The sequence below is a fragment of the Nonomuraea sp. NPDC047529 genome, from assembly GCF_040642995.1.
GTDB lineage: Bacteria > Actinomycetota > Actinomycetes > Streptosporangiales > Streptosporangiaceae > Nonomuraea.
The window spans coordinates 1-57282 of the sequence record NZ_JBEYTJ010000001.1 but is presented as its reverse complement, the minus strand read 5'-3'; the positions used below and the strand labels follow the sequence as shown (position 1 = coordinate 57282).

Here is a 57282-nt window from a genome sequence, read left to right as displayed (position 1 = left end):
CGCGCCACCTGCCCGCCGTCGTCACGCTGCCGGGCGGGCGGGAGGCCGAGATCGTCGCGGTGCACGCGTGCGCGCCCTCGGAGGGCTGGCGGACGGCGTGCTGGGCGTCCAGCATCCGGGCGCTGCCGCCCGCCGCGGCGCCCCTGCGGATCCTGGCCGGGGACTTCAACTCCACCCTCGACCACGCGGTGCTGCGCGATCTGATCGCCACGGGCTACCGGGACGCCGCCGACGTCACCGGGAAGGGGCTCTCCATGACGTGGCCCTACTACGAGCAGCCGCGGCTGTTCCCGAAGGTGGCCATCGACCACGTGCTGGCCGACCGGCGGATCGCGATCCGGAGCTTCCAGACCCTGCGGGTGCCGAGGACCGACCACCGGGCGACGCTCACCGAGCTGGTCCTTCCTTGATGTGACGTTTCCGGAGCCGAGACCGATATGTCATGGACACCCAGGGGGACGGATGACGAGGTTGCCAGAGAGGAAGACGGTGTTCGGCACCGTGCTGGACGCCCTCACCATGAGCCAGGTGATCGACCGTTGCGTGGCGGCCGTCGCGGCGGACGGCAGGCTGACCATCGGCGTGGTGAACGCCGCCAAGGTCGTCAACATGCGCGCGGACGCCGCCCTGCGCCAGTCGGTGCTGGACAGCGACCTCGTGCTGGCCGACGGGCAGTCGGTGGTCTGGGCCGCGCGGGTGCTCGGCCACCGCCTCCCCGAGCGGGTGGCGGGCATCGACCTGTTCACCGAGCTGATGGCCGAGGGCGCCCGGCGCGGCTACCGGGCCTACTTCCTCGGCGCGACCGCCGAGGTGCTGGCCGGGGTGCTGGACGAGGTGCGCGCCCGCTACCCGGGCCTGGCCGTCGCCGGCTCCCGCGACGGCTACTTCGCGCCGGAGGAGTCGGGCGAGGTCGCCGCCGAGATCGCCGCCTCGCGGGCCGACCTGCTGTTCCTGGGCATCACCTCGCCGAAGAAGGAGATCTTCATCCGCGAGTGGGGGGAGCGCACCGGCGCGCGGATCATCCACGGCGTGGGCGGCTCGTTCGACGTGCTGGCCGGGCGCACCCGGAGGGCGCCGCTGCGCTGGCAGCGATTAGGGCTGGAATGGCTCTACCGCATGCTCCAGGAGCCGTTGCGGCTCGGGCCGCGCTACGTGCGCACCAACGGCAGATTCCTGCTCCTGGTGATCAGGGAGTGGGCCGGTGTCAGACGCAGGATCGAGGAGACGACGTGACGGATCACCGGATCGCTCTGCTGAGCTCCGGCCACCAGGACTTCGTGCGGGACATGCTGGACCTGTCGGTACGCGGCCTGCCCCCCGGATACCGCGACGGCGGCTTCGTCTTCACCCGCCGGGGCCGGCAGCAGGCCGACGGCACCTGGACGGCCGTGCCGGAGGGGCGCAGCACCCGCTACTCCGCGATCGTCGCGCTCGGCGTGGCCACCATGGAGGAGTCCAGGCAGCGGGCGGCGCTGGCCGGTGACGACGTCCTCGACCTGGTGGGGAACCTGGTCAAGCGGCTCCCCGAGGTGACCGGCGCCGGTGACGCCGCGCTGATCTGCTGGGCGGCGGCCGAGAGCGGGCACTCTGACCTCGACCAGGCCCTGAGCCGTCTCGCCGAGCTGGACGCGGGCGAGCAGATCTACACCGTCGAGGCGGCGTGGGTGCTGGCCGCCCTGGTCGCGGCCGGGGTGCGCGACGGCCGCGCCGAACGGGCCCGCGAGCGGCTGCTCGGCGGGCTGGCCGGCAACCGGCTCTACCCGCACGCGCTCGGCCGGGGCCCGCTGGTGCCCCGCTACCGCGCCCACGTGGGGTGCTTCGCCGACCAGGTCTACCCGCTCCAGGCGCTGGCCAGGCTGCACGCGGCCACCGGCGACGCCGAGGCGCTGCGGGCCGCCGAGCAGGTGGCCGCGGGCATCTGCCGGGCCCAGGGGCCGCGGGGCGAGTGGTGGTGGCACTACGACGCCCGTACCGGCTCGGTGGTCGAGGGGTATCCCGTCTACAGCGTCCACCAGCTCTCCATGGGGCCGATGGCGCTGCTGGACCTGGCCGACGCGGGTGGCACGGCGTACGTGGCGGAGATCTCCAAGGGGCTCGACTGGATGATCGAGCGGCCCTCGTTCGTGCTCGACGATCTGGCGCTGACCTGGCGCAAGGAGGCCAGGGACGACCCCCGCAAGCTGGTGCGCGGGCTGCGGGCGATGGCGACGGGCGTGCACAGGGGGTCGCGGCTCGGCGTGCTGGACCGGGTCTATCCGCCGGTCGCCGTGGACCGGGAGTGCCGGCCGTACGAGCTGGGGTGGCTGCTGTACGCGTGGCTGGCCAGTTGCGGACAAAGCGCGTGACTTGGCCCTGAATCGGTGCGATAGATCGATTCAGGGCTCGGGGGATATTTCCGTTTCAAGGGGGTTCCCGTGTTACGGCGGCTTCGCCATGCGCTCCTTTCCGTCCTGCTGATCACGACCGGGCTGGCCATCGTCGCGCCACCGCCCGCGCAGGCACTGCCGAGCAGCTTCCAGAGACAGGTGGTCTTTAGCGGGCTGACCAATCCGACCAACATCGAGTTCGCCTCCGACGGCCGGGTGTTCGTCGCCGAGAAGAGCGGCCTGATCAAGGTCTTCGACTCCCTCACCGACAGCACACCGGCGATCTACGCCGACCTGCGCACGCAGGTGCACAACTTCTGGGACCGCGGGCTCCTCGGCCTGGCCCTGCACCCGGACTTCCCGGCCGACCCGCGCATCTACGTGCTGTACTCCTACGACGCGGTGCCCGGCGGCAGCGCGCCGCGCTGGGGCACCGCGGGCGCGAGTGCCGACCCGTGCCCGACCCCGCCCGGCGCGACGGGTGACGGCTGCCTGATCACCGGGCGGTTGTCCGTGCTGACGCCCTCGGGCGGCTCGGTGGCCGAGACCCCGCTGATCACCGACTGGTGCCAGCAGCACCCCAGCCACTCCGTCGGCGACCTGGCGTTCGGCCCCGACGGCATGCTCTACGCCAGCGGCGGCGACGGCGCCAGCTTCAACTTCGCCGACTACGGCCAGGACAACCTGACCAGCTCCGACGTCACCCCGGACAACCCGTGCGGTGACCCGCCCTCGCCCGTCGGCACCGCGCTCAGCCCGCCGGCCGCCGAGGGCGGCGCGCTGCGCTCGCAGGACCTGCGCACCGGCGGCGACCCGGCGGGCCTCAACGGCAGCATCATCAGGATCGACCCCGACACCGGCGCCGCCGCCCCCGGCAACCCGAACGCGGGGAGCAGCGACCCCAACGCGGCCCGGATCATCGCCTACGGCCAGCGCAACCCGTTCCGCATCACCGTACGGCCCGGCACGAACGAGATCTGGGCGGGCGAGGTCGGCTGGAACACCTACGAGGAGATCAACCGCATCACCTCTCCGACCGGCCCGGTCAGCAACTTCGGCTGGCCCTGCTACGAGGGCCCGGCCCGGCAGGGCGGCTACGACAACCTGAACCTGACCCTCTGCGAGAACCTGTACGCGGCGGGCCCGGCGGCGGTGACGCAGCCGTACTTCGCCTGGAACCACGCCTCCAAGCCCGCGCCGAACGACCCGTGCCCGTCAGGAGGGTCGTCCTCCAGCGGCGTCGCGTTCTACGAGGGCGGCTCCTACCCGGCCGCCTACGACGGCGCGCTGTTCTTCTCCGACTTCAGCAGGTCGTGCGTCTGGGTCATGACCAAGGGCGCGAACGGCCTGCCCGACCCGGCGACGGTGACCACGTTCGACTCGGGGATGCCCGCCGTGGAGGTGCAGACCGGCCCCGGCGGCGACCTGTTCGCGGTCGACTACACCAACGGGCAGATCATCCGATACCTGTACAACAACATCCCGCCGACCGCCGTCATCGGCGCCAGCGCGACCTCGGGCAACGCGCCGCTCACGGTGAACTTCACCTCCGCCGGATCCGCCGACGCCGACGGCGACCCGCTCACCTTCCGCTGGGACCTGGACGGCGACGGCGACCACGACGACTCCACCTCGGCCACACCCTCCTACACCTACGCGCAACCGGGCTCCTACGTGGTCAAGCTGCGGACAGACGACGGGCGAGGCGGCCAGGGGAACGCGACCGTCACGATCAACGTGAACAACACGGCCCCCACGGCGACGATCAACTCCCCGTCGCCCTCGCTGACGTGGGCCGTCGGTGACACGATCACGTTCTCCGGCACCGGCACCGACGCCCAGGACGGCACGATCCCCGGCTCGCGGATGCAGTGGAAGCTGATCATGCATCACTGCCCCAGCACCTGCCACGAGCACGAGATCACCACCTTCACCGGCACCGGTGGCTCCTTCGCGCCGCCGGACCACGAATACCCGTCGCACCTGGAACTCCGGTTGACCGTGACCGACGCGCACGGCCTGACCGACACCAAGAGCGTGCTGCTGCAGCCGAAGACGGTGAACCTGACCTTCCAGACCGTGCCCGCCGGGTTGCAACTCGGCTTCAACAGCGAGCAGACCGTCGCCCCCTTCACCAGGACGGTGATCGTCGGCTCCCACAACTCGGTCTCCGCGCCCTCGCCGCAGAGCTCCGGCGGCTCCAGTTACACGCTCACCTCCTGGTCCGACGGCGGCGCGGCCACGCACAACGTCACGGCGCCGGCCGGCGCGGCGACCTACACCGCGACCTACCAGCAGTCCCAGGTGCCGGACGGCCTGGTGGCGGCGTACGGCATGGACGCGGGCGCCGGCACGGCGGTCGCCGACGCCTCGGGCAAGGGCAACAACGGCACGGCCGCGAACACGGCCTGGTCCCTGACCGGCAAGTACGGCCAGGCGTTGTCGTTCGACGGCACGTCGAGCTGGGTGACGGTGGCCGATTCGAGTTCGTTGCGTCTGACGAACGGGATGACGTTGGAGGCGTGGGTGCGTCCGTCGAGTGTGACGGGGTGGCGGACGGTGTTGATGAAGGAGTTCGGGGCTGATCTGGCGTACGCGGTCATGGGGAGCGGCGGCAGCGGCCCGGCGGCGTTCGTCTACACGTCCTCGGGGGCGAATGCGCCGGCGGCGGGCAATCTGCCGTTGAACACCTGGAGTCATGTGGCGGCGACGTACGACGGTTCGACGTTGCGGATGTTCGTCAACGGCGCGCAGGTGGCGGCCAACCCGACGGTCGGCAACCTGCGCACCGGGACGAGCCCGTTGCGGATCGGCGGGAACAGCGGTTCGGGCGACTACTTCAGCGGTCTGATCGACGAGGTGCGGGTCTACAACAAGGCGCTCACCGCCGCTCAGATCACCACCGACATGAACACCCCCGTCGGGCAGCAGGGACCGCCCGACACCCAGCCGCCCACCGCGCCCGGCTCGCTGGCCGCGACCGGCGGTCAGGGCAGCGCCCAGCTCACCTGGACGGCCTCGACCGACAACGTGGCCGTCACCGGGTACACCGTTCACCGGTCGGCGACCGCTGGGTTCACGCCGTCCGGGGCCAACCAGGTGGGCTCGACCGCGAGCACGTCGTTCATGGACTCGGGGGTCGCGGCGGGCACGTATTACTACCGCGTCGTGGCCTTCGACGGCTCCAGCAACACAGGGCCGCCGTCCAACGAGGCGTCGGCGGTGGTCACCCAGCCGCCCACGATCAGCGGGCTGGTGGCGGCGTACGGCATGAACGCGGGCACCGGGACGGCCGTCGCCGATGCCTCCGGCAACGGCAACAACGGCACCCTCACCGCGGCGACCTGGACGGCCGGCAAGTACGGCCAGGCGTTGTCGTTCGACGGCACGTCGAGCTGGGTGACGGTGGCCGATTCCAGTTCGTTGCGTCTGACGAACGGGATGACGTTGGAGGCGTGGGTGCGTCCGTCGAGTGTGACGGGGTGGCGGACGGTGGTGATGAAGGAGTTCGGGGCTGATCTGGCGTACGCGGTCATGGGGAGCGGCGGCAGCGGCCCGGCGGCGTTCGTCTACACGTCCTCGGGGGCGAATGCGCCGGCGGCGGGCAATCTGCCGTTGAACACCTGGAGTCATGTGGCGGCGACGTACGACGGTTCGACGTTGCGGATGTTCGTCAACGGCGCGCAGGTGGCGGCCAACCCGACGGTCGGCAACCTGCGCACCGGGACGAGCCCGTTGCGGATCGGCGGGAACAGCGGTTCGGGCGACTACTTCAGCGGTCTGATCGACGAGGTGCGGGTCTACAACAAGGCGCTCACCGCCGCCCAGATCACCACCGACATGAACACGCCGGTCAGCTAGCCCCGGCTGCTCTCGTCGCGCAGCCAGGTGGTGTAGTCGCCCGCGCGGATCGCGCGGGCGGCCCGCCGCCTGGCCAGCACGGCCATCGCGGCGAAGACCACGGCCGCGCCCGCCAGGCGCGGCTCCTTCGCCACGATGGCCGCCAGGTCGCGCGGCCCGGTGCGCTCGCCGGCGGTGGCCGAGGTCCGTTCCAGCTCGGTGACGCTGGTCATCGCCCGGACCCGGCGGCGCAGCAGGTCGGCGACCGTGCGCGGCGGATGGATCACCGCGCGGGCCGTCCCGACGATCACGCGTTCGTCGGGTGCGAACGCCAGCGACGCGGTCAGGTCGTCGGCCATCACGGGCGGCAGCGCGCGCAGGCGCTCGTTGCCCACGCCGTTCACCGCGATCACGCCCCGGGCGAACAGCCCGGCGCGGACGTGCGGCAGCCGCGTCCAGATCGCGTAGTAGGCGCGCACCGGCCACGGGCTGCCGGCCAGCCTCAGGTCCCGCTCCGGCCCGGCGGCGAGCGGCCCGTCCGGCGCGCTCAGCACGGCCGCCAGGGCGCGGGCGGAGGCGGTGCTGAGCTCGACGTCGGCGTCGACGTACAGGCGGGGGTAGCCGCGGGCCGCCTGGTCGCCCATGCGCAGCGCCGCGCTCTTGGACGGGACGGGCGTGGTCAGCACCCGCACGTCGTACGGCCGCGCCACGTCCGCCGTGCCGTCGGTGCAGCCGTTGGCCACGACCACCACGTCGAACTCGCCGGGCGCCGCCTCGCCGAGCAGGCCGTCCAGCAGGCGGCCGAGCACCTTGGCCTCGTTGTGGGCCGGGATCACGACGCTCACCACGACGGGAGGATCCCCGCGTCGCGGGCCTGCTTGAGCGTGGGGGCGGCGGCGTCCTTCGCCGACAGGACCGGCTCCACGTCGATCGGCCACTCGATGGCCAGGTCGGGGTCGAGCGGGTGGATGCCGTGCTCGTGCGCCGGGTCGTACGGGGAGGAGCAGAGGTAGACGACCGTGGCCGACTCGCTGAGGGCCATGAAGCCATGGCCCAACCCCTCGGTCAGGAAGATGCCCTGGCGTGAGACGTCGTCCAGCCGCACCGCCTCCCACCGCCCATACGTCGGCGAGCCCACCCGGACGTCCACGACGACGTCCAGGGCCTCGCCCGCCAGGCACATGACGTATTTGGCCTGGCCGGGCGGCACGTCGGCGAAGTGGATGCCGCGCAGCACGCCGCGGCTGGAGACCGAGCAGTTGACCTGGGCCAGCTCGATCGAGCGCCCCGTCGCCTCCCGAAGGTCGGCGGCGCGGAAGCTTTCCAGGAAAACGCCCCGGGGATCGCTGTGGATGCGGGGGGTGTAGAGCAATGCTCCATCGATGCTCAGGCGTTTCATGAAGACACTTGTAACACTCATTGCCGCCCACCCGAAGTATGGCTGTGGGTTTCCAAAGGGGGAAATCTTGTCATTTCTGGGTGGGGCCCTTTGTTGATGACATCGTGCCGGTTGTGCGGCTCGACGGACCTGGTCGGCGTGGTGGATCTCGGGGCGACACCGCCCTGTGAGCTCTTCCTCACGGCGGAACAACTTGATCAGCCGGAGCTCACCTATCCTCTTCATCTGCGGGTATGCACGGGCTGCTGGCTGGCCCAGATCCCGCCGTTGATCACGCCGGAAGAGACATTCACCGAATACGCTTACTTTGCGTCATTCTCTGCTTCCTGGGTGGAGCACGCGCGGCGGTTCGTCGACTCCGCGGTGGAACGGTTGAAGCCGTCGTTCGTGGTCGAGGTGGCCAGCAACGACGGCTACCTGCTGCAGCACGTGGTCGAACGCGGCATCCGGTGCCTCGGCATCGAGCCGTCGGCCAACGTGGGCCAGGCGGCCAAGGACAAGGGCGTGCCGACGCTCACGGCGTTCCTGACGCCGGAGACGGGCGCGTCGGTGCGAGACGGGAACGGTCCCGCCGACCTGGTGGTGGCCAACAACGTCTACGCGCACATCCCCGACGTCATCGGCTTCACCAAGGGGCTGCGTGCCCTGGTGGCCGACGACGGCTGGGTCTCGATCGAGGTCCAGCACCTGCTCACGCTCGTGGAGCTGAACCAGTACGACACGATCTACCACGAGCACTTCCAGTACTACACGGTGGCCTCCGCGCAGCGGGCGCTGGCGAGCGGCGGGCTGACCCTGGTCGACGTCGAGCTGGTGCCCACCCATGGCGGGTCGATCCGGTTGTGGGCGCGCCCCTCGGGGAGCCCGTCGGACCGGGTGCTCGACGTGCTCGCCAGGGAGAAGGCCGCCGGGCTGCACGACCTCTCCGGTTACGCGGGGTTCGCGGAGCGGGTCGCCCGCGTCCGCCGTGACCTGTTGCGATTCCTGATCACCGCCGCCGAGGAGGGCAAGACGGTCGCCGGGTACGGCGCACCGGGCAAGGGCAACACGCTGCTCAACCACTGTGGGATCAGGCCGGACCTGCTGGCCTACACGGTGGATCGCAATCCGTACAAACACGGCAGGTTCACGCCGGGCACCAGGATCCCGATCGCTCCGCCGGAGCGCATCGCCCAGGACCGCCCGGACTATGTGCTGGTCCTGCCGTGGAACCTGCGCGAAGAGCTCACGGCTCAGCTCTCCTATGTGCACGAATGGGGAGGCCGGCTGGTCTTCCCGATCCCACACCTGGAGGTCGTGTGAAGGTTGTACTGTTCTGCGGAGGATTCGGCACCCGGATGCGGACCGGTGTGCCGGGCGAGGTGCCCAAGCCGATGGCGCTCGTCGGTCCGCGACCGCTGCTCTGGCACGTGATGCGCTACTACGCCCACTTCGGACACAAGGAGTTCATCCTGTGCCTGGGGTACGGCGCCCACCACATCAAGGACTTCTTCCTCCGCTACCAGGAGGCCACGTCCAACGACTTCGTGCTGCGCGACGGCAAGGTCGAGCTGCTGTCGAGCGACATCTCCGACTGGTCCATCTCGTTCGTGCAGACCGGGACGAACTCCCCGATCGGCGAACGGTTACGCCGGGTCCGCAGCCATCTGGGCGATGACGAGATGTTCCTCGCCAACTACGCCGACGTGCTCACCGACGCGCCGCTGCCCGAGATCATCGACCGGTTCACCGGCTCCGGGGCGGCCGCCTCGATGATGGTGGTGCCGCCGTCCCAGACCTTCCACTGCGTGGACGTCGGCGAGAACGGGCTGGTCGCCGGCATCTCACCGGTCAGCGAGATGCCGGTGTGGGTCAACGGCGGCTACTTCGTGCTGACCCAGGAGGTCTTCGAGCACATCCCGGAGAACGGCGACCTGGTCGCCGACGGCTGCGCCGAGCTGGCCAAACGCGGACGCCTGCTGGCCTACCCGCACCGCGGCTACTGGCGGCCCACCGACACCGTCAACCAGCGCATGGAGCTGGACGAGGCGTACTCGCGCGGTGTGCGTCCGTGGGCTCTGTGGGAACGGTCCCGGTGATCGGACTGCGTCCCGGAGGCGTGACCTCCGTCGTGGCGCTCGCCGCGCACTGCGACGACCTGGCGATCGGAGCCGGCGGCAGCCTGCTGACGATCTGCGCCGCCCGTCCCGGCCTGCGCGTGGACGCGCTGGTGCTGTCCGGCGGCGGGACCGAGCGGGAGGAGGAGGAACGCGCCGCGCTGGCCGACTTCTGCCCCGGCGCGGACCTGCGGGTGAGCGTGCTCAAGCTGCCCGACGGCTACCTGCCGGCCCGCTGGGAGGAGGCCAAGGCCGCGGTGGAGGAGCTGCGCGCCCGTACCGAGCCCGGCCTGATCCTCGCGCCCTGGCGCGGCGACGCCCACCAGGACCACCGGGGGCTGGCCGAGCTGGTGCCCACCGCCTTCCGCGACCACCTGACGCTCGGCTACGAGATCGTCAAATGGGACGGCGACCTGGCCGCGCCCGCCCTCTACCAGCCGCTCACTGCGGAGGTGGCCGAGCGCAAGGTGGACCTGCTCCAGCGCCACTACGCCTCCCAGCGGCACCGCCCCTGGTACGACCGAGAGGCGTTCCTGGGGCTGGCCCGCATCCGGGGCATCGAGTGCCACGCGCGGTACGCCGAGGCGTTCCACGTATCCAAGCTGACCGTCGATCTGGAGAACTGATGCGGGTACTTCTCACCGGCCACCAGGGCTACCTGGGCAGCGTGATGGCCCCCGTCCTGGCCGAGGCCGGGCACCAGGTCGTCGGCCTGGACTCCGGCCTGTTCGCCGACTGCGTGCTCGGGCCCGAGCCGGAGCCGGTCGAGGCGCACGCCGTGGACCTGCGCGACGCCGGTCCCGAGCACGTCGCCGGGTTCGACGCGGTGATCCACCTGGCCGCGCTGTCCAACGACCCGCTCGGCGCGCTCGCGCCCGACCTGACCTACGACATCAACCACCACGCCTCCGTACGGCTGGCCAGGCTGGCCAAGGAGGCGGGCGTGCGCCGCTTCCTGTACGCCTCCACCTGCTCGGTCTACGGCGCCTCCGGCGGCGCGGACCTGCTGGACGAGGACGCCCCGCTGCGCCCGGTCACGCCGTACGCCGAGTCGAAGGTGCGGGTCGAGGACGACCTGACCGCGCTGGCCGACGACGACTTCACCCCGGTGTTCCTGCGCAACGCCACCGCCTTCGGGTTCTCGCCCAGGCTGCGCGCCGACATCGTGCTGAACAACCTGGTGGGCCACGCCCACCTGACCGGCGAGGTCCGGGTGCTGTCCGACGGCACGCCCTGGCGTCCGCTGGTGCACGCCAGGGACATCGCCGACGCGTTCGCCGCCGCCCTGACCGCGCCGCGCGAGGCCGTGCACGCCACGGCCTTCAACGTGGGCACCGAGGTCAACAACGTGACCGTGGCCGAGATCGCGGCCGAGGTCGTCGCGGCCGTGCCCGGTTCGACGCTGACCATCACCGGCGAGACGGGCGCCGACCCGCGCTCCTACCGCGTCGACTTCTCCCGGATCAGGTCCGCCCTCGGGTACGAGGCCCGCTGGACGGTCAAGGCGGGCGCCGTCGAGCTCATCGACGCCTACCGCGAGCACGGCCTGACCAGGCACGACTTCGACCGCCGCTTCACCAGGCTGGCCCGGCTCGCCGACCGGCGGGAGTCCGGCACCGTCGACGACACCCTGCGGCCATGACCGGCCCCGAGATGCACGACCTGGTACGGCGGCTCTACCCGCTGTGCCGCAGCATCACCGGCGACGGCCTCCGCCGCACCCTGGAGATCATCGACGGGTCGCTCCCGCTGGAGGTCACCGAGGTGCCGACGGGCACGAAGGTCCTCGACTGGACGATCCCCCGCGAATGGAACATCCGCGATGCCTACCTCAAGGACGCCGCCGGGAACCGCGTCGTCGACTTCCGGCGGAGCAACCTGCACGTCGTGGGCTACAGCGTGCCGGTCGAGGCCACCATGTCGCTGGAGGAGCTGCGCGGGCGCCTGCACACGCTGCCCGGCCAGCCGGACCTGGTCCCGTACCGGACCAGCTACTACGCCGAGACCTGGGGCTTCTGCCTGAGCCAGAACACCCTGGACGGGCTGGCGGACGGCCCGTACGAGGTCAGGATCGACTCCACGCTCGCCGACGGCCACCTGACCTACGGCGAGCACGTGATCCGGGGCCGCAGCTCGGAGGAGGTGCTGATCTCCTGCCACGTCTGCCATCCCTCGCTGGCCAACGACAACCTGGCCGGGGTGGCGGTCGCGGTGGCCTTGGCCCGGAGACTGGCCGACCCCTGGTACACCTACCGGTTCGTCTTCGCGCCCGGCACCATCGGCGCGATCACCTGGCTGGCCCGGAACCGCGAGCGCACCGACCGGATCAGGCACGGCCTCACCCTGGCCTGCGCCGGGGACGCCGGGACGATCACCTACAAGCGCAGCAGGCGCGGCGACGCCGAGATCGACCAGGTCTTCGCGTACGTGCTCAAGGACCGGCCGCACACCCTCCTGGACTTCTCGCCCTACGGCTACGACGAGCGGCAGTACTGCTCGCCGGGGTTCGACCTGCCCGTGGGCTCGCTGACCAGGACGCCCTACGGGAGCTACCCGGAGTACCACACCTCGGCCGACAATCCCGACTTCGTACGGCCCGAGGCCATGGAGGACACCCTGGAGACGCTGTGGAGCGCCGTACGGGTCCTGGAGGGCAACCGCCGCTACCAGAACCTCAGCCCGTACGGCGAGCCCCAGCTCGGAGCGCGCGGCCTGTACGGCTCGCTGGGCGGCCGCAGTGACACGAAACAGGCCCAGATGGCGATGTTGTGGGTGCTGAACCTCTCGGACGGGCTGCACAGCCTGCTCGACATCGCGGAACGGTCGCACCTGCCGTTCCAGGCATTGGCGGACGCGGCGAACGCCCTGCAGAACGCGGGCCTGCTGAAGGAGTGGGTGGATTGAGTCTGGCGCTGAAAGTCGGCGACGTGGTCGAGGTTCTCAGTGCTGAAGAGATCCTGGCGACCCTCGATGAGCGCGGAGAGCTGGACAGCCTCCCGTTCATGCCGGAGATGCTGCGGTTCTGCGGGCAACGGCTCACCGTCCACAAGGTGGCCAACAAGCTCTGTGACACGATGACCAGGACCGGGATGCGGAAGATGGAGGACGCCGTCCACCTGACCGGCTCCCGCTGTGACGGCTCGGCCCACGGCGGCTGCCAGACGGCCTGCCTGCTCTACTGGAAGACCGCCTGGGTCAGGAAGGTCGACGGGCCGCCCACGGCCGGCGAGCGGGTCCGCCCCGAGCGGCCGCTGCTGCCGATCCTGGAGGTCAACACCCGGCGGGAGCCGGCGCCCGACGGCGAGGAGCGCTTCCGCTGCCAGGCGACGGAGCTGCTGCGCGCCGCCCCCGAGCTGCTGCCCTTTCGCGACCTCGGGCAGTACGTCACGGACATACGCGTGGGGAACTCCGGGCTCTGGGCCACCATGCGCGCGCTCTTCTTCGGCCTGTTCAACCGCTACCAGCGGCTGTCCAGGAGGTTCCCCCGCGCCCTCCGCATCAGGAACGGCCTGGCCTGGGGCTTCGTGCAGCCGGGCCCGCACACCGGCGCCACCCCGACGGGCACGATCGACCTCCAGCCGGGCGAGCTGGTGCGGATCAAGTCGAAGGACGAGATCATCGCCACGCTCTCCACGAAGGGCTTCAACCGGGGCCTCGGCTTCGAGGAGGACATGGCGCGCTCGTGCGGCCGGGTGGCCCGGGTGACGGCCCGCGTCGAGCGCTGCATCGAGGAGTCGACGGGCCGGATGCTGGAGATGAAAAGCCCCTGCATCACGCTCGACGACATCATCTGCGAAGGCATGTACAAGTCCAACTGCCCCCGCGCGTTCATCCCGTTCTGGCGGGAGATCTGGCTGGAGCGGATCGGCGAGCCGAGTTAGGAAAGGCGGGCATGGGAGAGCAACCGAGCCCGGACATCAGTGACATCGGACGCAAGGCGGGCCGAGGGGCGGTGTGGAGCCTGCTCGGCACGCTGGTCACGCGTGCGGGCTCGTTCGTCCTCGGCCTGATCCTGGCCAGGCTGCTCTCGCCCGACGACTTCGGCACGTACGCCGTCGCGCTCGCGGCCACGCAGTTCGTCATGGTCGTCAAGGACGTCGGCGTCATGTCGGCCGTCGTGCAGTGGCGGGGGCGGCTGGAGGAGATCGCCCCCACGGCCACGACCCTGACCATGATCTCCGCCCTCGGCCTGTACGGGATCTTCTGGGTCGGGGCGCCGTACTTCTCGGCGCTGGCGGGCAGCGTGGAGGCCACCTCCGTGGTGCGCATCCTCACCGCGGTCATCCTCGTCGAGGCGGTCACGGCGGTGCGCAGCGCGGCCCTGCTGCGCTGGTTCCGCACCGGCAAGAACGCCAAGGCGGTCCTCGCGGGCTTCCTGGTCAACGCGCCGGTGGCCATCGTGCTCGCGGTCAACGGGGCCGGGGCCTACAGCTTCGCCTGGGGCCAGCTCGTCGGGGCCGTCGTCACCGGCGTCTTCATGCTGATCTACGCGCGGCTGCCCTACCGGTTCGGGTTCGACCGGCGGATCGCGGGGCGGCTGCTGAGGTTCGGGATCCCCTCGGCGGCCGGGATCGCCCTGGAGGTCCTGCTGCTCAACGTGGGCTACATCATCGTCGGCAACATCATGGGCGCGGCCTGGCTCGGCTTCTACCTGATGGCCTTCAACGTGTCGAGCTGGGTGCCCGGCATCATCGGCAGCGCCATCCGCATGGTGTCGATCGCCGGCTTCTCGCGGCTGGCCGAGCGGGACCCGGAGTCGCTCTCGCTCGGTGTGCAGAAGAGCCTGCCGCTGCTCATCGCGATGATCCTGCCGCTGGCCGTCTTCATGGCGGTGCTCGCCCACCCTGTGATCATCTTCATCTACGGCCTGGAGTGGGAGCAGTCGGCGGGCGTGCTGCGCTTCCTCGCGGTGCTGATGCTGGTCCGCATGCTCACCGCCTTCGCCCTCGACATCCTGAACGGCCAGGGCGCCACCCGCTCGACCGTCTGGATGAACCTCGGGCACGCGGCGGCGATGATCCCCGCGGTCATCGTCGGCGCGAACCTCGACGGCATCCGCGGCGCCGCGATCGGCCAGGCGGTCGCGGCGGTCCTGGTCGCCCTCCCGCTCGCCATGATCGCCGTGCAGCGGGCCGGCGTACGTCTCGCGCCGGTCCTGCCCGGCCTGGTCCGGCCCGCCATGGGCGCGCTGCTCTGCGGGGCGGTCATGCTGGGCCTGACGATGCTGACCGAGGGGAGTCCCTTCGTCCAGCTCGTCGTGGCGGGCGGCGCGGGGCTGCTGGCGTACACGCTGGTCGTGGTGACCCGCGACCAGTTCCACCTGCTGAGCGATCGTGTGGTGCGGCTGCTTCCCGCCCGCGCGCGCTGACCTTGAGGAGAAGCGATGCTGGTGTCCATCGGAATGCCGGTCCGCAACGGCGCGGACCACCTGGAGGCGGCCGTCCGGTCGGTGCTCGCCCAGGAACACGCCGAGATCGAGGTGGTGATCTCCGACAACGCCTCCACCGATGACACCGAGGAGCTGTGCCGCCTGCTGGCCAAGGAGGACAGCCGGATCGTCTACCACCGGCAGGAGCGCGACCTGCACGTCGTCGACAACTTCGAGGAGGTGCTGCGGCGCTCGCGCGGCCGGTTCTTCCGCTGGATGGGCGACGACGACCGCCTCGAACCGACCTACGTCTCCCGTGCCCTTGAGCCGTTCCAGGACGACGAGCGGCTCATCCTGGTCACCACCGAGGTCACCTACACCTGGCTCGACGGGACCGTGCACGAGCCGCGCTACCTCGGCACCCGCCTGCTGTCCGACGACCCCGTCGACCGCCTGGAGGAGTTGTGCGAGGTGTGGGCCGCCCAGCACCTCAGGCTCGACCCCCTCTACGGCCTGATGCGGCGGGAGCGGGTGGCCGCCGTGCCGCGCCCCCGGATGATCCGCGAGGACGAGGTCTTCGCCGCCCGGCTGGCGCTGACCGCGCCGTGGGGGCACGTGCCCGAGCCGCTCGCCCACCGCCACCTGCGCGAACGCCGGCTGTCGGCGATCGCCTCGATGCTCGGCGTGCCGGCCTGGACCGCGCGGTTCGCCACCACGCTGCAGTTCCGCGCCATCCACGAGGCCCTGGGCGGGATGGAGCTGTCGGCGGAGCAGCGCGGGCGGGCCCGTGCCGTGCTGATGAGGGCGTACTGGCGGCGGCAGCGGAAGATGCTCGCGCACCGCGGCCGCAAGCTGGCCGGGATGGCCACCAGGGCGGTCACCTCGAAAAGGTGATCGCGCGGTCTCCGTGTAACGAAGAAGCGGACCGGGACGAGAGAAAGGAAAAGCACCACGCGAGGGGGAATATCTCGCTATGCCCGTTTTATTAGCCAACAGCCGGATTAACGACGATGTCCGGCGAAAAATGATCTTCCAGGGTGATGTCTTTCTCTACTCCGCGACGCCCGCCTCGACCGAACTGATCGAGTTCGCCCGCGAGCTGATCGAGGAGGCGTTCGACGGCCGCGACCCGCAGACCGCCCAGTACGAGATGCCCGTCGAGGAGTTCGCCGCACTGCTCGCGCAGCTCAAGCCGCGCTTCATCCACCACCCCACCAGCAAGAGGATCCTCGCCGCCCTGCTGGAGGAGCAGGGCATGGCGCTCGACAAGACCTACTTCGACGTGCCGAGGCTGCGCACCTCCACCGCCGACCACTATCTCGACTCCGGGATCTCCTACGCCTACCACGCGCATCGCGACTGCTGGTACTCCGCGCCGTTCTGCCAGGTCAACTGGTGGATCCCGGTCTACGAGGTCGTCCCGGAGAACGTCTTCGCCCTGCACCCGCACTACTTCGACCGCCCCGTACGCAACGGCAGCGGACGCTACGACTACGCGGAATGGACCGCCGTCAGCCGGCCCGCGGCCGCGCAGCACATCCACAGCGACACCCGCGAGCAGCCCAGGCCGGAGGAGGAGCTCGATCTGGGGGCCGAGCTGCGGCTGGTCCCCGAGCCGGGCGGCATGATGCTGTTCTCCGGGGCGCACCTGCACTCCACCGTCGCCAACACCTCCGGCAGGACCCGCTTCAGCATCGACTTCCGCACCGTGCACATCGACGACGTGCGCTCCCGTGCGGCGGCGCCCAACGTGGACGCGACCTGCCAGGGCACCACCCTGCGTGACTTCCACCGAGCCGACGACCTGAGCCGCATCCCGGAAGAGCTCGCCGCGGCCTACGAGGCCGAGGCGCTGGCCAAGCTCACCTGACCCGCGCGCGTACGGCCTCGCGCAAGCCCTTCCAGCTCCGATGCCGCTGGAAGGGCAGCTCGAAGACGGACGCGAACAACCACGCCGCCGCGATGCTTGCCGGCACGGCCAGGGCGAGCGTGAGGAGGAACGTGGGCATGCCGGGCGGCGTGCGTGGGGCGACGACAAGCCGGTTGATCATGACGACCAGCGGCGCGTGGATCAGGTAGAGGCTGTAGGAGAAGGAGCCGAGGCGCCGGACCGGCCGGGTGTCGAGCAGCCGTACGAGCCACACCGGCCGGCCCGAGGCCACGCCCGCCAGCAGCAGTCCGGCGGCCGGGCCGATCGCGAGGTCCACCCAGAAGAAGTTGCCGACCACCCACACCGGCCCGGCGGCCACCACCAGCAGCAGCACCGGCGCGGCGGCCGCGGCGGCGTACCAGTGCCAGGCGGCCCGGCCCGACTCCTCCGGCGTGCGCAGGACTCCCGCGCAGACCGCGCCGATGGCGAAGAGCGCGGCGAACTGCGGGGCCAGCCGCATCAGCAGCTCCACGGTGGGCACCGCGGGCGCCAGCGCCCCCACCGCCACGACGATCAGGGTCACCGCGCCGAGCATCAGCGCCGCGCCCCACCTGCGCAGGACCAGCAGCATCAGCGGGAACACCAGGTAGAGCTGCGCCTCGACGGCGATCGACCACATGGCCCCGTTGGGGCTGGGGGAGCCGAAGACGTCCTGGAGCAGCAGCCCGTAGATGAGGGCCGACTGGCCCGTGGGCGGCTGCTGCCCCGGCTGCGGGATGACCGCCCACGCGATCACCAGGCTGAACAGCAGCGCCGCCCAGTACGGCGGCAGAATGCGCCAGGCCCGCCGCTGGAAGAACGTCCGGACGCTGCCGAGCCGCCACCCGGACCTGGCGGGCGAGACCGCCAGCGAGAACCCGGACAGGACGATGAACACCACGACCGCGAAATGGCCGTAGAGCAGCCATTTCGTCCAGCCGGGCGAATCGTTGACGGGAAACCCCGGCCACGTCAGCAACCAGCAGTGGTGCAGCACCACGAACAGGGCCGCCAGGCCGCGTAATCCGTCGAGCCCGGCCAGCCGGCCCCGCGTCGCCGGACGCTCCACTGTCAGCCCCAAGGGAACCCCCGTCGCCGTAGTCGGTAGGTCTATCGGTCGGGCGCGGCGGTATGTAACCGGTCCGGGGCGATGTAACGTCTTCCTGCTTTTCGGCGATGGCCGTCTATAGGGCAAGCGTCGCCGATGCGGGGGAACGTACCAAAATGGAGTTCTGGAAGGCGATCCTTGGTCTTCTCCGGCGAATTCACCTAGGTCCACCGCTCATCCTGCTCTCCGTCCTGGTGGGCGGCGTCGTCCATCTCGTCATCCCGGCCCAGTACACGGCCGACGTCTCGCTCGTGCTCGCCACCCCCGTCAACGGCGGCACGGTCTCCAACGACAAGGCCAAGCAGGGGCTGACCAACCCCTTCCTCAACTTCAACGACGCCCTCAAGACCGGAGCCAGCATCGTCATCCTGGCGATGAACACCCAGGACGTCTGGACGCAGCTCGGCGCCCCCAAGGACGGCCCGACCGAGATCACGATCGACGACGGGCGCACCAACCCGAACGTCCTGGACATCAACGGCCCCTACATCTACGTCAGGGTCAACAGCGACTCGGCGGAGAAGGCGACGGCCGTGCTCATGGCGGCCCGTGAGCGTGTGGCGGCCGAGCTGTTCAAGTGGCAGAAGGCGCTCGGCGCGCCGGCGAACACGTTCATCACCTCGACCGACATCGTGCCGCCCGCCAAGCCCGAGGCCGACAGCAGCCTCAGCTGGCAGGGCGCGATCGGCGCCGCCCTGCTGTGCCTGTTCCTGGGCCTCGGCATCGCCTACGGCGTGCTGACCAAACGGGCGCCCGCCCCCGAGAAGCGGCCGGACGCCGAGGCCCCGGCCCGCGAACCGCTCGCCGCACCGACGCCGCCCCCACCTCTGGCCCCACCACTGGCCCCGGCCCCGACTTCGGCGCTCGACGAGGACAGCTCCGCCACGATGGAGTTCCCCGTCTACCGGGGAGAGCCCCTCTCGCGTGTGCCCGGGCCCAGGAAGGCGAACCAGGACGACGGCGAGGGATGAGGCCCGGCATGGACTTCTGGGCGACGGTGACGGTCCTGTTCAGACGTTGGTACGTGACCGTGCCCGCGTTCCTGCTCACGATCGCGGGCACCTTCGGCGTGTACGCCGTGGCGCCCAAGACGTTCATCTCCACCTCGGCGCTCGTCCTCACCCTGCCGGTCACCGGCGGCAGCGTGCCGAGCGACCCGGCGTTCCCCAACCCGCGCACCAACCCCCTGGTCTCCTTCGACCAGGGGCTGAGCATGACCTCCTCCATCCTCATCCAGGCGCTGAACACCCCCGAGACGGGTGCCGCGGTCGGCGCGCCGCCCGGTGGCGCCGTCACGCTCAAGATCACCAGTGGTGGCACCAACCCCGAGCTGATGCCGGCGACGCCCTTCATCGTCGTCGTCTGCGAGGCGCCGACCGCCGAGCTGGCCCACGGCATCGTCACGAAGGTGACGGCGCTGGCCCAGACGGAGCTGCGAGCCCGGCAGATCAAGGTCAACGCGCCGCCCACCACGTACGTCACCGCCACGGTCGTGGTGCCGCCGACGCAGGCCGACGAGAAGAAGGGCAGCCGGATGCGCAGCGCGGTGGTCGCCGGGGCGCTGGCGTTCTTCATGAGCCTGTTCGCCGCGTTCATGACGGAGAGCTTCGTCCGGCACCGCCGTGCCCGCCGGTCCGGCCCGGCCACGCCCCCGCGCGTCGAGGCCGCCGCGGCCAACGGCACCCGCTCGCTGGCCGGACGTGAAGGATGACCCCGATCCTCATGCCAAGGCGCGCCGACGGCGCCACGATGATCGGCATCTTCGTCCTGGTGCTGCTGGTCCTCCCGGCCCGGCTGGTGGTGGCCGGCCTCCCGCTGTCGCTCACCCCCGCCGAGATCGTGGCCCTGACGCTGGGCCTGGTGTGGGTGTGCGCCCAGATGATCAGTACGACGGGCGCCGCCAAGGGAGCCAACCCCGCCCGTACCGCGATCTTCGTCTACGGCGCGCTCCTGCTGGCCGTCTACGGGTACACGACCTCGGTCTACCTGCCCTCCGACGAGCTCAACCTCGCCGACCACACGCTCGTGCTCTACCTCGGCTACGTGAGCCTGGTCCTGGTGATGTGCGACGGGCTGGGCAGCCGCGAGCGGCTCGACTTCGTGCTCAAGGCCGTCGTGGTCGGCGGCACCTTCTCGGCGGTCGTCGCCCTGCTGCAGTTCAGGCTCGACCTCGACATCACCCAGTACATGCAGTTCCCGGGCCTGCGCCACTCGTCCACGGAGGAGGTGCCGACCGTGATCTCCCGGTCGGACCTGCGCCGGGTCGCCGGGACGCTCGGGCATCCGATCGAGTTCGGCGCGGTGTCGGCGATGGTGCTGCCCATCGCCGCGCACCTCGGCTTCCAGGCGCGCAGCCGCGGTCAGGCCGCGACCCGCTGGTGGATCTGCGCCGCCGTCATCGGGGCCGGCCTGATGTTCTCGGTGTCCAGGACGGCCGTGCTCGGTCTGGCGGGCGCGAGCATCATCCTCCTGCTCGGCTGGTCGAACCGGCGCAGGCTCATCGCCGCCGGCGCGTTCGTCGTGTTCCTCGGGTTCATGAAGGTGCTGGTGCCCGGCCTGCTCGGAACGTTCTACAACCTGTTCGCCGGGGCGGGCGAGGACAGCAGCATCATCTACCGCACGCACGACTACCCGTTCGCGATGCGGGAGTTCGGCAGGAGCCCGATCTTCGGCCGCGGGCCGGGCACCTGGTACCCGTTCAAGCATCAGGTGTTCGACAACCAGTACCTGCTGTCGCTGGTCGAGACCGGGCTGATCGGCGTGGTCGGCTTCGTCGGCGTGATCGTGGCCGGGATGTCCGTCGCTCTGTGGGCGCGCCGGCTCAGCACCGACCCGAACGTGCGCAACCTCGGGCTGACCATTGCCGCCTGCCTGGTGATCCCGCTGCTCGGCGCGGCCACGTTCGACATGTTGTCCTTCCCCGGCATCACCAGCCTGATGTTCCTGCTGATCGGCGCCGCCGGGGCGATGCTGCGCCTGGAACGCGCCGATCAGGCGGCCAGGACGCTCCTCAGCTCCTTCCACGACCCCGCCGAACGGTCGCGCTCGCTGATCGCGCTGACCGGCAGGGGCCAGGGCAGCGCGAGGTCGGGGTCGTCGTAGCGGACGGCCAGGTCCTCGGCCGGGTCGTGCTCCCTGTCGATGCGGTAGCAGACGTCGGCGTGCTCGGTCAGCGCCTGGTAGCCGTGCAGGATGCCCGGCGGCACGTACAGGTGCGCGAACGTCACGTCGTCGAGCCGGACGGTGACGTGCGAGCCGAACGTCGGCGACCCAGGACGCGCGTCCACCAGGACGTCGAGCACCGCGCCGTGGGCGGCCCGCACCAGCTTGGCCTCCCCGCGGCCGGACCGGCCGTGCATCCCCCTGATCGTGCCGAGCCGCGAGCGCGACTGGCTGTCCTGGACGAACGCGGTGTGGTCCAGCCCGTGCGCGGCGGCGATCGCGGCGTCGAAGGTCCTGGTGAACAAGCCCCGGTCGTCGTGGCTCGGCGTCGGCACGAACAGCAGCACGCCGTCGAGGTCCAGCCGCTCGACTCTCATGGTGTTCCTCTCATCCGGGTAGGGCCCGCATCCGGCGGGAGGGTCTGAGCAGGGCCACGACGGAGGCCCGCGCCGTACGCCGGCCCGCCGCCGCCCGCATCGCCTCGCCGAGCAGCACGGCGAGGTAGAAGCCCGCGGTCGCGATCCGGCCGCGGCGCAGCCTGAACAGCCGCACGCGGTTGACCGTGAGCAGCGCGGCCAGCATCGGACTGATCTTCGCCTCGCCGCCGATGTGCTCGACCAGGGCGGCGGGCTCGTACCAGAGGGTCCAGCCCGCGTCCGCGGCGCGCAGGGCGTACTCGGTCTCCTCGCTGTACAGCAGGAAGGACTCGTCCCAGGGGCCGACCTCGGCGAGCGTCGCCACCGACAGGAGCATGGCGGCCCCGGTGGCCCAGTCCGCCGGGCCGGGCCGTTCGTAGCGGTCCGGGTCGGCGACCATCTCGCCCAGCGTGCCGAGGCGGCCCGCGAGCCGCCCGCCGAGTAACGACTCGGCCAGTGCGCGGCGGACGGCGGGCGTGCGCCGCAGCGAGTGGTGCAGCACGCCCTCGGTGCTGACCAGCCGGGGAACGGCGATGCCGGTGCCCGGACGGCCGAGCGCGGCCGCGAGCACGGCCAGCGAACCAGGACGAAGGCGGCAGTCGGGGTTCATCACGAAGACCGCGTCGAGCTCGTCGAGGTCGAGCGCCGCGATGCCGGCGTTGATCGCCGCCGCGTAACCGGCGTTCCTGCCCACCTGCAACGGCCTGACCGGCAGGCCGGCGGCCTGCTCGGCGAGGCGGAGCGAGTCGTCCTTGGAGGCGTTGTCCGCCACGACGACGTCGGTGAGGAGCACCCCATCGGCGCCCTCCCGCAGGGAGGCCAGGCATCCGCCGAGGACCGGCGCGCTGTTGTAGGTCACGATCACGATCGCGAGACGGGGAGGGCCGGACGTCACATGTCGCCCATCGCGCCCCAGGAATGGATCGTTACAGGTAACAGATGGCACCGGTGAGGCGATATGGGGATAGCGGCCGGTGTCGTAGAGACGGAGAGAGACTCCATGCAGAACCTGCAGGCTTTCACCTTTCGCCGGGACGAGCTCTTTCCACTGGCGGACAAGTACTCCGAGCGGTTCCGCACGGCCTCGCCCTTCCGCCACGTGGTCATCGACGACTTCCTCCCGCCGGACGTGCTGGAGCCCGTGCTCGACGAGTTCCCGGAGCCGCGCGACGCCACCTGGGAGCGGTTCGACAGCGCGCGTGAGGTGAAGCTGGCGCTGGCCGACACCGAGCGCATGGGGCCGGCCACCCGGCACCTCCTGGCGGAGTTCAACTCCGGGGTGTTCATGGAGTTCCTGGAGCGGCTGACCGGCATCGGGCAACTCGTCTCCGACCCGCACTTCGAGGGCGGCGGCCTGCACCAGATCCGGCCGGGCGGCTTCCTCAAGGTGCACGCCGACTTCAACAAGAGCCGCAAGCTCAACCTGGACCGCCGGCTCAACGGCCTGCTGTACCTGAACAAGGACTGGGAGGAGAGCTACGGCGGCCACCTGCAGCTGTGGAACAAGGACATGACGGCGTGCGAGTCGAAGGTGCTGCCGGTCTTCAACCGGTTCGTCCTGTTCGCCACGACCGATGACGCCAACCACGGCCACCCCGACCCGCTCACCTGCCCGCCCGACCGCGCGCGGCGCTCGATGGCGCTCTACTACTACTCGAACGGCAGGCCGGCGGACGAGGTCACCGACGACCACACCACGCTGTTCAAGCAGCGGCCCGGCGAGGCGTGGAAGAGCAACCTGCGCCAGGTCGCCAAGCGCTGGACGCCGCCCGCGCTGGCCGACCTCGTCGGCGGCCGGAAGTCCAAGGGCGAGTGAGGCCGTACGCCGGAGGGTTGTGCCTTGGCCTGGTCCTGGCGGTCGTGCTGCTGAGCGCGTGTCAGAGTTCCGGGAGTGAGCCGCTCGGCTCCCGCTCACCCGCCACGCCGTCCGCGTCCGTCTCCGCCACGCCGTCGAGGGCGTCCGGGCGGGTCTGGCCGGGCCCGGACAACACGGGCGTGCCCGACGGCGTACGCCTGCGCCCGTCGGACTCCCTGGTGGTGAGCGAGAAGGGCGCGGTCATCGACGGTCTGGACGTGACCGGCTACATCACGGTCGAGGCCGACGACGTGACCATCCGCAACACGCGGGTGCGCGGGCAGCAGGACTGGTGGGGGATCCTCCAGCGTGAGGGGCGTACCGGGCTGACGGTCGAGGACAGCGAGATCTTCGGCAACGGCAAGGTGCGCACCCAGTTCGGCATCCTCAACCAGGGCAAGCTGATCACCGTCCGCCGGGTGGACGTCCACACGATCTCCAACGGCATCCTGACCCAGCAGGGCCTGGTCGAGGACTCGTACGTGCACGACCCGAAGTACTACGCGGGCGACCACACCGACATGATCATGTCCACCGGGCCGCCCGCCCCCGGCACCGAGCTGGTCATCCGGGGCAACACCGTGATCAACACGCTGGACCAGACCGGCGCGATCGCCCTGTTCCAGGACTTCGGCGTGAGCCGCGACGTCACCGTGCAGGGGAACCTGCTGGCCGGCGGCGGCTGGTCGTTGTACGCCGGGGCGGGGGCGAAGGGCAGGTCGTCCAACATCAAGGTGATCGGCAACGTCTTCAGCCGCCGCGTCTGGCCCAAGGGGGGATTCGCGGGCCCGGTCTCATATTGGGATAAGAACGGGTCCGGAAATCGATGGGACGGGAACACCTGGGAGAACGGCGGGACGGTGCCGCCGGGATGACGACCATTTGTCGGATTTAATATGACAGATGAAAAAGCTGTGATTATTGTGAATTAAGAGGAAAGCGACGTCCTTTTCAGTAAAAAGCCTCACTCCTGCTTCCGGCATGGCTACTCTCTCCCCTTGGGGGACTCGGACCTGGCCTAGATCGGAAGGAGTCACCTGTGTCAAGGCATCGAAGAGGGAAGAGACGCGCGGGGTGGTTATCCCTGGCCGGCGTTTCCGTGGTGGCGCTGCTGGCCGGCGGGTACGGCATCATCGCCACCGACGTACTGGAGCCCCGGGCGGTCCTGACGGACGCCGGCGGGGCGCAGGCCGCGGCAGGGCCGCACGCCGCCGCCGGCCAGAAACCCAGATCGCGTCCCACCACCCAGAAGCCCCGGCCCAGGAAGACCCGGAGCCAGGAGCCGCAGTGGTGGCCCAGGCGGCCCACGAGGAAGCCGACCGCGCGCCCCACCCGCCGCCCGACCCACCGGCCCACCCATTGGCCCACTCGCTGGCCGACACACCGGCCGACCGGGAAGCCCACGGTGAGCCCGCCCGTGACGCCCACAGTGGACCCGCCCGACACCCCGACGCCGACGCCGACGCACACACCGACCACCACGGGCACCCCGACGCCGACCCCCACGCGGACACCCACCCGGACGCCCAGCCCCACGCCCAGCCAGACCCCCACGGCGACCCCCACGGCGACGCCCACCAAGTCACCGACGGCCACACCCACCAGCACACCGACGGCGACGCCCACCAGCACGCCCACCAAGACGCCCCCCTCCACGCCGCCCCCGTCCCGGGACTGGCCGGGAGAGGGCAACACCGGCGTCCCCGACGGCACGAACCTGGTCAAGAAGACCGGCTCGATCGTCATCAAGGAGGACGGCAAGGTCATCGACGGCTGGGACGTCACCGGCGACATCACCGTCGAGGCCGACAACGTCACCATCCGCAACACCCGCGTCCGCGGCCAGAGCGACTACTGGGGCATCCTCCAGCGCGAGGGCTTCTCCGGCCTGAAGGTCGAGGACAGCGAGATCTTCGGCAACGGCAAGGTGCGCACCCAGTTCGGCATCCTCAACCAGGGCAAGCTGATCACCGTCCGCCGGGTGGACATCCACACGATCTCCAACGGCATCCACACCGATCAGGGTCTGATCGAGGACTCGTACGTGCACGACCCCAAGTACTACTCCACCGACCACACCGACATGATCATGTCGACCGGCACCGCGCTCCCCGGCACCGAGCTGATCATCCGCCACAACACGGTCATCAACACGCTCGACCAGACCGGCGCGATCGCCCTGTTCCAGGACTTCGGCGTGACCCGCAACGTCACCGTGCAGGGCAACCTGCTGGCCGGCGGCGGCTGGACGCTCTACGCGGGCGCCGGTCGCAAGGGCCTGTCCTCGAACATCAAGGTCGTCGACAACGTCTTCAGCCGCAAGGTGTGGCCCAAGGGCGGCTACTCGGGCGCGGTGGCGTACTGGGATCCCGAGGGGCCGGGCAACGTCTGGCGCGGCAACACCTGGGAGAGCGGCGGCGCGAGCGTGCTGGCCGACTGACGTCGCAGGCCCTCAGGACGCCTGTGAAGCGCGTACTAGGCCCGGATCGCGATGACCGACTTCACCAGCCCGCCCAGCCGCTCGAAGTGGATCCGGGACTTCGGAAAGTAGTGCCGCATCTCGGTCACGCTGAGCAGCTCGACCTCCATGGCGATCATGCGCGCGGCGTCCCGGTCGGAGGTCGGCGTGTGCACGAGCGGCCAGCGGCGCAGGATCGTCGTACGGGCGGCGAGGGGCAGGAACTGGAACCCGGGGAACAGGAAGTGCGGTTCGACCGGGAAGTACCGGTACGGCGTCTGCACCCAGTGCCGCTCGGCCATCTCGTGCACGGTGTCGGCGAACCGCTGCCGGCGCTGGTGGCCGCCGACGTGCTCGATGACGGCGTTGGAGAAGACCAGGTCGTAACGGCTGGAGCGGATCGAGGACGGGAGGTCGCAGGCGTCGGCGACGTCGGCCCGCAGCCACGACGGCAGGTCGGCGGGCGGCTGTTCCAGGTTGACGATGTGCGCGTGCGCCGGCTTGACCGGCGCCCGCATCCAGGCCCCGGCCGTGCCGCCGAGGTCGAGGACGCTCATCTGGTCGAGGTCCGGGAACCGGTCGGCGAACCAGCGCCACCGCCGTGCCCGTGCCTTGGCTCCCAGGGAGTCAGGAGCGTCCACAAAACGACTGCGCAGCGCATTCAGACGGCTCATGCAGGGGCTCCTCGGCTCCGGCCGGATCAGTAACCCCTATGCTCGCAGAATTCCGCCTGATCGGCTAAGAGTGCGATTCTTCGTGACATTCTTGCGACGCATACCAATTAACGGTCCGGCGCAGCCCTTCGTCCAAATCCGTGGCAGGTCGCCAGCCGAGCCGGTCCGCCGCCGGTGCAATGTCGCCGACCTGCGTGATGTCATGCGGACGATCGGGGGCGGAACCGAATTCGGGTCGCGTGGGCGCGCCGGCGATCCGGTAAAGCCGTTCGACGATCTCGTGGGCCGGGGTTTTCAGGCCCGTCCCGATATCGAGCGTGTGACCGACCGCTTTATCCGACGTGCCCGCCAGGACGAACGCGTCGACGACATCGTCCACGTAGATCCAGTCGGCGAGCTTGGCCCCCCTGGTGAGCCGGGGACGCTCGCCGCGCAGGAGACAGAGCGTCACGTACGGCACGAGCTTGGTGGTGTCGGGCTGGGCCGGGCCGTAGACCATGCTGGGACGCAGCACGGTCACGGGCAGGTCCCAGAGCCGGTGGTAGAGCTGCGCGTAGCCGGTGGCGGCCCACTTGGACATCGCGTACGCCGACGACGGCGGCGCGTGGTCGTTGCCCGGTCGCGGCTCCTCGATCGAGCCGGTGAACACGGTCCGGACGCCGTGCTCGCGGGCGGCCGACAACACGTTGACCGCGCCCACGACGTTGCTCTCCAGCGTGGCCCGGACGACCTCGTCGCCGCGCGACCCGGTGACCTCGCCGGCGAGGTGGAACAGCAGGTTCGGGCGTACCGACCGGAAGAGCCGCGAGGTGTCGCCGGCGTCGTCGAGCCGGGTCTGGTGCCAGATCTCGCCGTGGCGGGCCCGCTGCGGCCGCCGGCTGATCGCGTGTACCTGCGCGCCGAGCGAGCGTAAGCGTCTGACCAGGTGCGATCCGATGAACCCGGCCGCACCCGTCACCAGCACCACGGCCTCGGGCCAATACGACATCGTGGATTGACCTCCGTGGAAGATGGAGCCGTTCGGGCCGACGGCTCCATCTAATACACGAACTAGCTGATGCGCCAGGTGTCTCCACCCAAGAGCAGCTCGCTCAGGTCGCCGGGGCCCTTCTGCGCCACGGCCTCCTCCAGCTGGTCGGCCATGAGCACGTCGTAGGCCGGGCGGTCGACCTGGCGGAAGATGCCGATCGGCACGTGCTCGAAGGCCGGCTCGTCGAGCCTGCTGAGGGCGAAGGCCACCGACGGGTCGGGGTTGTGGGCGTCGTGCACGAGGATCTGCTCCTCGCTCACGCCGTCCCTGGCGACGACCTCGATGCCGCCGTTGGCGCCGCGCACGACGGCCTTGGACGAGCTCACGATCGGCTGGCCGTGTTCGAGCCGCAGCGTGATGTCGTCGCGGACCGCCGGGTCCTTGAGCTGCTCGAAGGCGTTGTCGTTGAAGATGTTGCAGTTCTGGTAGATCTCCACCAGCGACGTGCCCTGGTGCGCCGTGGCCTCGCGCAGCACCGACTGCAGGTGCTTGCGGTCGGAGTCGATCGTGCGGGCCACGAACGACGCCTCGGCGCCGATGGCCAGCGAGATCGGGTTGAACGGCTTGTCCAGCGAGCCCATCGGCGTCGACTTGGTGATCTTGCCGACCTCGGAGGTGGGCGAGTACTGGCCCTTGGTCAGACCGTAGATCCTGTTGTTGAACAGCAGGATGTTCAGGTTGACGTTGCGGCGCAGCGCGTGGATCAGGTGGTTGCCGCCGATCGACAGCGCGTCGCCGTCACCCGTGATCACCCACACCGACAGGTCGGGCCGGGAGGCGGCCAGGCCGGTCGCGATCGCGGGCGCGCGGCCGTGGATCGAGTGGAAGCCGTAGGTGTCGAGGTAGTACGGGAAGCGCGAGGAGCAGCCGATGCCGGAGACGAACACGATGTTCTCGCGCCGCAGCCCCAGCTCCGGCAGGAAGCTCTGCACCGCGGCCAGGATCGCGTAGTCACCGCAACCCGGGCACCAGCGCACCTCCTGGTCGGACTTGAAGTCCTTCAGCCCCTGCTTGACGTCCGTCTTGGGAACCAGGCTCAGGCCCTTCCCGTTCACCAGCTCAGTCACTGTCGATCACCACTGTCGATCACGTCCTGAATGACTCCGGCCAGCTCCTCGGCCTTGAACGGGAGCCCGCGCACGCGGTTGTAGCTGATCACGTCGACGAGGTAGCGGGCCCGCAGCAGCAGCGCGAGCTGGCCGAGGTTGATCTCGGGCAGCAGCACCTTGTCGTAGCTCTTGAGCACCTCGCCGGTGTTGGCCGGCAGCGGGTTGAGGTGGCGCAGGTGCGTCTGGGCGACCTTGCCGCCGTTGCGCCTGATGCGCCGTACGGCCGCCGCGATCGGCCCGTACGTCGAGCCCCAGCCGATGACCAGGACCTTGGCGTCGCCCTCGGGGTCGTCGACCACGAGGTCGGGCACGTCGATCCCGGCGATCTTGGCGGCCCGGGTGCGGACCATCAGGTCGTGGTTGTCCGGGTCGTAGGAGATGTTGCCGGTGCCGTCGGCCTTCTCGATGCCGCCGATGCGGTGTTCGAGGCCGGCCGTGCCGGGGATGGCCCACGGGCGGGCCAGCGTCTCGGTGTCCCGCTTGAACGGCAGGAACTCGCCGCCCTCGCCGTTGGGCTCGGTCGTGAACTCCTGCGAGATGTCGGGCAGGTCGGCGACTTCGGGCAGGCGCCACGGCTCCGAGCCGTTGGCCAGGTAGCCGTCCGAGAGCAACATGACCGGGGTGCGGTACTTGACCGCGATCCGCGCCGCCTCGACGGCCGCGTCGAAGCAGTCGCTCGGCGAGAGCGGCGCGACGATCGGCACCGGCGACTCGCCGTTGCGGCCGAACATGGCCATCAGCAGGTCGGTCTGCTCGGTCTTGGTCGGCATGCCCGTGCTGGGACCGGCGCGCTGGACGTCAACGATGATCAACGGCAGCTCGGTGGTGACCGCGAGGCCGACCGTCTCCGCCTTCAGCGCCACGCCGGGCCCGGAGGTGGTGGTCACGCCCAGCGCCCCGCCGAACGCCGCCCCCAGCGCCGCGCCGACGCCCGCGATCTCGTCCTCCGCCTGGAAGGTACGGATGCCGAACCGCTTGTGCTTGGACAGCTCGTGCAGGATGTCGCTGGCCGGCGTGATCGGGTACGAGCCCAGGAACAGCGGCAGCTTCGACTGCACGCTGGCCGCGATCAGCCCGTAGGCCAAGGCCTGGTTCCCCGAGATGTTGCGATAGACGCCGGGAGCCAGCCTGGCGGGCTTGACCTCGTAGGAGACCGAGAACGACTCGGTCGTCTCGCCGTAGTTCCAGCCCGCCTGGAAGGCCGCGATGTTCGCCTTGGCGATGTCGGGCTTCTTGGCGAACTTCTGCTGGAGGAACGAGATCGTCTGCTCGGTCGGCCGGTGGTAGAGCCACGACAGCAGGCCGAGGGCGAACATGTTCTTGGCGCGCTCGGCGTCCTTCTTCGAGATCTCGAAGCCTTCGAGCGCCTTGACCGTCAGCGAGGTCAGCGGCACCGCGTGCACGCGCCACTCGTTCAGGGAGTCGTCCTCCAGCGGGTTGGCCGCGTAGCCGACCTTCTGCAGGTTGCGCTTGGAGAACTCGTCGATGTTGGCGATGATGTCGGCGCCGCGCGGCAGGTCGCCGAGGTTCGCCTTCAGCGCCGCCGGGTTCATCGCCACGAGCACGTTGGGCGCGTCGCCGGGCGTCAGGATGTCGTGGTCGGCGAAGTGGAGCTGGAAGCTCGACACGCCGGGCAGGGTCCCTGCGGGGGCGCGGATCTCGGCGGGGAAGTTGGGGAGCGTCGACAGGTCGTTGCCGAACTCCGCCGTCCCCGCGGTGAAGCGGTCGCCGGTGAGCTGCATGCCGTCGCCGGAGTCGCCGGCGAACCTGATGATCACGCGGTCGAGTTGCTGGACCTGCTTCGTCACAGCTCAGTCCTCCTCGACGCGCCAAGGCGCGGTTGCTTTGGGCGCGTTCTCTGTTTCCATGCTAGATCCTCGGAAGGTCACGCGTTTGCCAGCCGCGAAAGCGGGTAACGCGGTCGGAAGTCAGGTTGAGGCGGGAGAACGACGACACAGCCCTGACGCGAGCCTGCAGAGGTCTACATGCAGGCGTGCGAAGAGGACGGTTCGGGTCACGAGCGCCAATGATACGTCCCCCCAACACGTGTGCTACGTCAGGGGCTGCTTGCGCGACTGCGTGCTCCCCGTCTCGTACAGGCGTCCGGCGCGCATCGCTGCGGAGCCGTACAGCTCTGGAACGGTCACGAAGGTGTAACCCTTCCCGCTGAGTTCTTTCAGGATGCCCGGAATCGCGTCGATCGACTCCGCATTGGTGTCGTGCAGCAGGATGATCGCCCCCGGATGGGCCTTGCGCACGACGCGGTCGGTGATCTCCGACGCCTTGGCGCCGGGCTCGTCCCTGGCGTTGACGTCCCAGCCGACCAGCGACAGTCCCAGGTCGCGGGCGACGTCGCGGACGTCCTTGCTGATCGCGCCGTAGGGCGGGCGGGCCAGCGTGGGCTCCTGCCCGATCGCCGCCCTGACGGAGTCGTCGGTACGCCGGAAGGAGTCGGCGATCTTGCTGGTGCCCTGCTTCGACAGGTCCCGGTGGGCCCAGGAGTGGTTGCCGACCAGATGGCCCTCCGCGCTCATCCTGCGCAGCAGGCCCGGCTGCGTGACGGCGTTCGTCCCGACGGTGAAGAACGTGGCCCGTGCCTTGCCGGCGGCCAGCAGGTCGAGCAGCCGCCCGGTCCCCGGCCCCGGCCCGTCGTCGAACGTCAGCGCCACGCACTTGGTCCTGGCGCAGTTCACGCTGCCGGCCCGGTTGCTGGTGGCCTCGGGACTGGCCGTGGGCGTCGTCTCCGGCCCGGCCGGAGGAACGCTGCGGGCAGCCTCCCGCACGCTCTCCTGCGCCCGGCGTCCCAGCTCGGACAGCAGCGGCGTCACCCGTCCGGCCTGGACGGCCACGGCGACCCGGCCGAGCGAGCACGGCCCGACCTGGCAGTCGTCGAACTCGACCACCAGATCACCGCCGCGGTTGAAGGCCATGGAGTCGAACTGGTCGGGGTCGGCGCGCACGCCGTCCGGCTCGACCTGCGGACCGCGTCCCTTGAGCTGCTCCTTGACCAGCACCGTGAGCCGGTCGAGCGCCTGCTGCCCGCCGAGCAGCGCCATGGACCCGGCCGCCTTGCCGGTACGCGGGTCGAACCAGAAGGTACGGGTGGAGTTGCCCCAGCTCGCGCCCAGGAACTCGCCGGTGCGCAGCCGTACCCCGACGGCCTCGGGGGAGCGGGCGGCGAGCTGCCAGTCCATGTTCAGCTCCGAACGCGGGTAGCCGCCGTTGACGCTCTTGGCGGCCCGGAAGGCGCGCAACTGCCGCTCGGCCTCCGCGCGCAGGACGCGGTTCAGGCTCGGCGCGTCGGTCAGTTCGGGGTAGCTGATGTGCACATATCTGCTGTGGTCGTCCTTGTTGGTGATGTTCGCCGTGGACAGGCCGACGACTGTCGCGGGGTCGACGAAGTCGATCGCGGTCGGCTCTGCCGGGACCAGCACGTCCCGCTCGGGCGAGGCGGCGGCCAGCCCGCAGCCCCCGGCCGAGAGGGCCAGCAGAGCGATTCCAGTAAAGAATCGCGTTTGGTGCATGTCTGTCAGGGTATGGGGGCGACTATCCCTTTTGCTCTGTCTTGGGGTTATGGGGTCTGAGGTTTGACTGGGTTACGATCACGTCATGGAGGGCTACTTCGGGTCCTACGTGCTGGTCGCCGTGCTGTTCGCGATCGGCGTCGCCATCGTCGCCGGGGCCCTCACGGTCAACCGGCTCCTGCGGCCCACCAGGCCGACCCCCGAGAAGCTGACCACGTACGAGTGCGGCGTCGACCCGGTCGGCGACGGCTGGGCGCAGTCCCAGGTCCGCTACTACGTCTTCACCTACCTCTACGTCGTCTTCGCCGTCGACGCCGTCTTCCTCTTCCCGTGGGCCACGATCTTCGACGCGCCCGGCTACGGGGTGACGACCCTGGTCGAGATGTTCGTGTTCCTCGGCTTCATCACCCTCGGCATCCTGTACGCCTGGCGCAAACGCGTCCTGTCCTGGACGTAGATCGTTATTCGGGTGTGCTGGTGCGTCGGACGTGGCTTCTGTCACCGTTCTCCGACATGCCGACACAGAGACCGTGTCCCCGATGTGGTGTCTCGATCACACAGGACGGGCGTTTTCCCGTGTGGTGTCCGTCCTGCGGGTGGAACCTGCCCGTACCTGAGGGCAAGCGCTCGATCAGCCAGGCCGTCACGGACCGGCTGACCGCGGGACTGCACGCCGACACCCTCAAGAAGGGCGCCGACGTACCGGGGACGACGGTCGCGCGGGTGCTCTCGTACGTGATCGCCGCGTCGGTGCATGTGATCGCGGCGGGCGCGCTCGTCGGGGCGGGGTGGGCGGTCGTCACGTGGCCGAACGTCCTCGGCGTGCTGCTCGGCGCGCTCCTGCTGTTCGTCGCCTGGTTGATGCGCCCGCGGCTGGGACGCTTGCCGCGCGGACCGCTCGTGCTCACCAGGCACGCCGCGCCGCGCCTGTACGACCTGATCGACAGGGTCGGTGCGGAGATCGGTGCGGACCCGGTGGACCTGGTCATCGTCACTCCCGCTTTCAACGGCTCCTTCGGTCAGGTCGGCCTGCGGGGCAGGCGCGTGCTCGAGATCGGCGCCCCGTTATGGGCCTTGCTCCAACCTCAGCAACGGGTGGCGCTGCTCGCGCACGAGCTCAGCCATTCCAGCAACGGCGACAGCCGGCACGCTCGGTTCACGCGCACCGCGCTCGGCGCGCTGGAGTCCGTCCGACGGTCCATGCGCGGAGCCTCACGAGGCGGGGAATACGTGGGGGAGACCATGCCGGAAAGCGTGCTCGGCCCCTTCGCGCTGGCAGTGATCATTCTGATGCGCGTCTCGGGGTTGCTGGTCTGGATGCTGGGCATGCTCCTGCTGTTCGTCACCATGCGCTCCGCCCGCCAGGCCGAGTACGTCGCCGACGAACGCGCCGCCCGTGTCGCCTCCTCCGAGGCCGCCGCCGGGACACTCGACCTCGTCGCGACAGGCGACATCGACGTGAACGAACTGGCCTGGATGTCGGCCGCGCTCGGCCCCTCGGTGTGGGAGAAGCTGCGCGAACGGCAGGCCGCCTTCCCCGACCACGAGCTCGAACGGCGGCGCCGGATCCAGGCCATGGAACAGGCCCGCGTCGATGACTCGCATCCACCGCTCCCGCTGCGCGTGGAGTTCATACGCTCCCTCCACCACGACTGGCCGGTCATCCGGCTGCGGGACAACGAGAATGAGGCCATCGAGGCCGAGCTCGCCCCCCTGTTCGACCGGCTCGTCACCGAGCTCGCCGCCACCAAGAAGCATGATTCCTTTGCCTGACCTGCGATTCGCGCAAGAATGGGCGACATGGCAGCAACGGATCTCCCGATGCCCACCGTCGGACCTGTCTCCAGGCTCGCGCCCAAACCCATGCGGTTCGTGCTCAACTGGGGTCGGCGCTATTCCCTGTGGGTGTTCAACTTCGGGCTGGCCTGCTGCGCCATCGAGTTCATCGCGACCTCCATGAGCAGGCACGACTTCATCCGGTTCGGGGTGATCCCGTTCGCCAACGGCCCCCGTCAGGCCGACCTGATGATCGTCTCCGGCACGGTCACCGACAAGATGGCCCCCGCCGTGAAGCGCCTCTACGAGCAGATGCCCGACCCCAAGTACGTGATCTCGTTCGGCGCCTGCTCCAACACCGGCGGCCCCTACTGGGACTCCTACTGCGTGACCAACGGCGTCGACCAGATCATCCCCGTCGACGTCTACGTGCCCGGTTGCCCGCCCCGCCCCGAGGCCCTGCTCTACGGCATCATGAAGCTCCAGGAGAAGATCGCGGGGGAGAAGCTCAGCGACCGCTACGTCTGGTCCCGCTCCCACGGCGCCGAGGACCAGGCGTGAACGCCGCCGCCGTCGCCGCCCGGTTCGGCGAGCGCGCCGAGCTCAGCGAGTCCTACGGCGAGACCACGATCGACGTCGCCCCCGCCGACTGGATCGAGCTGCTGACCTACGCCCGCGACGACCTCGGCCACGCCTTCTTCGACTGGCTGACCGGCGTGGACGAGCCGCCCGACGCCTTCGTCGTCGTCGCCCACGTCTACAACCTGGACACCCGCGAGCGGCTGCTGCTGCGCACCCGGGTGCCGCGCGCCGACCCGCGCCTGGCGTCCGCCGTCGGCGTCTACCGGGGGGCGAACTGGTACGAACGCGAGACGTACGAGATGTTCGGGGTGATCTTCGAGGAGCACCCCCACCTGGTGCCGCTGCTCCTGCCCGACGGCTTCGAGGGCCACCCGCTGCGCAAGGACTTCGTGCTGGCCGCCCGCGTGGCCAAGCCGTGGCCGGGCGCCAAGGAGCCGGGCGAGTCCGGGCACGGCGCCCCGAGCCGCCGCAAGACGCTTCCGCCCGGAGTACCGGCCGATTGGGGTCCGCCTGATGCTTGAAGTGGTGCTGAGCTTCGTCGTCATCCTCGTCGTGTTCCTGGTGCTGCCGCTGATCGTCGGCCAGACCGAGCACAAGGTCATGGCCCACATGCAGTCGAGGCTCGGCCCCATGTACGCGGGCGGCTTCCACGGCTGGGCGCAGCTCATCGCCGACGGCGTGAAGTTCATGCAGAAGGAGGACGTCATCCCGGCCGCGGCCGACCGGCGCATCTTCATGATCGCTCCCGGCGTGGCCCTCGTCCCGTACCTGATCGTGCTGATCGTCATCCCGCTCGACCGCGGGCTGGTCGCCGTCGACCTCGATCTCGGGCTGTTCTTCGTGCTCGCCGTCATGGGCGTCGGCGTGCTCGGCGCGATCATGGCCGGATGGTCGTCGGCCAACAAGTACTCGGTGCTCGGCGGGATGCGGGCGGCGGCCCAGCTCATGTCGTACGAGCTGCCGCTGGTGCTGGCGGCCTCTTCCGTGGCGATGGCGGCGGGCACGCTGTCGATCCCCGGCATCGTCGAGGCGTGGCAGTGGTGGTGGCTGCCCTGGCAGGCGATCGGCGGCGTGGTGTTCTTCGTGGCGGGGCTGGCCGAGCTGCGGCGTCCGCCGTTCGACATGCCGATCGCCGAGTCCGAGATCATCATGGGCCCGATGACCGAGTACACCGGCATGCGTTTCGCCCTGTTCATGCTCTCCGAGTACGTCGGGATCGTCGTCCTGTCCTTCCTGACCACTGTGCTCTTCCTGGGCGGCTGGCACGGGCCGTTCCTGCCGGGCTGGATCTGGACCCTGCTCAAGGTCTTCGCGCTGGCGTTCGTGGTGATCTGGCTGCGGGTCACCTATCCCCGGCTGCGTGAGGACCAGCTCCAGAAGCTCGCCTGGGCCGGGCTGGTGCCGCTGGCCCTCGTCCAGCTCGCGCTCACCGGCGTGGTGAAGGTCCTCGTCTGAGGTTCGCGGGGCTTTCTGTTGTGGCGACGGAAACTTTATGTCGTGCTTATCCGTCGTACCCGGCATAGGGGGCCCCAGATGAAGGGGACGACTTGTGAACGCGCAACTCCTGCCCGTCGCGGGTGCGATGAAAGGCGCCCGCTGCCCGAAAGTCAGCCTGACCTCCGACGGCCGAACCTTGACCGTCACCGACGAAGCCAGGGGCCGTTCGACGACCCTGTCACCCGCATCGCTCTACCGTTACGGCTACTCGATCGACGGTTCCGGAAAGAAGTCGCAGGTCCTGACGGGGGTCGCCGCCCTCGACCCCGACGGACTGGTCCTGCTGGACCTCCCCGGCGACTGGCACCCGCCCCACCTGCGGGACTTCGCCGCCAAAGCCGGAATCCCCCTCAGAGACGGCCAGGACGACGGCTCCGAGCGGACCCGCCGGATCCTCGCCGCCCGCGCGCCCGGCTGGGAACGCGTCCGCGGCCTTCCGGTGCCGCGACCGGCCAGATGGAACCTGGCGCTGGGCGTGTGCGCGGGAGTCGCCGGGCTCGGGCTGATGGTGTACCTGGGGGTCACCGGGATGTGGGGGGCCTGGCGCGGCTTCTCGGCCGTCGGACGGGTCCTGATGGAACTGATCGAGGCCAAATGGCTGCTGGTCGCCTTCAGCCCTGCCCTGCTGGTCGTCCGGCCTGTGCTGGGCGGGGTGCATCGGTGGCAGGCGGGGCGCGGCGTGATCGTGGGGCCGCCGGAAGGGCCGTATCTGCGAATGAAGTCGTCCAGGAGGTTGTCGGTCTATCGCCGGTCGGGGGTCATCGCCGAGCTTCCGGTCGAACGGGGCAGCAGCCTTCTCCGGTACCGCTTCGACGACCTGTCCGGCATCTTCCTCCTCGACCCCGCCGGGAACCCCTTGATCCACCTTCCCGGCCGCTGGGCCCCCGCCGCTCTTCACCGCTTCACCGAACGCCACGGCCTGGGCCTGGCGATGCACCGCATATCCCGAGACGAATACCTGACCCTCACCACCCATTCCCCCCAAGCCATCCCCTGACCCCTCTGCCCGCCCTTCCGAGCCGGGTCGAGCTCCGGCTGTCCGGCCTTCGGGCGGGGAAGGTCCGCCGCTGCCTCTGACCGTCCGTCGGAGGCGCCGGTTCCGTACGGAGGCGTCGGCGTCTAGTGGACGATCGCCACCATCACGTCCGACGCCGACGGCCGTTCCTGGGGGCGCTTGTTCAGGCAAGCCCCCACGATCCCCCGTAAGGCGGGCGGTAACGGCGACAGATCCGGATGAACCGTAAGCACCCGGTTGAAGACCGCAGGCACGGTGTCCTCCCCGAACGCCGGCCGCCCCGTGGCCGCGAACATCATCGTCACCGCCCAGCTGAACACGTCGGACGCGGGCCCCACAGGCTCCCCGGTCAGTTGCTCAGGCGACATGTACGGCGGCGTCCCCACCATCTTCCCGGACGTCATGGTCATCCTGTCGAGCGCGCGGGCGATCCCGAAGTCGATCACCCGCGGCCCGTCGTGCCCGATCAGCACGTTGCTCGGCTTGAAGTCACGATGCACCACCCCGGCCTTGTGGATGGCCGCCAATGCCCCGGCTGTGGATAACGCGAGCCGCGTCAGGCCGTCCTCGTCGCGGGGCCCGTGGCGCCGTACGAGTTGCTCCAGCGACGGCCCTTCCACGTATTCGGAGACGATGTACGCGTGCTGCCCGTTGATGTTCACATCGAGCACCCGGGCTGTGGAAAACGTGGCGACCCGCCGAGCCGCGTCCACCTCCCGCGCGAACCTCGTACGTGCCGTCTCGTCTACCAGGTCGTGCAGCACCTTGACCGCCACCCGCACCCCGTTGGGCGCCATGGCGAGGTAGACGGCCCCCTGCCCGCCGCGCCCGAGCTGGTGCAGCACCCGGTAGTGCCCGATCCACTCCGGCTGCCCGGGATGCTGCTGACGGGTGGGGGCCGTGGTGCGCTGATGCACGTCGGTGGGACGGTATTGCGGCACGGGCCCCTGCGCCTGCACGGGCGGCCGGTGACGTGCCCGCGCCATCGCCGGCACCAGGACGATCGAATGGGCGATCCCGCCGATCCAGCCGACCACGAACCCGAACGAGATCAGGGTGGACATCGGCTCGGGAATGCTGTCGAAGTCGTCGTAAAGGATGATGGCGATGGCGAACGAGCCGATGAGGACCAGGTAGACGCAGGCGCCGATGGCCTGCCAGGTGCTCCGCAGCCAGTACGCCGCGAACCCGATCGTGAACGGGGTCGCCAGCCCGCACGAGATGAGGGCCAGGACGGCCCACCCGATGGCGGCCGCCCACGCCCCACTACTGGGACGGACCGGATGGCTGTACGGCATGGCCGAGAGACTATCGCCATGCAGTCGTTCATATCGGACAGTCACCCAGCCTGTGGATAACTTCCACTGAACCTGTGGATGGCTGTGGAAAAACTGGGGACAACGGTCTTGGCTCATTCACCTCCGCCGCCAAGTACGTCATGATGTTGAACCATGGCGCGGATACCGGGAGTCGGACTGGCAAAAGGGCTGTCCATCACTCTTCGCCACATGCTGCGCAAATCCGTCACCCAGCAGTATCCCGAGGTCGAGCCGGCCCTGCCGCCCCGCAGCCGTGGCGTTATCGCCCTGGTTGAGGAAAATTGCACCTCTTGCATGCTCTGTGCCCGAGAGTGCCCCGACTGGTGCATTTACATCGACTCCCACAAGGAGACGATCCCGGCCCCGGAAGGCGGACGTCCCCGCCAGCGCAACGTGCTCGACCGGTTCGCCATCGACTTCGCCCTGTGCATGTACTGCGGCATCTGCATCGAGGTCTGTCCCTTCGACGCCCTCTTCTGGTCTCCGGAGTTCGAGTACGCCGAGGGTGACATCCGTAACCTTCTGCATGAGAAGGACAAACTGGCGTCCTGGACCCAGACCGTCCCGCCGCCGCCTGCCCACGACCCCGGCGCCGAGCCTCCGAAGGAGCTGACGGCCGCCCCTCGCCGTCCCGCGGCCCGTGCCGGAACCGCCCGCCCCGGCGCGCCCGGCCCCGCCGGCGCCGAGGCCCGGCGCGCCACGCGAGAGCGCGCCGCCGGACCGCGCGAGGCCGCCACGAGCGAAACCGGCACCGGAACGCCGGCGAGCCCTCAGGAAGCGGGCGCCGCCCGTCCGGGGGTCGTAGAGCCGGGGGCGGCGGCCTCCGGTGGGATCGCGGGCGCCGAGTCTGAAGCCGGCGCCGAATCGGCGCTCGGCCCCGACTCCGCCGTAAGCGCAACCCCCAGCACAGAAGCAGCGCCACCTTCCGAACGTGCCGAGGCGGCTCCGTCCCAACAAGGCGGTGACGACACCGGGCGGGCCGGTTCCACGGAGGCTCCTGAAGCCGCTCCCGGCGAGGGCCCTGCGGCGACCCCTCCCACTGCGGGCCGCCGCGAGCGTACGCGCAGGCCCATGTCGAACGTGCGAGGCATCCGCCCGCCAGGCGCTCTCCCCCCCAGCCCGCAGCCGGCCGAACCGTCATCCACAGAACCCGCCCCCGAGCAGGGACAGGAGACGAAGGCCCCGGCTCACCCGTCCGAGCCGACGAAGCCCTCATCCGAGACAAGCCCGTCAGACACGACGGAGCCCTCAGACGTGACGAACGGCGAGGTTCCCACCGAACCCCAGGGCGACGCACCCCGCGCCAACGAGGACGACGACGCTGCCATCTCGGCAGGCGAGGCGCCGAACCGCACGCCCGCCCAGGACCAGGGCCCGCAAGCTTCGGAGGAGCCCTCGCCGGGAACGACTTCATCCACAGGCGAGCCGCCCTCGAACAGGTTTTCCACAGCCACGGGTGAACCGTCACCGGAACCCGGGCCGGAGGAGCAGACTTCATCCGCGAGCCCCCGCAGGCGCAGGATGGCGGACCCACGGTCCATCCGACCGCCGGGGCGGCTCGGCCCTGACGACCCAGAGGAGTCCGAGGAGGAGTCGTGACCGAGGCGGTGCCCTCCTACCTGTCACCCACCGGGCAAGAGATCGTCTTCTTGCTGCTGGGAGCGGTAGCGGTTGGATCGGCGCTGCTCGTCGTCACGACCAGACAACTCGTCCACGCCGCCCTCTGGCTCGTGGTCTCCTTCGGCGCGCTCGCGGGCGGCTACCTGGTGCTGACCGCCGAGTTCGTGGCCTGGGTCCAGGTGTTGATCTACGTGGGCGCGGTGGTGGTCCTGATGCTGTTCGGCATCATGCTCACCCGCGCCCCGATCGGCCGTTCCGCCGACCTCGACAGCGGCAACCGTCCGGTGGCGGCCGTGGTGGCGGTGGCGACGGCGGCGGTCCTGGTCACGGTCGTGATCGACGGTTTCCGTACGGCGTACACACCGCTGACGCCGGGCCACGGGGCGGCGAAGGAGCTGGGCGCCAGCGTCTTCGCCACGTGGGTGCTGCCGTTCGAGGCGCTGTCCGTGCTGCTGCTCGCCGCATTGATCGGAGCCATCGTGCTGTCCCGTACGGACATTCCCGGCTCGCCGCCCGATGAGACGGGGGGTCACTAGTGCACATCGCCTACCCGGCGGTCGTCTCCGCGCTCCTGTTCTCCGTGGGCGTCTACGGTGTGCTCGCCAGGCGCAACACGATCCTCGTGCTGATGTCGGTCGAGCTGATGCTCAACGCCGTCAACCTCAACCTGGTCGCCTTCGACGTGTGGCTGCGCGACCGCCTGCACAGCGGCCAGGTGCTCACCCTGTTCGTCATCGTCATCGCCGCGGCCGAAGTCGGCCTGGGGCTGGCGATCGTCCTGGCCCTCTACCGCAACCGCCGTACCGTCGACCTCGACCACCTCCGCGACCTGTCCGAGCCCGCCGACGAACGTCCGGCCCTGCTCACGAGCGCCACCCAGGCCCCCGTCGACAACCGCCAACCCGCCCCGGCCCTCGACGGCGGCCGCGCAGACGACCAGAGCGCCGAGCGAGGAGGCAAGCCGTGACGACGTTCCCGCTGCTGGCCGTGCTCCTGCCCGCCATCGCCGCCGCCATCGCCCTGTTGCTCTCCCGCCGGCCGCACCCCCGCACACCGGCCCAGGAACAGCCACCACGCCACACCCCCACCGACAGAGCGCGACTCGCGGCGGCCGAGAAGACCCTCGGCGAACGGGCCAACACCCGGGCCGCGTGGATCGCCATCCTCCCGACCGCCGCCTCGGCCGTCCTGGCCCTGTGGCTGGCCTGGGGGCCGGGCTTCACGTTCCTGGACGGCGGCACACCCTCCGAGCCCGTGGGCCGCGCGTACGGCACGATCGTCACCGGCGGCGTCCCGATCTCGCTCGTCCTCCAGGCCGACGACCTGTCGGCCATCCTCGGCGTCCTCGTGACACTCGTGGCGCTGGCCGTGCAGGTCTACTCGGTCGGCTACCTCAAGGACGACCCCCGCTACCCGTCATACAGCGCGTTCATCAGCCTGTTCACCGCCGCCATGCTCCTGGTGGTCTACGCGGGCGACCTCCTGGTCCTCTACGTGGGCTGGGAGATCATGGGCCTGTGCTCCTACCTTCTCATCGGTCACTGGTGGGAAGACCGGGGCAACTCACGCGCGGCGGTCAAGGCGTTCCTCGTCACCCGGCTCGGCGACGTCGGCTTCCTGTTCGGCATCTTCGTCCTGGGCACGGCGGCGGGCAGCTTCCGTGTCGCCGACGTGCTGGCGAAGGTGCCCGACATGTCCGCGGCCACCCTGACGACGGCCACCATGTTGTTGCTGTGCGGTGTCGCGGGCAAGAGCGCCCAGGTGCCGCTGCACACCTGGCTCCCGGACGCCATGGCCGGCCCGACGCCGATCAGCGCGCTGATCCACGCCGCCACCATGGTCGCCGCCGGCATCTTCATCGTGGCCAGGCTCTTTCCCGCCTTCCTCGCCGCCCGCCCCACGCTCGACGTCCTGGCCGTCATCGCGGCGATCGGCATGCTGGGCGCCGCGCTGGCCGCGTTCGCCCAGGACGACCTGAAACGCGTGCTCGCCTACTCCACGGTCAGCCAGCTCGCCTACATGGCCGGCGGCCTGGCCGCGGGCTCCGACCGGGCGGCCATCTTCCACCTGGTGACGCACGGGGCGTTCAAGGCGCTGCTGTTCCTGTGTGCCGGAGCGGTGATCCACCACGTCGGCTCCAACCTGATGACCCAGATGGGCGGGTTGCGCCGCGAGCTGCCGGTCACGTTCGTGGCGATGACGGTGGGTTTCGCCGCTCTGATGGGCCTCCCACCGGCCAGCGGCTTCTTCAGCAAGGACAGCGTCCTGGCGGCCATGGACAACGCGCTGGCCGGCGGAGGCCTGACGGACGCCGCCGCACTGCTCCTGTACGGCTGTGCGCTCGCCACCGTCGCCGTCACCGGCGCGTACGCCACCAGAGCCTGGCTCCGCACGTTCTTCGGGCCGCCGCGAGTGGTGGCGCTCCCCGAGCCCGAGCCCGGCACGGCCCACGTCGTCGACGTCACCGAGGCCCCCAGGACCATGCTCGTGCCCGTCATGCTCCTCACCGTCCCCGCCCTGCTGCTGGGCTTCGCGGTGGAGCCGCACGTGGACCTGGCGGTGGCCGCGATCAGCGTCGTGCTCGCCCTGCTCGGCGCGGGTGTCGTCTACGCCGTCTGGCGCGGCGACCCGCTCACCGATCCGGCACGCCTGCTGGGCCCACTGCGGGCCCCCTGCGAGCACGCGTTCTACGTGGACGGCCTCTACGCCGCGCTGTTCGTCCGCCCGATCATGGCCCTGGCCCGGCTGGTCGTCAGAACGGACGACGTGGTCGTGGACGGCGCCGTCCGCGGATCGGGCCGCACCGCCCGCGGCCTGTCCGGATGGCTGCGCCTGGCCCAGAACGGCAACGTCCAGCTCTATGTCAGCGGCGTCCTCGCCGGGGTGCTCCTGATCGCGGTGGGGGCGGTGATGCTCACATGACGGCCCCCAGCCGCATCAGAGCGGCCCACACGACGAGCCACGACCATCCGGGCACGAGTGCGCACCCGCGCGGGACGGTGGTGATCTCATGACGGGCTGGCTGCCGGTCGCACTGCTCGCCGTGCCGCTGCTCGGCGCGCTCCTGCTCCTCCTCGCCCCCGGCGCGCTCCGCCCGGCCCTGCGCACGTACGGCCTGATCCTCTCGGGCATCACGCTGGCGCTGGCCCTGGTCATGACGGCCACGTTCGATCACGGACGTCCGACGCGCCTGCAGTTCACGGTCGACCAGCCGTGGATCCCCGGCCTGGGGCTCCGCTTCCACCTGGGCGTCGACGGCATCTCGCTGCCGCTGATCGTCCTGACCGCGCTGCTGACGTTCCTCTGTTTCGGCTACCTCTCCTGGGGGCGGGCCCGCACGCCGAGCCGCTTCCTGGGAAACAGGCCGCGGGCGCTCGTGTTCACGCTGTTGGTGCTCGAAGTCGGCATGATCGGCACGTTCCTCGCCCTCGACCTGCTGCTCTTCTTCGTCTTCTTCGAGATCGTGCTGATCCCGATGTACTTCCTGATCGGCATCTGGGGCGGGGCAGGGCGCCGGGCGGCGTCGATCAAGTTCATCCTCTACACGCTGCTCGGCTCGGTCGTGATGCTCCTCGGCCTGCTGCTCGTCCGGGCCCAGACCGGCACGCTCGACCTGGCCGAACTGGCCGCGTCCCACGGCGCGGGGATGTCCAGGTCCGTGCAGATCCTGGCGTTCGTGGCGATCGGTGTGGGCCTGGCCGTCAAGACGCCGATGTGGCCCCTGCACACCTGGCTGCCCGACGCCCACACCGAGGCCCCGACCGTCGGCTCGGTGCTGCTGGCCGGCGTGCTGCTGAAGATGGGCACGTACGGTTTCGCCAGGATCGCCATCCCCGTCCTCCCCGAGGGGGCGATCGCGGTTGCGCCCTGGCTGGGGGCGTTCGCCGTGGTCGGCGTCATCTACGGCGCTCTGGCCTGTCTGGCGCAGCGTGACCTCAAACGCATGATCGCCTACTCGTCCGTGGGGCACATGGGCTTCGTCCTGCTCGGCTTCGCCACCCTGACCCCGGTCGGCGTCAACGGCGCCCTGTTCGCCAACGTCGCCCACGGCCTGATCACCGGCCTGCTGTTCTTCCTGGCCGGCGCGATCAAGGACCGCTACCACACGGCCGACATGCCGAGCCTCGGCGGCGGCCTGCTGGCCACGATGCCGCGCCTGGGAGCGGTGCTCACCTTCGCCGCGATCGCCTCGCTCGGGCTGCCCGGTCTGGCCGGGTTCTGGGGGGAGATGCTGGCGCTGTTCGGGGCGTTCCAGCCGGCGAGCGGCCTGCCGCGTCCGCTCTTCCTGACGTACATGGTGATCGGTGGCTTGGGGGCGGTCCTGACGGCCGCGTACTTCGTGCTCATGCTGTCCCGCGTCACCCACGGCCGCCCGTCGGGGCATGCGCGGCAGCCGGCCGGCGAGACGCCCGACGAACGTCCGGTGGCGCCCCTCGGCTCGGACGAGTCGCTCGCGGGGCAGCCGACCACGACGCTCGAAGCCGAGAACGTCCAGCAGGGCATCGATGACATCCGGTCCTACGAGCTGGCGGCGTGGACCCCGCTGGTGGTCCTGATCCTGCTCTTCGGGCTCTGGCCCGGCCTCCTGCTCTCACTCACCACGCCGGCCGTGCAGACGCTGCTGGGAGCCCTGTCATGACTCAGCAGATCGACTACTTCGTGATCGCGCCGCCGCTGGCGCTGGCGGTGGTGGCCGGGCTCGTGCTGCTGCTCGACGCGTTCCTGCCGTCGTCGGCGCGCACACGGACCGCACTCGGGCTGGTGACGCTGGCGGGGGTGACCGCGGCCCTCGGGTTCGTGATCGCGCAGGCCGTGAGCGGTACGTCCCGGGCCACGTTCTGCGTCCCGCCGGAGCTCGCGGCCGGCGAGGCGGGCTCATTGTGCTCGTTCGTCGCCGACCGGTTCACGACGGCGTTCGCGGGGCTGGTGCTCGTCGCGGCCCTGGTGGTCGTGCTGATGTCGATGGCGGAGCTGGCCGGCGGCGGCATCCCGGCCGGCGAGTGGTACTTCCTGCTGCTCGGCACCCTCGTCGGCGCGGTGACCCTGCCCGCCTCCCGCGACCTGGTCATGCTCGTGGTGGCGCTCGAACTGGTCTCGCTCCCGGTGTTCGCCCTCACCGCGCTCAAACGTTACGACGGCCGCGCCTCCGAGGCCGCGGTCAAGCTCTTCGTCGTGTCGGTCGTGTCCACGGCCATCATGCTGTTCGGCGTCTCCCTCCTCTATGGCATCTCCGGGACGGTCTACCTCTCCCGTCTGGCGGCCGTCCTGAGCGGCCGGGCCCCGGCGCCGGGAGCGGCGGCGGGCACGTACTCCACGGCGTTGGAGACGGCCCACGGGCTGCCCGCGGTCGTCACGGTGGGCGTCGTCCTCGTGGCGGCCGGGTTCGCGTTCAAGATCGCCGCAGTGCCGTTCCACTCCTGGGCGGCGGACGTCTACCAGGGCGCGCCCATCCCGGTGGCGGCCCTGCTCTCGGTCATCTCCAAGGCGGCCGGGTTCGCGGGGCTCATCCTGATCCTGGTCACCGCCCTGGCCGGGCAGTCGTCCACCTGGGGGCCGGTGATCGCGGTCATCTCGGCGCTGACCATGACCGTGGGCAACCTGCTCGCCATGCGCCAGCGTTCGGCCGTCCGCATGCTGGCCTGGTCCTCGGTCGCGCAGTCCGGCTACGTCCTGGCCCCGCTGGCGATCGCCGCCACGGCGGCCACGTCCCAGGCCGCGACCGGCACGTCCGTCGCGTACCTGGTCATCTACGCGGCCATGAACCTCGGGGCCTTCGCCGTCGTCCTGCTCGTCTCCAGAACTTCCCCACGCAACGAGCTCGACGACTACCGCGGCCTGGTCCTGCGCAGCCCGGCCGCTGGGATCGCGCTCGCGTTCTGCCTGGTCTGCCTGGCAGGGCTGCCGCCGGGGCTGGCCGGCCTCTTCGCCAAGGTCTTCGTGTTCCGGACGATCGTCGAGGGCGGCCTGGGCTGGCTCGCGCTGGTCATGGCCGTCAACACCGTGATCGGCCTCTACTACTACGCCGTATGGGCGTCCCGCCTCTTCACCCCTTCAGGAGAGAGGCGCCTCCGTAGCCCGTCCCCGGCGGCGTGGCTCGCCGTCGGCCTGGCCCTGGCCGTGGCGATCCTCTTCTCGGTCGCTCCCCAGCTCGTCCTCGACCTGACCTCGTTATCGGCCACGAGCTGACCGTGGGCGGGTCCACCGGCTGTTCGCATTGCGGGGCAGCCGGGCCGCAACCCGCCCTGCTTCCCCCGGAACAGGGGGTAAGTCGCGCTCCGCCCGCAGCTGAGCACGCCGGGGAACGATAACCCGGGTCATCGTCGTTGGACGAGGTGAAACCCGGACCACGAAGGGGGGAGACCTTGCACCACAACGGTCTGCGTACCGCCATCCTCCTGGGAGGTCTGTCGGCGTTCATCATCGTGGTGGGCGCGTGGCTCGGCGGTGGCACCGGCCTGCAGATCGCGCTGGTGCTGGCCCTGCTGAGCAACGGCGTCGCCTACTTCTTCTCCGACCGCATCGCGCTGTCGGCCATGCGGGCCAGGCCGGTCAGCGAGGTCGAGCACCCCACGCTCTACCGGATCGTCCGCGAGCTCTCCACCGAGGCCCGCCAGCCGATGCCGCGCCTGTACATCTCCCCGACGGTCCAGCCCAACGCGTTCGCCACCGGACGCAGCCCACGTAAGGCCGCCGTGTGCGTCACGTACGGCCTGACCCAGCTGCTCGACGAGTCCGAGTTGCGCGGCGTGATCGGGCACGAGCTGTCGCACGTGTACAACCGGGACATCCTTGTCTCGTCCGTGGCAGGCGCGCTGGCCACGATGATCACGTGGCTGAGCTACGTCGCCGTCTTCTTCGGCGGTTCCGACGACGACGAGGGCCCCGGCTTCGTGGGCGCCCTGCTGATGATGATCCTCGGGCCGGTGGCGGCCGGGATGGTCCAGATGGCGATCTCGCGGACGAGAGAGTTCCAGGCCGACGAATCGGGCGCGAGGCTCACGGGTGACCCGCTGGCCCTGGCCTCGGCGCTTCGCAAGATCGAGATGGGTGCGCGCAGGTTGCCGCTCCCCGAGAACAGCCGCCTGACCTCGGCTTCGCACATGATGATCGCGAACCCGTTCAGCGGATCCGGCTTCGGCCGCCTCTTCTCGACCCATCCGCCCACGTCGGAGCGGGTGGCAAGGCTGGAGCGCATGGCCGGCTACCGCCGCTGACTTTCCCGATCAGATGGACCGAGGGCGTTCCTGATCGGGTGAGGCTGAGGAGGCGAATCCGTCGCGACTGCGCCAGGGCTGCTGAAATCGACCGAGAGCCCCGAATCCGGCTTTCCTGTCAGAGCTTCGCCATCTGCTCTCCACCGGCCGTACCGCAATCGATCAGGGCCTTCCGGCCCTGTCTCGGAAGGCCGCAAGGGCTCGCGTACGGCTCGGCGGGTCTCACCGCTCGGCTGTTACCCGAGCTCGCCGGCCGCAGTGACCTTCCTCAGGATGGCCGGCAGGTCCTCGGGGAAGAAGGTCTCCCCGGTGTTCTCCAGTTCCTCCGCGCTCCACCACCGATGCCCGGTGGTCGTCTCCTTCTCGATCTGCTCCATGTGATCGAAGGAGACGGCAGCGTCGTGCACCCGGATCGCGAAGAAGGTCTGGTCCTGCGTGATCGCGTACTCGCTCCAGAAGAACTCGATCGTGCTCGTCCCGTACGGACCGGCGAACTCCTCCGCCTCCCGCCGCATCCCGACCTCTTCGTACAGTTCGCGCGCGGCGGCCTGCTGAAGCTCCTCCCCGGCCTCGGTCGCGCCGCCGATGGTGAACCAGAACGGCTCGTCCGGCCGTTGCGGATCAAAGCCGTGCAGCAGCAGCACCCGGTCTTCTGCGTCGAGGGGCAGGACGCGTGCCGTGAAGCGGCGCAGGGGGATCTTCGTCACGGTTGTCGAGCTTACGATGCCGGACCCGCCCGTCCGACGAGAACGCAGGCCCGAGGCACAAGAAGGCGCGTACGCCACCATGTGCCCCGGATGCCGGCCCGTTAGCGGTAGTTCACGAATTGCAGAGCGATGTCCAGATCCTTGCCCTTGAGCAGAGAAATGACGTCCTGCAGATCGTCCTTCTTCTTCGAGCTGACCCGCAGCTCCTCGCCCTGGATCTGCGCCTTGATCCCCTTGGGACCCTCGTCGCGGATCAGCTTGGAGATCTTCTTGGCATTCTCCTGGTCGATGCCCTCCTTGAGGGTGACCAGCATGCGGTATTCCTTGCCCGACAGCCTGGGCTCGCCCGCCTCGAGAATCTTCAGCGAGAGCCCGCGCTTGACCACCTTCTCCTTGAACACGTCGAGTGCGGCATTCGCGCGCTCCTCGCTGTTCGCCTTGATCTCGATGTTGTCCTGCCCGGACCAGCTGATGCTCGCCCCGGTGCCCTTGAAGTCGAAGCGGTGTCCGATCTCCTTGACCGTCTGGTTCAGCGCGTTGTCGACCTCCTGGCGGTCGATCTTGCTGACGATGTCGAAAGATGAATCGGCCAAAACACCCATCCTCTCGGCTGTGAAAGCGTTATTCGGGATCCCGCCTCTCCGCCGTACGCGAAACCGCTCCGCCGTACGCCAAATGCGCGGACCCAGCGAACGAGCCTAGCCAGCATCGGCGCGCCGTGCAGTCCACGTTCCCCGGACACGGCTTGCTGTCGGGCCCTCGGCGGCGGATCATGCCTGTGGGCCCACATTTCGCAGTTTCCGATCGTATTGGTAGGGATCATGCGAGTCATTGGAGCCGGCTTCGGCCGTACAGGAACGCTGTCCACGAAGACCGCGTTGGAACGTCTGGGCTTCGGCCCATGTCATCACATGACGGAAGTGCTCCAGAATCCCGTCCACATCCGCCGCTGGCTGGACCTCGCCGAGGGCCGCCCCGTCACCTGGGACACCCTCATGTCCGGCTACGACTCCTGCGTCGACTGGCCGGCCGCCGCGTACTGGCGCGAACTCGCCCACCATTACAAGGACGCCAAGGTCATCCTCACCGTCCGCGACCCCGAACGCTGGCTGGCCAGCATGAACGCCACCATCTTCAAACGGTCCGCCCGCGCCCGCACCTGGTCGGGCCGGACGATGGGCACGATCTCCAGCCTCCTCGACACGGACTTCGCGGCATTCATCCGGATGACCCGGCTGGTCGTGAGCGAACGCGTCTTCGGCGGCGGCATCCCCGACACCGAACTCGCCCTGAAAATCTTCAAAGAACACGTGGAAGAGGTCAAAGCCACCATCCCCCCGGACCGGCTGCTGGTGTTCGAAGTGGCCCAGGGCTGGCAGCCGCTCTGCGACTTCCTGGACGTACCCGTCCCGAACGAACCCTTCCCCAGAACCAACGACGCGGCAGGCTTCGACCAGCACGCGCGCGGGATGGGACGCCTGCTGTTCCGGCGCAGCCGATGACCACGATCCGGCTAGGGACAAACTGGTGTCACGTACACCTCGGAAGTCCGCTATTCTTCTGTCTGTCGCCGCGAGAGCGGATGGCACGGCAGGTTGCCCGAGTGGCCAAAGGGAGCGGTCTGTAAAACCGTCGGCTCAGCCTACGCAAGTTCGAACCTTGCACCTGCCACACCAGCGGGAAGAGGCCCGTCACCAGCGGAAACGCGGTGACGGGCCTCTCGCTTTGTGTCCCGCCATCCACGGCTGACACCGGCGCTCTACGGTTGATCGTTCCCTATACGTTCCCTAGCGATCATGGCTGGCGGGCCGCAGCCTTGGATGTGCCTGCGGGCGTCGCCTCGCTCAGCGTGAGGTCTGTGGCGGCGCGGGGCAGCGGCGTACTCACTCTTCGTCCCAACGAGTTCAGCGCCGGGCGAGGGGCGCGTGGCGATTCTCTTCCAGGTCTGTGTGCCCTGGTAAGGGTCATGGAGCTGGGCTTCGGCGGCGGACAGCCTGAGCGAGGCGGTCACGATGAACTGGCAGCACCAGACGACATCCTCCGGCGTCGAAGCGTAGTTGCTCGGTACCCGGCACTTCCGCCGGTCGCGGCGGCTCAGGGGCTTGTTACCGCGACCTTCGCAAGCCGTTTCGGGCGATGGAGTTCGTCGGCCAGGCGGTCGGGCTCTGCAACCCGATGTACGTGCGGACCCTCGCCTTCGACCGGCTGGTCCAGGCGGCGAGCTGCGTGCACATGGGCGACCCGTCGCAGGCCGCGGCCGTCGCGCTGGAGGCCATCGACCTCGCCGGGCCGCTCAAGTCGGAGCGCTATCTCCGGTACATCCGAGACCTGCAAGCAGACCTGAACGCGTACGCGGACGATGGCTTGGTGGCGGAGTTCAACGCCGTCGTTGCTCGAAAGTATTCGTCGGAGAGCGATTAGTGCGGTGACCGCTAACGTTCACCGGGTTCAGTGACCTGCGGCCGGTCAGTCGTCGTTGACCAGCCACTGCCGTCCGTCGATCAGCTCCCGGACCGCGTCGAGCTGTCCGGCGTGCGTCGCAGTGTCGACGATCACGTGCATCAGCACTTCGCGCAAAGACCCCAGCCGCCATGACCCCGAACCGAACATCTTCGTCGGCCACCAGGCCGGCACGGCATCGATCGCCGTCGCCCCGATGACCATGTTCGACTGCTCGATCGTCCGTCGATACCGCGCGAGCACGTCCGCACCGGAGAACTCCTCGGGGACCTTCCAACCGAACTCGCCGACCACGAGCGTGTCGATGACCTGGCGATCGGCGGTCATCGCGCCGCGAAACCAAAGCGCCTCGGACCAGGTCAAATGGTGCACCAGGTCGCGGGGCGACCAACCGGACGGCAGCACCACCTGGCGTAGTTGCTCCTCGCCAAGGCCGTCCAGGATGCCCAGGACGTGCTTGCGCTGCGAGTCCAGGTAACCGACCAGTGTTTCGCGCTCCACGGCCTTGCCCTCCCCGCGATATTTGCCGACGTCAGACCATACAACAACGAGATCGGCAACCGCGTGGATCAACGTGAGCGCGGTCAAGCCGGTGCGTTGTCCACCCGGTGAACGTTCATGGTCACCGGGTTAGCTGTCGTACCCGTGGCGAGGTGGCCGGCCGTATCTCCACAGGAGGTAACCGAGCGGCAGCACGAGCACCAGCAGCCGAGCAGGGGCATCGCGGAGGTCGTCGAACTGGAGTTGGTGCAGCAGGCCGGCGCGCAGGGATTCGTCCCCGGTGAGGAGAGGGGCGAGGCCCACCAGCCCGTACACCACCAGGGCGTCCATGACGGTCGTCAGCGCGCGCCGCCCAGAGATCGGCGGCACCGGGAAGTCCGATGCGAGCAGCACCAGCAGGGCAGCCGCCAGCAGGCACAATTCCCAGAGTCCCCAGCCGCCGGACAGGGCCTCGAACCAGTCCGGGGTGAACATGGGCAGGGAGCCCGAGCAGATGTTGTCCCCCTGGTAGTCGGCCGAGAGCGGCCGGGCGAGCGCGATCAGCAGCAGCGCCCAGGCGGTACGCGGTCCTGCCGTCGCCGAATGCCGCCGCATCAGGGCGACCAGCACGACCAGCAGGGGCACGGCCCAGGTCGTCGCGAGTTCGGTGAGGGTGGCGAGGTCGTCGCGCAGTGGCAGGAACGGCGAGTGGTCTACCGCGTCGTACGGACGTACGCAGCTCAGAACGCCCTCGGTGAAGCCCTCGAAGTGCACCTGCGCGAGGTACTCCTCGGGCACGCCGGCGGCCGTGAACAGGGAGGACCAGTCGAACCTGGTCTTCCAGGTGTCCCAGGTGGGGTAGGCCGCAGCGGCGAGGGCCGCCAACCAGGCTAACGGGGCTGAGGGTGACACGTCAGGGGCTCCTTTTGCTTCTGGCGCACCCTATCGGTGATCTTGAGCGACGAGAGCTGAGGCTGCTGGAAGGGGGCCTTGCATCCCTGCGACTGACAGCCGTCACAACATGTCGGATATGGCACGTGAGCCCCGGACATCGACCTTGATTGTCGAGTAAGTGGCACCCGTACTGCGCTCCTGTGGGGTGGTCATCTCCCGGCCCAGGACATCGACCTTAGAAAGCACGCCAGCGGCGAGGTGCGTCGGGATTCCGCAGCGAGTTCATGCGATTGCGGAACTCCCGGGCTATGGCCGCGTCTTCGTCGACGTTCTGCATGAGCCACGTCGTCATTTTCAGCTCATTGATGTCTCTGAGCACCGGGTAGCCCTCCCAGGCCAGAACATCGAATCCGTACCGCTCCGCGAACTGGTCATATTCGGTGCGCGTTCCCCAGCCGACCGTGTGCTCGATGGCGGTGACAGCGAGATCCGTCTCCGGTGGGCCGAACGCGAAGCGCTCGAAGTCGATGAGCAGGACCCTTCCGTCGACGGTTCTGATGAGATTCTCGTTGTGCGCGTCCCCATGGACCGCGCACAGCGTGAGAGGGAAGGCCAGCTCGTCGTACGCGCTTTGCAGTTCGCGTCGGCGTGTCAGCAGGAAGTCTCGATCCTCGTCGGTGAGGACGGACGCCGCGTTGATGCGTTCGGAGACGCGGCTGAGGATGTCCATCGCCGGCAGCTCCAGGTCGGCGGGGACGGCCAGGCCGTGGAGCTCGTGCAGGACGCCGGCCAGGTCGTCGAGGGTCGCGGGCGAGCCGCTGTCGGGGATGAGGTACCAGAGCGTTACCGGATGACCTCTGACGATGAGCGGTTGGTCGTGCGCCGTCGTTCTCGCCGCCGGTATCCCGGAGTCGTTCAGCCAGGCCGAGACGGCTACTTCCTTGTGTACGTCGTCCAGCACCTCGACGCTGCGCGCGATCCTCACGACCACCTGCTCGGCGGGGAGTGCCTGACGTACGGTCCCTCTCGCCACGCCGTACGTGCTGGCGAGGGTGGATTCGGAGGGCAGCATGGCACCGGCCGGCAGGGCACCTTGGAGGAACCTTCCGCTTGTGCTCGTCCTCGTGAAGGATGAGCAGCGCCTCCCAGACGGACCGCGCATGCCGGTACAGTCCCCTGGCCGTCTCCTCGTACTGGCCTGTAGAGGTGCGCCGGAGGATCAGGAACTGCCCTCCCTGGCAGGCCCACTCAAGGGCACCGCAGCATGAGGTCTCCGTGATCCGGATGCGGTCCCTCGGAGGGCGCAGGTACGGCTCCCACTCAGGTACGGGCTCGCCAGGAGGCTGGGTCATGCTCCGGTTCCCCTGCGCCGTACTGCCTCACGTACCGGTACACCTTGCGACTTCGCCGGCCGTCAGCTTGGGCAGCGGCCTCGCATGCCATAGACCCGCGACGTCGCACCAGACGTAGAAGCGCCTGAACGCACCGCGCAGATCAAGCTCACATGCCTGCTCAAGCGTCGACGTCATGCCGGCCGCCCCTGCAGTCGGCGAGCCGGATGGATGTGCGGAGGTCCTGCAGCGTTCTCGACGTTGCCGATCAGAGTCGACTGCCAGGCCAAAGCCGCCGCGAGCGCGATCGCGTCCTCGCACCGGACGATGCGCATGACCCCCTCCGCCACCAGCTCGACGGTCAGAGACCGGTTCGGCACGGCGGTCCACCACAGCCTTTCCGTGAAGTCGAGCTCCAGGGTGATGTCCCAGGCCGGATAGGTGCCGCGCAGTACGGAGAGCTGGCGGTCCCGCAAGTCCTGTATGAGCGCCGCCAGTGCGGAGGCCTGGCGAACGCTTTGGGCAGTGGCCCTCAGCAGCTCGTCCAGCCCGGCTTTGGTGTCGGCGTCTAGGTGATTCGTGTCCCAGTACACGAATCCATCACAACGCTGAGTAACGACGCGTAGACAGATGTGATTGGGGGACACTGGGGGCGGCGACCGTGTCCCCCAACTCGGTGGTGAGGTGCGACGGCATGCTGGAACAGCCCAGAACTCCCCGGTGGGCCGAACGCATACGCGATGAGCGACGTCAGCGTGGCTGGTCACAGAAGCAACTGGCCAGGCACCTGTTCCAGGCGGCGGGCGAGGAGATCGCCTTGCCCGAGTTCGAGTCGGTGGTCCGCAGGATCAAAGACCACGAAGCTGGCAACAGTCGTCCGAAGGACCCTTACCCCCTGCTGTACTGCCGCGTGTTCGGCATGGACGAGGCCGTTCTCTTCGACCATGACGGCGAGCTGGTGGGGACGCTGCCGACGAGTGGTGACCTGATCGAGCACACAGCCTGGATCGAGCAGACCAACGTCGGCAACAGCACCATCGCCATGATTGACGAGACCCGCTACCACCTGACGCAGCGCCACACCCAGACCGCACCCGCGCCACTGCTCGCCGATGTACTGCGCCTGCACCGGCGAGTGCTAGCGCTCCTGCGGGCTGGCAAGCAGCGGCTCCACCAGACGCGCGAGCTGTTCCGGATCGACGCCGAACTCCTCGCCCACGCCTGCATCCTGCTGGGCGACCTGTACGACGACGAATCGGCCATCGTCCACGGCAGGGCCGCCCTCCTGTCCGCTCAAGAGGCCGGCGCGAGCGAGGCGGCCGCATTGAGCGCCCAGGCCAAGACCGAGCGGTGGCGATGCCGGTACGCCGTCTCTGCCGACGCGGCCAGACGCGGCTACGAATGCAGCCCGCCCACGCCCCTGCGGGTGCTCCTGGCCAGCCAGGAAGCGAACGCCGCAAGCCTGCTCGGCGACTTCGACCGAGCCCGAGAAGCCCTTCACCGAGCGGACGAGGCGGCCGGTTCCGTGGGCGGCGACTCCGGCGTGACGCCCTGGTCGTGCCCAGCACCCAGGCGGGCACTGTACGCCCTGTCGGTGGCACTCCAAGCCAGCGACCATGCCGCAGCACTGCAGGCGGCAGCGGCGGCCGACGACGCATGGGCCAACGGCGCTCCCTGGGTGGCCGGCACCTGGGCACAAGTGCGCTTCGGTGCCGGAATTGCGTACGTGATGATGGAGGACCTGGACGCCGCCGCCGAACAGGTGACGCCGGCTCTGTCCCTGCCGCCCGAACACCGGCTGTCCACGATCACCAACTACCTGGTGCGGATGGATGCTCGATTGGCCGCCCCTCGGTTCCGCGGCTCGGATATGGTGACCACGCTGCGCGAGCAGATCAAGACGTTCAACTCCGCTCGGGCTCTGCCCGCCCCTGTCGAGGAGGATGCGTGAGCCCGTTGCCGACGCGGATGGTGAACCGCTGGGAGAAGCGACGAGCGCTCATGCTGCCGCCCGGCCAGGGCCAGCTCTACTGGCACGTCCTCCTGGGAGAGGATCCTGAAGCACGGGCCATCGTCCAAGAGGCTCACGACCGCCTGGCCGGCCTGCCCGGCCTCGATCTGGTGCCGCAGAAGTTCATCCACCTCACCACGTTGGTCGTCGGCTACTCACACGAGATCACTGATCATCAGGTGAACGTGATGGCTGAGGAGGCCACGACTCAACTCTCCCGGATCGCGCCCATCACTGTCTCGCTGGGGCGTGTGCTCTACCACCCGGAGGCGGTGCTCCTGGAGGCGCGGCCGGCGGACCGTCTTAGGCCCCTGTTGGAAGCAGCCAAGTTCGCCACACGGGCGGCCACCGGCCGTGATGGCGCCCTTGCTCATGCAGCATGGATACCGCACGTCACGGTTGCCTACAGCAGCGCTGATGGCCCAGCAGCCCCCATCATCGCAGCGCTCGGCAAACAGCTTCCCGAGCGCCACATCACCATCAACAACATCCACATCGTGAACCAGGACGGGCCCGAGACGGTTTGGGACTGGCGTCCTCTGACACAAGTGCAGCTTGGTATCTCGTGAGCCGTCGGCAACGTTGTGCGGCTGTCGAATCCGAGCCATGCGCGTCCGCGTCACCTGTGGAATAACTATTTTGCGAGATTCTGCGGTGTTCTGCTGGGCGGATTGAGAAGGCATCAGCAACTTCGTCGTACTGGGCCTGACCTGGAGTTGTGCCTTCATCATCGGTTTTCGCGAATTCTGCGGTTCAACCGACCGGTCGAGATCGGGATTCTCAAGGGCGGAGTACTGTCCCGCAGCGCCGTTTTTCGTTTGTGCTCCCTCCCGATGCCAGGACACCGCCTGTGTCATCCGGGCCTCGCCAGGAGGGCAGCGGACATCAAGGAACATCCCGATGACCGTCGGTTCGCGAGAACTGGTTGCCCATGATGAGGCCCTGCTTGGACCAGGATCACGTCTAGGGCAGCGCCCGCCACTGCGACTGGGAAGGGCCGTCCCGAAAATCGTCGTTTGGGGGCGGCTTCTTCGCCCGTCTAGAGATGCAGCGATGGTCTGGATCGCCGCAAGGCTTGAACTGGTGGCATGGACCGATCGGAGGGCTCATCCTGAGGGCATGGCGCAGTCTTCCTCTGCGTCGATGCATGACCATCAGACGAAGATCACAGCGGTGATCTCGACGCGACATCTTCGACTACTTCGGTGGCGGGGGCGGGGCATGGTGGGACGCCTCGATGAGATCGCCTTCCTGGACGGCCTATACGACCTGGATGGCCCGGTGGCCGCGCCGCCACCACCGGCGACGACCAGATCGGTGGCACTGCTCAGCGAGCAACTACGTGGCAACCGACCGTCCTATCGTTGAGCCGCCACGATCATGCGCGTTCATCGCTGCCCCTTGTGTCATCTTTGGTAATTTCTATCCGGAAGGTCGCATTCCGTGCCTCTTGGGTAGCTCAAATAGATCTTGATGCCGTGATCGTCCAAAAGTTACGCTCTGCCTGATTTTGCATCAGGCTCCGAGCCGCACGGGCCAAGGCGACAGTCGCCCCCTGCCCGGTGGGGTGGAGCGACGGCCGGCGTCCGCAGGGCCGCCCCTCGTTGGTTCGGAGTGTGACGGCGTATGCGCCGGAATTCGTCATGGGCTCGTTCACCTCGGCTGCTCGCCGGCGTTGCCACAATGGTCGTGACGCTGGTGCTTCCAGGCCTGGTGCAGCTTTCCTTGACACCTGCCCCTGCCCTGGCGGCGGCCGGCGGCGAGACGGCGGCCGCCGCGCAAGGATCGCTCGACATTCCGCAGCAGCTGCCGGGAGCCACGCATTCCTTACCCTCGCTGGTGCCTGCCGGGACGACGAGGGCGGAAGAGCCGAAGGCGGCCAAGGCGTCCAAGCTTGATCTGAAGCCCGTCAAGGGTGCCTCGGGGCCGGATGCGGCGCCGCGGGTGCAGAGTACGCGTGGCGGCGACAGGCTTGCTTCCACGGGTTCGGCGCGGGCTGAGGCGCTGGACGCGGCCTCGGCGTCGGTCCCGGTGGTCGATGACATGTGGCCGCTGGACGGGG

At 69.5% G+C, this 57282-nt stretch carries 55 protein-coding genes, 1 tRNA gene and 2 pseudogenes (1 of these 58 only partly in view); 39 read left to right on the top strand and 19 right to left on the bottom strand.

The window, feature by feature from the left end:
* The 4 genes from ABZ815_RS00290 to ABZ815_RS00275 all read left to right on the top strand — a co-directional run.
* Positions 1–410, top strand: the 3' portion of a protein-coding gene (locus ABZ815_RS00290) for an endonuclease/exonuclease/phosphatase family protein (protein ID WP_357692313.1). The gene continues 550 nt to the left of window position 1, outside the view; 410 of the gene's 960 nt are visible here — the last part of the coding sequence; its start codon lies off the left edge, out of view; it ends in the stop codon at positions 408–410.
* 52 nt (positions 411–462) lie between these two features.
* Positions 463–1233: a WecB/TagA/CpsF family glycosyltransferase gene (locus tag ABZ815_RS00285; RefSeq protein ID WP_357692311.1), complete on the top strand. Its 771-nt coding sequence runs from the start codon at positions 463–465 to the stop codon at positions 1231–1233.
* Positions 1230–2345 carry a hypothetical protein gene (locus ABZ815_RS00280; RefSeq protein ID WP_357692309.1) on the top strand — a complete coding sequence of 372 codons (1116 nt, stop codon included), beginning with the start codon at positions 1230–1232 and terminating at the stop codon, positions 2343–2345. The genes ABZ815_RS00285 and ABZ815_RS00280 overlap by 4 nt, the downstream gene beginning before the upstream one ends.
* A 69-nt stretch (positions 2346–2414) precedes the next feature.
* Complete coding sequence (locus ABZ815_RS00275; protein WP_357692307.1) at positions 2415–6227, top strand: LamG-like jellyroll fold domain-containing protein; 3813 nt, start codon at positions 2415–2417, stop codon at positions 6225–6227.
* Here the strand turns inward: ABZ815_RS00275 and ABZ815_RS00270 are convergent.
* Positions 6224–7054 carry a glycosyltransferase gene (locus tag ABZ815_RS00270; protein ID WP_357692305.1) on the bottom strand — a complete coding sequence of 277 codons (831 nt, stop codon included), beginning with the start codon at positions 7052–7054 and terminating at the stop codon, positions 6224–6226. The genes ABZ815_RS00275 and ABZ815_RS00270 overlap by 4 nt on opposite strands.
* A complete protein-coding gene (gene rfbC / locus ABZ815_RS00265; protein WP_357692303.1) occupies positions 7048–7605 on the bottom strand; it encodes a dTDP-4-dehydrorhamnose 3,5-epimerase in 558 nt (185 codons plus the stop codon). Before rfbC ends, ABZ815_RS00270 begins: the two co-directional genes overlap by 7 nt.
* Before the next feature lie 96 nt (positions 7606–7701).
* Between rfbC and ABZ815_RS00260 the strand changes: the two genes are divergently transcribed.
* The 9 genes from ABZ815_RS00260 to ABZ815_RS00220 all read left to right on the top strand — a co-directional run bounded on the left by ABZ815_RS00260 (position 7702) and on the right by ABZ815_RS00220 (position 16939).
* Positions 7702–8907: a class I SAM-dependent methyltransferase gene (locus tag ABZ815_RS00260; RefSeq protein WP_357693526.1), complete on the top strand. Its 1206-nt coding sequence runs from the start codon at positions 7702–7704 to the stop codon at positions 8905–8907.
* Positions 8904–9683, top strand: a complete 780-nt coding sequence (locus ABZ815_RS00255; RefSeq protein WP_357692301.1) for a sugar phosphate nucleotidyltransferase — start codon at positions 8904–8906, stop codon at positions 9681–9683. The genes ABZ815_RS00260 and ABZ815_RS00255 overlap by 4 nt, the downstream gene beginning before the upstream one ends.
* The gene (locus ABZ815_RS00250) at positions 9680–10327 is read left to right on the top strand and encodes a PIG-L family deacetylase (protein WP_357692299.1); all 648 of its coding nucleotides are present in this window, start codon (positions 9680–9682) and stop codon (positions 10325–10327) included. Before ABZ815_RS00255 ends, ABZ815_RS00250 begins: the two co-directional genes overlap by 4 nt.
* Entirely contained in the window at positions 10327–11343 is a 1017-nt protein-coding gene (locus tag ABZ815_RS00245) for an SDR family oxidoreductase (protein WP_357692297.1), read from the top strand. Before ABZ815_RS00250 ends, ABZ815_RS00245 begins: the two co-directional genes overlap by 1 nt.
* On the top strand, positions 11340–12605 hold the full coding sequence (locus ABZ815_RS00240; protein ID WP_357692295.1) for a DUF4910 domain-containing protein: 1266 nt from the start codon (positions 11340–11342) through the stop codon (positions 12603–12605). The genes ABZ815_RS00245 and ABZ815_RS00240 overlap by 4 nt, the downstream gene beginning before the upstream one ends.
* The gene (locus tag ABZ815_RS00235; protein ID WP_357692293.1) at positions 12602–13582 is read left to right on the top strand and encodes a hypothetical protein; all 981 of its coding nucleotides are present in this window, start codon (positions 12602–12604) and stop codon (positions 13580–13582) included. Before ABZ815_RS00240 ends, ABZ815_RS00235 begins: the two co-directional genes overlap by 4 nt.
* 11 nt (positions 13583–13593) lie before the next feature.
* Positions 13594–15069: an oligosaccharide flippase family protein gene (locus ABZ815_RS00230; RefSeq protein ID WP_357692291.1), complete on the top strand. Its 1476-nt coding sequence runs from the start codon at positions 13594–13596 to the stop codon at positions 15067–15069.
* Between the two features lie 15 nt (positions 15070–15084).
* Positions 15085–15963 carry a glycosyltransferase family A protein gene (locus ABZ815_RS00225; protein ID WP_357692289.1) on the top strand — a complete coding sequence of 293 codons (879 nt, stop codon included), beginning with the start codon at positions 15085–15087 and terminating at the stop codon, positions 15961–15963.
* Between the two features lie 130 nt (positions 15964–16093).
* Positions 16094–16939 (top strand): hypothetical protein, encoded by an 846-nt coding sequence (locus ABZ815_RS00220; protein ID WP_357692287.1) that lies wholly within the window; start codon positions 16094–16096, stop codon positions 16937–16939.
* Here ABZ815_RS00220 and ABZ815_RS00215 read toward each other — a convergent pair.
* A complete protein-coding gene (locus tag ABZ815_RS00215) occupies positions 16932–18059 on the bottom strand; it encodes an acyltransferase (RefSeq protein WP_357692285.1) in 1128 nt (375 codons plus the stop codon). The genes ABZ815_RS00220 and ABZ815_RS00215 overlap by 8 nt on opposite strands.
* Before the next feature lie 143 nt (positions 18060–18202).
* Between ABZ815_RS00215 and ABZ815_RS00210 the strand changes: the two genes are divergently transcribed.
* From ABZ815_RS00210 to ABZ815_RS00200, 3 genes are read left to right on the top strand one after another with little or no spacing between them, the layout of a single operon-like run.
* The gene (locus ABZ815_RS00210; RefSeq protein WP_357692283.1) at positions 18203–19057 is read left to right on the top strand and encodes a hypothetical protein; all 855 of its coding nucleotides are present in this window, start codon (positions 18203–18205) and stop codon (positions 19055–19057) included.
* A gap of 8 nt (positions 19058–19065) precedes the next feature.
* Entirely contained in the window at positions 19066–19797 is a 732-nt protein-coding gene (locus ABZ815_RS00205; protein WP_357692281.1) for a hypothetical protein, read from the top strand.
* 11 nt (positions 19798–19808) lie between these two features.
* Positions 19809–21188: an O-antigen ligase family protein gene (locus tag ABZ815_RS00200; protein WP_357692279.1), complete on the top strand. Its 1380-nt coding sequence runs from the start codon at positions 19809–19811 to the stop codon at positions 21186–21188.
* Here the strand turns inward: ABZ815_RS00200 and ABZ815_RS00195 are convergent.
* The gene (locus ABZ815_RS00195) at positions 21077–21625 is read right to left on the bottom strand and encodes a dTDP-4-dehydrorhamnose 3,5-epimerase family protein (protein ID WP_357692277.1); all 549 of its coding nucleotides are present in this window, start codon (positions 21623–21625) and stop codon (positions 21077–21079) included. The genes ABZ815_RS00200 and ABZ815_RS00195 overlap by 112 nt on opposite strands.
* A 10-nt stretch (positions 21626–21635) precedes the next feature.
* Positions 21636–22559 (bottom strand): glycosyltransferase family 2 protein, encoded by a 924-nt coding sequence (locus ABZ815_RS00190; protein WP_357692275.1) that lies wholly within the window; start codon positions 22557–22559, stop codon positions 21636–21638.
* Between the two features lie 105 nt (positions 22560–22664).
* Between ABZ815_RS00190 and ABZ815_RS00185 the strand changes: the two genes are divergently transcribed.
* The 3 genes from ABZ815_RS00185 (at position 22665) to ABZ815_RS00175 (ending at position 25959) form a co-directional block, all read left to right on the top strand.
* The gene (locus ABZ815_RS00185; RefSeq protein ID WP_357692273.1) at positions 22665–23480 is read left to right on the top strand and encodes a 2OG-Fe(II) oxygenase; all 816 of its coding nucleotides are present in this window, start codon (positions 22665–22667) and stop codon (positions 23478–23480) included.
* 17 nt (positions 23481–23497) lie between these two features.
* Positions 23498–24394, top strand: a complete 897-nt coding sequence (locus ABZ815_RS00180) for a hypothetical protein (RefSeq protein WP_357692271.1) — start codon at positions 23498–23500, stop codon at positions 24392–24394.
* Between the two features lie 164 nt (positions 24395–24558).
* A complete protein-coding gene (locus ABZ815_RS00175; protein ID WP_357692269.1) occupies positions 24559–25959 on the top strand; it encodes a PT domain-containing protein in 1401 nt (466 codons plus the stop codon).
* A 35-nt stretch (positions 25960–25994) separates the two neighbouring features.
* On the opposite strand, the gene ABZ815_RS00170 is transcribed toward ABZ815_RS00175, so the two are convergent.
* From ABZ815_RS00170 to ABZ815_RS00145, 6 genes are all read right to left on the bottom strand, one after another.
* Positions 25995–26651, bottom strand: a complete 657-nt coding sequence (locus ABZ815_RS00170) for a hypothetical protein (protein ID WP_357692267.1) — start codon at positions 26649–26651, stop codon at positions 25995–25997.
* Between the two features lie 64 nt (positions 26652–26715).
* A complete protein-coding gene (locus ABZ815_RS00165) occupies positions 26716–27639 on the bottom strand; it encodes an NAD-dependent epimerase/dehydratase family protein (RefSeq protein WP_357692265.1) in 924 nt (307 codons plus the stop codon).
* 62 nt (positions 27640–27701) lie between these two features.
* Positions 27702–28748, bottom strand: a complete 1047-nt coding sequence (locus tag ABZ815_RS00160) for a 2-oxoacid:ferredoxin oxidoreductase subunit beta (RefSeq protein WP_357692263.1) — start codon at positions 28746–28748, stop codon at positions 27702–27704.
* Positions 28745–30598: a 2-oxoacid:acceptor oxidoreductase subunit alpha gene (locus tag ABZ815_RS00155; RefSeq protein ID WP_357692261.1), complete on the bottom strand. Its 1854-nt coding sequence runs from the start codon at positions 30596–30598 to the stop codon at positions 28745–28747. Before ABZ815_RS00155 ends, ABZ815_RS00160 begins: the two co-directional genes overlap by 4 nt.
* Before the next feature lie 120 nt (positions 30599–30718).
* A complete protein-coding gene (locus ABZ815_RS00150; RefSeq protein ID WP_357692259.1) occupies positions 30719–30808 on the bottom strand; it encodes a putative leader peptide in 90 nt (29 codons plus the stop codon).
* A 33-nt stretch (positions 30809–30841) separates the two neighbouring features.
* Complete coding sequence (locus ABZ815_RS00145; RefSeq protein ID WP_357692257.1) at positions 30842–32314, bottom strand: polysaccharide deacetylase family protein; 1473 nt, start codon at positions 32312–32314, stop codon at positions 30842–30844.
* Positions 32315–32399: 85 nt separating this feature from the next.
* On the opposite strand from ABZ815_RS00145, the gene ndhC reads away from it, so the two are divergent.
* The 6 genes from ndhC (at position 32400) to ABZ815_RS00115 (ending at position 37166) form a co-directional block, all read left to right on the top strand.
* Entirely contained in the window at positions 32400–32771 is a 372-nt protein-coding gene (gene ndhC, locus ABZ815_RS00140; RefSeq protein ID WP_357692255.1) for an NADH-quinone oxidoreductase subunit A, read from the top strand.
* Between the two features lie 119 nt (positions 32772–32890).
* Positions 32891–34087 carry a M48 family metallopeptidase gene (locus tag ABZ815_RS00135; protein WP_357692253.1) on the top strand — a complete coding sequence of 399 codons (1197 nt, stop codon included), beginning with the start codon at positions 32891–32893 and terminating at the stop codon, positions 34085–34087.
* A gap of 90 nt (positions 34088–34177) precedes the next feature.
* A complete protein-coding gene (locus ABZ815_RS00130) occupies positions 34178–34651 on the top strand; it encodes an NADH-quinone oxidoreductase subunit B family protein (RefSeq protein WP_357693524.1) in 474 nt (157 codons plus the stop codon).
* Positions 34648–35193, top strand: coding sequence for an NADH-quinone oxidoreductase subunit C (locus ABZ815_RS00125; protein ID WP_357692251.1), 546 nt, complete (start codon positions 34648–34650; stop codon positions 35191–35193). The genes ABZ815_RS00130 and ABZ815_RS00125 overlap by 4 nt, the downstream gene beginning before the upstream one ends.
* Positions 35186–36127, top strand: a complete 942-nt coding sequence (nuoH, locus tag ABZ815_RS00120; RefSeq protein WP_357692249.1) for an NADH-quinone oxidoreductase subunit NuoH — start codon at positions 35186–35188, stop codon at positions 36125–36127. The genes ABZ815_RS00125 and nuoH overlap by 8 nt, the downstream gene beginning before the upstream one ends.
* 94 nt (positions 36128–36221) lie before the next feature.
* Positions 36222–37166 carry a hypothetical protein gene (locus tag ABZ815_RS00115; RefSeq protein WP_357692247.1) on the top strand — a complete coding sequence of 315 codons (945 nt, stop codon included), beginning with the start codon at positions 36222–36224 and terminating at the stop codon, positions 37164–37166.
* Between the two features lie 122 nt (positions 37167–37288).
* Here the strand turns inward: ABZ815_RS00115 and ABZ815_RS00110 are convergent, their stop codons facing one another.
* Complete coding sequence (locus tag ABZ815_RS00110) at positions 37289–38482, bottom strand: serine/threonine-protein kinase (RefSeq protein WP_357692245.1); 1194 nt, start codon at positions 38480–38482, stop codon at positions 37289–37291.
* A gap of 153 nt (positions 38483–38635) precedes the next feature.
* On the opposite strand from ABZ815_RS00110, the gene ABZ815_RS00105 reads away from it, so the two are divergent.
* The 7 genes and pseudogenes from ABZ815_RS00105 (at position 38636) to htpX (ending at position 47337) form a co-directional block, all read left to right on the top strand.
* Entirely contained in the window at positions 38636–40102 is a 1467-nt protein-coding gene (locus tag ABZ815_RS00105; protein ID WP_357692243.1) for a 4Fe-4S binding protein, read from the top strand.
* Positions 40099–40659: an NADH-quinone oxidoreductase subunit J gene (locus ABZ815_RS00100; RefSeq protein ID WP_357692241.1), complete on the top strand. Its 561-nt coding sequence runs from the start codon at positions 40099–40101 to the stop codon at positions 40657–40659. The genes ABZ815_RS00105 and ABZ815_RS00100 overlap by 4 nt, the downstream gene beginning before the upstream one ends.
* Positions 40659–40961: pseudogene (gene nuoK, locus ABZ815_RS00095) on the top strand (NADH-quinone oxidoreductase subunit NuoK); the annotation flags it as partial. The gene ABZ815_RS00100 and the pseudogene nuoK, both read left to right, overlap by 1 nt.
* 125 nt (positions 40962–41086) lie before the next feature.
* Positions 41087–43045, top strand: coding sequence for an NADH-quinone oxidoreductase subunit L (locus ABZ815_RS00090; protein ID WP_357692239.1), 1959 nt, complete (start codon positions 41087–41089; stop codon positions 43043–43045).
* Positions 43046–43133: 88 nt separating this feature from the next.
* Positions 43134–44762, top strand: a complete 1629-nt coding sequence (locus tag ABZ815_RS00085) for an NADH-quinone oxidoreductase subunit M (RefSeq protein WP_357692237.1) — start codon at positions 43134–43136, stop codon at positions 44760–44762.
* Positions 44759–46309, top strand: coding sequence for an NADH-quinone oxidoreductase subunit N (locus tag ABZ815_RS00080; RefSeq protein ID WP_357692235.1), 1551 nt, complete (start codon positions 44759–44761; stop codon positions 46307–46309). Before ABZ815_RS00085 ends, ABZ815_RS00080 begins: the two co-directional genes overlap by 4 nt.
* A 176-nt stretch (positions 46310–46485) precedes the next feature.
* Positions 46486–47337 (top strand): zinc metalloprotease HtpX, encoded by an 852-nt coding sequence (htpX, locus tag ABZ815_RS00075; protein WP_357692233.1) that lies wholly within the window; start codon positions 46486–46488, stop codon positions 47335–47337.
* Positions 47338–47573: 236 nt separating this feature from the next.
* Here htpX and ABZ815_RS00070 read toward each other — a convergent pair whose 3' ends face one another.
* Together ABZ815_RS00070 and ABZ815_RS00065 are read right to left on the bottom strand one after the other, a co-directional pair.
* Positions 47574–48044: an NUDIX domain-containing protein gene (locus ABZ815_RS00070; RefSeq protein ID WP_357692231.1), complete on the bottom strand. Its 471-nt coding sequence runs from the start codon at positions 48042–48044 to the stop codon at positions 47574–47576.
* A 101-nt stretch (positions 48045–48145) separates the two neighbouring features.
* Positions 48146–48646 carry a YajQ family cyclic di-GMP-binding protein gene (locus ABZ815_RS00065; protein ID WP_357692229.1) on the bottom strand — a complete coding sequence of 167 codons (501 nt, stop codon included), beginning with the start codon at positions 48644–48646 and terminating at the stop codon, positions 48146–48148.
* A gap of 219 nt (positions 48647–48865) precedes the next feature.
* Here ABZ815_RS00065 and ABZ815_RS00060 point away from each other — a divergent pair, with 219 nt between their 5' ends.
* The 3 genes from ABZ815_RS00060 (at position 48866) to ABZ815_RS00050 (ending at position 50465) form a co-directional block, all read left to right on the top strand.
* Complete coding sequence (locus ABZ815_RS00060; protein ID WP_357692227.1) at positions 48866–49546, top strand: sulfotransferase family protein; 681 nt, start codon at positions 48866–48868, stop codon at positions 49544–49546.
* A gap of 87 nt (positions 49547–49633) precedes the next feature.
* Positions 49634–49715, top strand: a tRNA-Tyr gene (locus tag ABZ815_RS00055).
* Positions 49716–50180: 465 nt separating this feature from the next.
* Entirely contained in the window at positions 50181–50465 is a 285-nt protein-coding gene (locus ABZ815_RS00050) for a hypothetical protein (RefSeq protein WP_357692225.1), read from the top strand.
* A gap of 45 nt (positions 50466–50510) precedes the next feature.
* Here ABZ815_RS00050 and ABZ815_RS00045 read toward each other — a convergent pair whose 3' ends face one another.
* The 5 genes and pseudogenes from ABZ815_RS00045 to ABZ815_RS00025 all read right to left on the bottom strand — a co-directional run bounded on the left by ABZ815_RS00045 (position 50511) and on the right by ABZ815_RS00025 (position 53802).
* The gene (locus tag ABZ815_RS00045) at positions 50511–51092 is read right to left on the bottom strand and encodes a DinB family protein (RefSeq protein WP_237104576.1); all 582 of its coding nucleotides are present in this window, start codon (positions 51090–51092) and stop codon (positions 50511–50513) included.
* Positions 51093–51134: 42 nt separating this feature from the next.
* Positions 51135–51896: a hypothetical protein gene (locus ABZ815_RS00040; protein WP_357692223.1), complete on the bottom strand. Its 762-nt coding sequence runs from the start codon at positions 51894–51896 to the stop codon at positions 51135–51137.
* Between the two features lie 217 nt (positions 51897–52113).
* Positions 52114–52863 (bottom strand): aminoglycoside phosphotransferase family protein, encoded by a 750-nt coding sequence (locus tag ABZ815_RS00035; protein WP_357693522.1) that lies wholly within the window; start codon positions 52861–52863, stop codon positions 52114–52116.
* Positions 52864–52893: 30 nt separating this feature from the next.
* Positions 52894–53040 (bottom strand): annotated as a pseudogene (locus ABZ815_RS00030) (hypothetical protein); the annotation flags it as partial.
* Positions 53041–53403: 363 nt separating this feature from the next.
* Positions 53404–53802, bottom strand: coding sequence for a hypothetical protein (locus ABZ815_RS00025; protein ID WP_357692221.1), 399 nt, complete (start codon positions 53800–53802; stop codon positions 53404–53406).
* A gap of 101 nt (positions 53803–53903) precedes the next feature.
* Between ABZ815_RS00025 and ABZ815_RS00020 the strand changes: the two genes are divergently transcribed.
* From ABZ815_RS00020 to ABZ815_RS00005, 4 genes are all read left to right on the top strand, one after another.
* Positions 53904–55160, top strand: coding sequence for a hypothetical protein (locus ABZ815_RS00020; RefSeq protein WP_357692219.1), 1257 nt, complete (start codon positions 53904–53906; stop codon positions 55158–55160).
* On the top strand, positions 55157–55789 hold the full coding sequence (locus ABZ815_RS00015) for a 2'-5' RNA ligase family protein (protein ID WP_357692217.1): 633 nt from the start codon (positions 55157–55159) through the stop codon (positions 55787–55789). The genes ABZ815_RS00020 and ABZ815_RS00015 overlap by 4 nt, the downstream gene beginning before the upstream one ends.
* Before the next feature lie 484 nt (positions 55790–56273).
* Positions 56274–56588, top strand: coding sequence for a hypothetical protein (locus tag ABZ815_RS00010; protein WP_357692215.1), 315 nt, complete (start codon positions 56274–56276; stop codon positions 56586–56588).
* A 315-nt stretch (positions 56589–56903) separates the two neighbouring features.
* Positions 56904–57282, top strand: a 379-nt coding sequence (locus ABZ815_RS00005) for a hypothetical protein (RefSeq protein ID WP_357692213.1), incomplete at its 3' end; no start/stop codon positions are given.

Coding starts and splice junctions, on each gene's coding strand:
- nuoH (WP_357692249.1), top strand. CDS start 35,186: ATGCTTGAAGTGGTGCTGAGCTTCGTCGTCATCCTCGTCGTGTTCCTG.
- rfbC (WP_357692303.1), bottom strand. CDS start 7,605: ATGAAACGCCTGAGCATCGATGGAGCATTGCTCTACACCCCCCGCATC.
- ABZ815_RS00200 (WP_357692279.1), top strand. CDS start 19,809: ATGCCAAGGCGCGCCGACGGCGCCACGATGATCGGCATCTTCGTCCTG.
- ABZ815_RS00165 (WP_357692265.1), bottom strand. CDS start 27,639: ATGTCGTATTGGCCCGAGGCCGTGGTGCTGGTGACGGGTGCGGCCGGG.
- ABZ815_RS00050 (WP_357692225.1), top strand. CDS start 50,181: ATGGAGTTCGTCGGCCAGGCGGTCGGGCTCTGCAACCCGATGTACGTG.
- ABZ815_RS00210 (WP_357692283.1), top strand. CDS start 18,203: ATGGAGTTCTGGAAGGCGATCCTTGGTCTTCTCCGGCGAATTCACCTA.
- ABZ815_RS00220 (WP_357692287.1), top strand. CDS start 16,094: ATGATCTTCCAGGGTGATGTCTTTCTCTACTCCGCGACGCCCGCCTCG.
- ABZ815_RS00285 (WP_357692311.1), top strand. CDS start 463: ATGACGAGGTTGCCAGAGAGGAAGACGGTGTTCGGCACCGTGCTGGAC.
- ABZ815_RS00110 (WP_357692245.1), bottom strand. CDS start 38,482: ATGCCGTACAGCCATCCGGTCCGTCCCAGTAGTGGGGCGTGGGCGGCC.
- ABZ815_RS00245 (WP_357692297.1), top strand. CDS start 10,327: ATGCGGGTACTTCTCACCGGCCACCAGGGCTACCTGGGCAGCGTGATG.
- ABZ815_RS00065 (WP_357692229.1), bottom strand. CDS start 48,646: ATGGGTGTTTTGGCCGATTCATCTTTCGACATCGTCAGCAAGATCGAC.
- ABZ815_RS00060 (WP_357692227.1), top strand. CDS start 48,866: ATGCGAGTCATTGGAGCCGGCTTCGGCCGTACAGGAACGCTGTCCACG.
- ABZ815_RS00260 (WP_357693526.1), top strand. CDS start 7,702: ATGACATCGTGCCGGTTGTGCGGCTCGACGGACCTGGTCGGCGTGGTG.
- ABZ815_RS00170 (WP_357692267.1), bottom strand. CDS start 26,651: ATGAGCCGTCTGAATGCGCTGCGCAGTCGTTTTGTGGACGCTCCTGAC.
- ABZ815_RS00130 (WP_357693524.1), top strand. CDS start 34,178: ATGCGGTTCGTGCTCAACTGGGGTCGGCGCTATTCCCTGTGGGTGTTC.
- ABZ815_RS00105 (WP_357692243.1), top strand. CDS start 38,636: ATGGCGCGGATACCGGGAGTCGGACTGGCAAAAGGGCTGTCCATCACT.
- ABZ815_RS00185 (WP_357692273.1), top strand. CDS start 22,665: ATGCAGAACCTGCAGGCTTTCACCTTTCGCCGGGACGAGCTCTTTCCA.
- ABZ815_RS00230 (WP_357692291.1), top strand. CDS start 13,594: ATGGGAGAGCAACCGAGCCCGGACATCAGTGACATCGGACGCAAGGCG.
- ABZ815_RS00195 (WP_357692277.1), bottom strand. CDS start 21,625: ATGAGAGTCGAGCGGCTGGACCTCGACGGCGTGCTGCTGTTCGTGCCG.
- ndhC (WP_357692255.1), top strand. CDS start 32,400: ATGGAGGGCTACTTCGGGTCCTACGTGCTGGTCGCCGTGCTGTTCGCG.
- ABZ815_RS00085 (WP_357692237.1), top strand. CDS start 43,134: ATGACGGGCTGGCTGCCGGTCGCACTGCTCGCCGTGCCGCTGCTCGGC.
- ABZ815_RS00225 (WP_357692289.1), top strand. CDS start 15,085: ATGCTGGTGTCCATCGGAATGCCGGTCCGCAACGGCGCGGACCACCTG.
- ABZ815_RS00145 (WP_357692257.1), bottom strand. CDS start 32,314: ATGCACCAAACGCGATTCTTTACTGGAATCGCTCTGCTGGCCCTCTCG.
- ABZ815_RS00240 (WP_357692295.1), top strand. CDS start 11,340: ATGACCGGCCCCGAGATGCACGACCTGGTACGGCGGCTCTACCCGCTG.
- ABZ815_RS00205 (WP_357692281.1), top strand. CDS start 19,066: ATGGACTTCTGGGCGACGGTGACGGTCCTGTTCAGACGTTGGTACGTG.
- ABZ815_RS00080 (WP_357692235.1), top strand. CDS start 44,759: ATGACTCAGCAGATCGACTACTTCGTGATCGCGCCGCCGCTGGCGCTG.
- ABZ815_RS00010 (WP_357692215.1), top strand. CDS start 56,274: ATGGTCTGGATCGCCGCAAGGCTTGAACTGGTGGCATGGACCGATCGG.
- ABZ815_RS00020 (WP_357692219.1), top strand. CDS start 53,904: ATGCTGGAACAGCCCAGAACTCCCCGGTGGGCCGAACGCATACGCGAT.